Source organism: Microbacterium abyssi, assembly GCF_015277895.1.
GTDB lineage: Bacteria > Actinomycetota > Actinomycetes > Actinomycetales > Microbacteriaceae > Microbacterium > Microbacterium abyssi.
Genome location: NZ_CP063815.1, coordinates 1068429 through 1126099 on the forward strand (window position 1 = coordinate 1068429; position 57671 = coordinate 1126099).

Annotated in this window: 48 protein-coding genes (2 of these 48 cut by a window edge); 17 read left to right on the top strand and 31 right to left on the bottom strand. The window is 68.7% G+C overall.

Going from position 1 to position 57671, the window contains the following annotated elements; all coding sequences use genetic code 11:
* The 3 genes in view from IM776_RS05285 to IM776_RS05295 are tightly spaced (at most 50 nt apart) and all read left to right on the top strand, a layout consistent with a single transcriptional unit that may run on beyond the window.
* Nucleotides 1-156: the 3' portion of a thymidine phosphorylase gene (locus tag IM776_RS05285; RefSeq protein ID WP_194421961.1), read on the top strand. The gene continues 1140 nt to the left of window position 1, outside the view; the window shows 156 of its 1296 coding nt (coding positions 1141-1296); its start codon lies beyond the left edge, outside the window; the stop codon is at nt 154-156.
* Nucleotides 157-206: 50 nt separating this feature from the next.
* A complete protein-coding gene (locus IM776_RS05290; protein ID WP_194421962.1) occupies nt 207-1325 on the top strand; it encodes an adenosine deaminase in 1119 nt (372 codons plus the stop codon).
* A 10-nt stretch (nt 1326-1335) separates the two neighbouring features.
* Nucleotides 1336-2193, top strand: coding sequence for a carbohydrate kinase family protein (locus IM776_RS05295; protein ID WP_194421963.1), 858 nt, complete (start codon nt 1336-1338; stop codon nt 2191-2193).
* 20 nt (nt 2194-2213) lie between these two features.
* On the opposite strand, the gene IM776_RS05300 is transcribed toward IM776_RS05295, so the two are convergent.
* The 10 genes from IM776_RS05300 to IM776_RS05340 all read right to left on the bottom strand — a co-directional run bounded on the left by IM776_RS05300 (nt 2214) and on the right by IM776_RS05340 (nt 11835).
* Nucleotides 2214-2915, bottom strand: a complete 702-nt coding sequence (locus tag IM776_RS05300; protein ID WP_194422518.1) for an alpha/beta hydrolase — start codon at nt 2913-2915, stop codon at nt 2214-2216.
* Nucleotides 2916-2960: 45 nt separating this feature from the next.
* Nucleotides 2961-3920, bottom strand: a complete 960-nt coding sequence (locus IM776_RS05305) for an SDR family oxidoreductase (RefSeq protein ID WP_194421964.1) — start codon at nt 3918-3920, stop codon at nt 2961-2963.
* Nucleotides 3917-4870, bottom strand: a complete 954-nt coding sequence (locus IM776_RS05310; protein WP_194421965.1) for a bile acid:sodium symporter family protein — start codon at nt 4868-4870, stop codon at nt 3917-3919. The genes IM776_RS05305 and IM776_RS05310 overlap by 4 nt, the downstream gene beginning before the upstream one ends.
* Entirely contained in the window at nt 4867-6165 is a 1299-nt protein-coding gene (locus IM776_RS05315) for a flavin-containing monooxygenase (RefSeq protein ID WP_194421966.1), read from the bottom strand. Before IM776_RS05315 ends, IM776_RS05310 begins: the two co-directional genes overlap by 4 nt.
* A gap of 88 nt (nt 6166-6253) precedes the next feature.
* Entirely contained in the window at nt 6254-7399 is a 1146-nt protein-coding gene (locus tag IM776_RS05320; RefSeq protein ID WP_194421967.1) for a mannitol-1-phosphate 5-dehydrogenase, read from the bottom strand.
* A complete protein-coding gene (locus IM776_RS15865; RefSeq protein WP_228479927.1) occupies nt 7396-7830 on the bottom strand; it encodes a PTS mannitol transporter subunit IIA in 435 nt (144 codons plus the stop codon). Before IM776_RS15865 ends, IM776_RS05320 begins: the two co-directional genes overlap by 4 nt.
* 60 nt (nt 7831-7890) lie before the next feature.
* Complete coding sequence (locus tag IM776_RS05325) at nt 7891-9516, bottom strand: PTS mannitol transporter subunit IIBC (RefSeq protein ID WP_228479928.1); 1626 nt, start codon at nt 9514-9516, stop codon at nt 7891-7893.
* Nucleotides 9513-11198: a phosphoenolpyruvate--protein phosphotransferase gene (gene ptsP, locus IM776_RS05330; RefSeq protein WP_194421968.1), complete on the bottom strand. Its 1686-nt coding sequence runs from the start codon at nt 11196-11198 to the stop codon at nt 9513-9515. The genes IM776_RS05325 and ptsP overlap by 4 nt, the downstream gene beginning before the upstream one ends.
* Nucleotides 11198-11479 carry an HPr family phosphocarrier protein gene (locus tag IM776_RS05335; protein WP_147037511.1) on the bottom strand — a complete coding sequence of 94 codons (282 nt, stop codon included), beginning with the start codon at nt 11477-11479 and terminating at the stop codon, nt 11198-11200. The genes ptsP and IM776_RS05335 overlap by 1 nt, the downstream gene beginning before the upstream one ends.
* Nucleotides 11476-11835, bottom strand: coding sequence for a PTS sugar transporter subunit IIB (locus IM776_RS05340; RefSeq protein WP_228479929.1), 360 nt, complete (start codon nt 11833-11835; stop codon nt 11476-11478). Before IM776_RS05340 ends, IM776_RS05335 begins: the two co-directional genes overlap by 4 nt.
* A 102-nt stretch (nt 11836-11937) precedes the next feature.
* Here IM776_RS05340 and IM776_RS05345 point away from each other — a divergent pair, with 102 nt between their 5' ends.
* On the top strand, nt 11938-13860 hold the full coding sequence (locus IM776_RS05345) for a BglG family transcription antiterminator (protein ID WP_194421970.1): 1923 nt from the start codon (nt 11938-11940) through the stop codon (nt 13858-13860).
* Here IM776_RS05345 and IM776_RS05350 read toward each other — a convergent pair whose 3' ends face one another.
* Genes IM776_RS05350 through IM776_RS05365 form a run of 4 tightly spaced genes read right to left on the bottom strand, consistent with a single transcriptional unit; the run spans nt 13861 to nt 17392 of the window.
* Nucleotides 13861-14124 (bottom strand): HPr family phosphocarrier protein, encoded by a 264-nt coding sequence (locus IM776_RS05350; RefSeq protein ID WP_194421971.1) that lies wholly within the window; start codon nt 14122-14124, stop codon nt 13861-13863.
* A 33-nt stretch (nt 14125-14157) separates the two neighbouring features.
* A complete protein-coding gene (locus tag IM776_RS05355; protein WP_323741060.1) occupies nt 14158-14883 on the bottom strand; it encodes a TSUP family transporter in 726 nt (241 codons plus the stop codon).
* On the bottom strand, nt 14880-16553 hold the full coding sequence (locus IM776_RS05360) for a phospho-sugar mutase (RefSeq protein ID WP_194422519.1): 1674 nt from the start codon (nt 16551-16553) through the stop codon (nt 14880-14882). Before IM776_RS05360 ends, IM776_RS05355 begins: the two co-directional genes overlap by 4 nt.
* A gap of 5 nt (nt 16554-16558) precedes the next feature.
* Complete coding sequence (locus tag IM776_RS05365; RefSeq protein ID WP_194421973.1) at nt 16559-17392, bottom strand: purine-nucleoside phosphorylase; 834 nt, start codon at nt 17390-17392, stop codon at nt 16559-16561.
* Nucleotides 17393-17441: 49 nt separating this feature from the next.
* Between IM776_RS05365 and IM776_RS05370 the strand changes: the two genes are divergently transcribed.
* The 4 genes from IM776_RS05370 to IM776_RS05385 all read left to right on the top strand — a co-directional run bounded on the left by IM776_RS05370 (nt 17442) and on the right by IM776_RS05385 (nt 20157).
* Nucleotides 17442-18884 carry an NAD(P)H-quinone dehydrogenase gene (locus tag IM776_RS05370; RefSeq protein ID WP_194421974.1) on the top strand — a complete coding sequence of 481 codons (1443 nt, stop codon included), beginning with the start codon at nt 17442-17444 and terminating at the stop codon, nt 18882-18884.
* A 95-nt stretch (nt 18885-18979) separates the two neighbouring features.
* A complete protein-coding gene (locus tag IM776_RS05375) occupies nt 18980-19372 on the top strand; it encodes an SHOCT domain-containing protein (RefSeq protein WP_194421975.1) in 393 nt (130 codons plus the stop codon).
* A gap of 26 nt (nt 19373-19398) precedes the next feature.
* Nucleotides 19399-19821, top strand: a complete 423-nt coding sequence (locus IM776_RS05380) for a DUF6325 family protein (RefSeq protein ID WP_194421976.1) — start codon at nt 19399-19401, stop codon at nt 19819-19821.
* Nucleotides 19822-19863: 42 nt separating this feature from the next.
* Nucleotides 19864-20157: a hypothetical protein gene (locus IM776_RS05385; RefSeq protein WP_194421977.1), complete on the top strand. Its 294-nt coding sequence runs from the start codon at nt 19864-19866 to the stop codon at nt 20155-20157.
* Here the strand turns inward: IM776_RS05385 and IM776_RS05390 are convergent.
* Entirely contained in the window at nt 20150-22717 is a 2568-nt protein-coding gene (locus IM776_RS05390) for a winged helix-turn-helix domain-containing protein (protein ID WP_194421978.1), read from the bottom strand. The genes IM776_RS05385 and IM776_RS05390 overlap by 8 nt on opposite strands.
* A 107-nt stretch (nt 22718-22824) precedes the next feature.
* On the opposite strand from IM776_RS05390, the gene IM776_RS05395 reads away from it, so the two are divergent.
* Nucleotides 22825-23655: a mechanosensitive ion channel family protein gene (locus IM776_RS05395; RefSeq protein ID WP_194421979.1), complete on the top strand. Its 831-nt coding sequence runs from the start codon at nt 22825-22827 to the stop codon at nt 23653-23655.
* Between the two features lie 6 nt (nt 23656-23661).
* On the opposite strand, the gene IM776_RS05400 is transcribed toward IM776_RS05395, so the two are convergent.
* Nucleotides 23662-25332: a SulP family inorganic anion transporter gene (locus IM776_RS05400; protein ID WP_194421980.1), complete on the bottom strand. Its 1671-nt coding sequence runs from the start codon at nt 25330-25332 to the stop codon at nt 23662-23664.
* Nucleotides 25333-25471: 139 nt separating this feature from the next.
* Here IM776_RS05400 and IM776_RS05405 point away from each other — a divergent pair, with 139 nt between their 5' ends.
* The gene (locus tag IM776_RS05405) at nt 25472-27805 is read left to right on the top strand and encodes an arylsulfatase (RefSeq protein WP_194421981.1); all 2334 of its coding nucleotides are present in this window, start codon (nt 25472-25474) and stop codon (nt 27803-27805) included.
* A gap of 3 nt (nt 27806-27808) precedes the next feature.
* Here IM776_RS05405 and IM776_RS05410 read toward each other — a convergent pair whose 3' ends face one another.
* Nucleotides 27809-28867, bottom strand: a complete 1059-nt coding sequence (locus IM776_RS05410; RefSeq protein ID WP_228479931.1) for an AI-2E family transporter — start codon at nt 28865-28867, stop codon at nt 27809-27811.
* Nucleotides 28868-28928: 61 nt separating this feature from the next.
* Here IM776_RS05410 and IM776_RS05415 point away from each other — a divergent pair, with 61 nt between their 5' ends.
* A complete protein-coding gene (locus tag IM776_RS05415) occupies nt 28929-29822 on the top strand; it encodes a formylglycine-generating enzyme family protein (RefSeq protein ID WP_228479932.1) in 894 nt (297 codons plus the stop codon).
* Nucleotides 29823-29830: 8 nt separating this feature from the next.
* Here the strand turns inward: IM776_RS05415 and IM776_RS05420 are convergent, their stop codons facing one another.
* The 14 genes from IM776_RS05420 to IM776_RS05485 form a co-directional block, all read right to left on the bottom strand.
* A complete protein-coding gene (locus tag IM776_RS05420) occupies nt 29831-31468 on the bottom strand; it encodes a SulP family inorganic anion transporter (protein ID WP_194421982.1) in 1638 nt (545 codons plus the stop codon).
* Nucleotides 31465-32418, bottom strand: a complete 954-nt coding sequence (locus tag IM776_RS05425) for an HAD family hydrolase (protein ID WP_194421983.1) — start codon at nt 32416-32418, stop codon at nt 31465-31467. Before IM776_RS05425 ends, IM776_RS05420 begins: the two co-directional genes overlap by 4 nt.
* Before the next feature lie 7 nt (nt 32419-32425).
* Nucleotides 32426-33040 carry a hypothetical protein gene (locus IM776_RS05430; protein ID WP_194421984.1) on the bottom strand — a complete coding sequence of 205 codons (615 nt, stop codon included), beginning with the start codon at nt 33038-33040 and terminating at the stop codon, nt 32426-32428.
* 36 nt (nt 33041-33076) lie between these two features.
* Nucleotides 33077-33748 (bottom strand): GAP family protein, encoded by a 672-nt coding sequence (locus tag IM776_RS05435; RefSeq protein ID WP_194421985.1) that lies wholly within the window; start codon nt 33746-33748, stop codon nt 33077-33079.
* A 5-nt stretch (nt 33749-33753) separates the two neighbouring features.
* Nucleotides 33754-34119, bottom strand: coding sequence for an SHOCT domain-containing protein (locus IM776_RS05440; RefSeq protein ID WP_194421986.1), 366 nt, complete (start codon nt 34117-34119; stop codon nt 33754-33756).
* Between the two features lies 1 nt (nt 34120).
* Nucleotides 34121-34555 carry a DUF6325 family protein gene (locus IM776_RS05445; RefSeq protein WP_194421987.1) on the bottom strand — a complete coding sequence of 145 codons (435 nt, stop codon included), beginning with the start codon at nt 34553-34555 and terminating at the stop codon, nt 34121-34123.
* A 47-nt stretch (nt 34556-34602) separates the two neighbouring features.
* Nucleotides 34603-36291 (bottom strand): SulP family inorganic anion transporter, encoded by a 1689-nt coding sequence (locus tag IM776_RS05450; protein ID WP_228479933.1) that lies wholly within the window; start codon nt 36289-36291, stop codon nt 34603-34605.
* 82 nt (nt 36292-36373) lie between these two features.
* Nucleotides 36374-37432: an AI-2E family transporter gene (locus IM776_RS05455; RefSeq protein WP_194421989.1), complete on the bottom strand. Its 1059-nt coding sequence runs from the start codon at nt 37430-37432 to the stop codon at nt 36374-36376.
* 80 nt (nt 37433-37512) lie between these two features.
* Nucleotides 37513-45942, bottom strand: a complete 8430-nt coding sequence (locus IM776_RS05460) for a DUF5979 domain-containing protein (RefSeq protein WP_194421990.1) — start codon at nt 45940-45942, stop codon at nt 37513-37515.
* A 147-nt stretch (nt 45943-46089) separates the two neighbouring features.
* Complete coding sequence (locus tag IM776_RS05465; RefSeq protein WP_194421991.1) at nt 46090-47106, bottom strand: DUF998 domain-containing protein; 1017 nt, start codon at nt 47104-47106, stop codon at nt 46090-46092.
* Between the two features lie 16 nt (nt 47107-47122).
* Nucleotides 47123-47848 carry a GAP family protein gene (locus tag IM776_RS05470; protein ID WP_194421992.1) on the bottom strand — a complete coding sequence of 242 codons (726 nt, stop codon included), beginning with the start codon at nt 47846-47848 and terminating at the stop codon, nt 47123-47125.
* Entirely contained in the window at nt 47845-49170 is a 1326-nt protein-coding gene (locus IM776_RS05475; protein WP_194421993.1) for a hypothetical protein, read from the bottom strand. Before IM776_RS05475 ends, IM776_RS05470 begins: the two co-directional genes overlap by 4 nt.
* Nucleotides 49171-49274: 104 nt before the next feature.
* Complete coding sequence (locus IM776_RS05480) at nt 49275-51038, bottom strand: acetyl/propionyl/methylcrotonyl-CoA carboxylase subunit alpha (protein ID WP_194421994.1); 1764 nt, start codon at nt 51036-51038, stop codon at nt 49275-49277.
* 78 nt (nt 51039-51116) lie between these two features.
* Entirely contained in the window at nt 51117-51758 is a 642-nt protein-coding gene (locus tag IM776_RS05485) for a Maf family protein (protein ID WP_194421995.1), read from the bottom strand.
* Nucleotides 51759-51797: 39 nt separating this feature from the next.
* Between IM776_RS05485 and IM776_RS05490 the strand changes: the two genes are divergently transcribed.
* From IM776_RS05490 to IM776_RS05515, 6 genes are all read left to right on the top strand, one after another.
* Nucleotides 51798-52997: a class I SAM-dependent RNA methyltransferase gene (locus tag IM776_RS05490; protein ID WP_194421996.1), complete on the top strand. Its 1200-nt coding sequence runs from the start codon at nt 51798-51800 to the stop codon at nt 52995-52997.
* 28 nt (nt 52998-53025) lie between these two features.
* Nucleotides 53026-53688 carry a response regulator gene (locus IM776_RS05495; RefSeq protein ID WP_147037522.1) on the top strand — a complete coding sequence of 221 codons (663 nt, stop codon included), beginning with the start codon at nt 53026-53028 and terminating at the stop codon, nt 53686-53688.
* On the top strand, nt 53678-54910 hold the full coding sequence (locus IM776_RS05500; protein WP_194421997.1) for a sensor histidine kinase: 1233 nt from the start codon (nt 53678-53680) through the stop codon (nt 54908-54910). The genes IM776_RS05495 and IM776_RS05500 overlap by 11 nt, the downstream gene beginning before the upstream one ends.
* Nucleotides 54907-55920 (top strand): hypothetical protein, encoded by a 1014-nt coding sequence (locus tag IM776_RS05505; RefSeq protein ID WP_228479935.1) that lies wholly within the window; start codon nt 54907-54909, stop codon nt 55918-55920. The genes IM776_RS05500 and IM776_RS05505 overlap by 4 nt, the downstream gene beginning before the upstream one ends.
* A 251-nt stretch (nt 55921-56171) precedes the next feature.
* A complete protein-coding gene (locus IM776_RS05510) occupies nt 56172-57371 on the top strand; it encodes an ROK family transcriptional regulator (RefSeq protein ID WP_194422522.1) in 1200 nt (399 codons plus the stop codon).
* Between the two features lie 73 nt (nt 57372-57444).
* A protein-coding gene (locus tag IM776_RS05515) for an alpha-mannosidase (RefSeq protein ID WP_194421999.1) crosses the window boundary here: on the top strand, nt 57445-57671 show its start. It continues 2785 nt past the right edge of the window; the window shows 227 of its 3012 coding nt (coding positions 1-227); it begins with the start codon at nt 57445-57447; its stop codon lies off the right edge, out of view.

Here is a 57671-nt window from a genome sequence, read left to right on the forward strand (position 1 = left end):
GGAGACCCCGTCGCCGCAGGACAGCCGCTGTTCACCCTCTCCGCAGAGGATGCCGCACGGTTCCCGCGCGCGCTGGAAGCGCTCGAGGGCGCCTGGGCGCTCGGTGAGACGGCACCGGAGATCGGGCCGCTCGTCCGAGAGCGCATCACCGCGTAGGCTGTAGCGCGCACGACCGAGCGCCGGGCTCTTGAGAGGACGATGAATCCATGTCGATCGCATCCGACGGCGACGTCACGATCCAGGGCGTCTCGCTGCGCTCGCTGCCGAAGATCTCGCTGCACGATCATCTCGACGGCGCCGTGCGCCCCGCGACGGTCGTCGAGCTCGCGGCAGAGATCGGTCTGGAGCTGCCGGCCTCGTCGGGCCGCGGGCTGGGGGACTGGTTCGGTGCGCAGGCCGGCTCCGGCTCGCTCGTGAACTACCTGAAGACGTTCGACCTCACCGTGGGAGTCATGCAGAGCGCCGAGGGACTCACCCGCGTCGCTCGCGAGTTCGTAGAGGATCTCGCAGAGGACGGTGTCATCTACGGCGAGGTGCGCTGGGCTCCGGAGCAGCACCTGACCGGCGGGCTGTCGCTGGACGATGCGGTCGACGCCGTGCAGCAGGGGATCGAAGAGGGCGAGGATGCCGCGGACCGCGACGGTCGCAGCATCCGGGTCGGCCAGATCCTCAGCGCCATGCGCCAGAACGAGCGCGCGCTCGAGATCGCCGAACTCGCCCTCGACCACCGTGAGGACGGCGTCGTGGGCTTCGACATCGCCGGTCCCGAGGACGGGTACCCGGCATCCGATCACCGCGAGGCATTCGAGCTGCTCGCCGCGAACTTCATGCCGGTGACCGTGCACGCCGGTGAGGCTGCGGGCCTGGCATCCATTCGAAGCGCGCTCCTCGACGGCCGCGCGCTGCGCATCGGCCACGGCGTGCGCCTGGTGTCGGACCTCGAGGTCATGGGACGCGACGGCGACGAGGTGCAGGTCAAGTTCGGCGACCTCGCCCGCTGGGTTCGCGACCGCGAGATCCCGCTCGAGCTGTCGCCGACGTCGAACCTGCACACCGGGGCGATCGAGGCGTGGGGGACCGAGCTCGCCGACCACCCGTTCGATCTGCTCTACCAGCTCGGCTTCGCCGTCACGGTGAACGTCGACAACCGCACCATGAGCGGCACCTCGCTCACCCGCGAGCTCGCGCTGCTCGTCGACGCGTTCGGCTATGACCTCGATGACCTCGAGACCTTCCAGTTCAACGCCGCGGCTGCGTCGTTCCTGCCGGTCGAGGAGCGCGAGGAGCTCGTCGAGATGATCGCCGAGGGCTTCCAGACCTCGTGACGCGAAGCTGATGAGTTCACCTGCAGTCTTCATAGCGGGTCCGGCATCCTGGAACTCGATCGTCGTGCTCGACAGGCTTCCCGAGCCGACGCCGCACATGCAGTTCGCCGAAGCGAGCTGGGACACGCTCGGCGGAACGAGTGCGGGCAAGGCGCTGAGTCTGACTTCTCTCGGGGTGCCTGTGACGCTGTACGCGCTCGTCGGAGACGACGAGGCGGGCGAGCGGGTCAGAGCGGTGCTGACCGCTGCCGGCGTGCACGCGGTGTGGGGACAGGCCGGCGCGACCGAACGCCATCTGAATCTGATGACCCGTGCCGGCGAGCGGGTCTCGCTGTACCTGTCGACGCCGTCCGCGCCCGGCGCTGCCATCCCTGAAGAGGTGCGATCCGCGATGTCGGATGCCGACGTCGTCGTCCTCGATCTGGCAGAAGAACCGCGTCGTCTGCTGCCGCTCGCCGCCGGCAACGGCCGGCCGATCTGGATCGACGTGCATGACTACGACGGGACCGCGGAGTACCACCGGCCGTTCCTCGCCGCCGCGGACGCCGTGTTCTGCAACGCCGACAGGCTGGCGGATCCGGTGGTCTTCCTGCGTTCTCGAGTCAGTGCCGGGGCATCCTTCGCGGTGTGCACACTCGGGGCGGACGGGGCGGTGGCCGTCGATGCTGACGGATCGCTGCACCGGGTGCCCGCCGTTCCCGTCGACGTCGTCGACACCAACGGTGCAGGCGACGGATTCTTCGCCGGCGTGCTGGCGGCGCGGCTGAGCGGAGCATCCCTCGCCCAGGCGATGCAGGCGGGAGCACACTCGGCTTCGGTTTCGCTGGGCAGCAGGCATCTGCATCCGGTTCTCGACGCCGTCCTCTGACCACCGCCGGCCGGCGGTGGTCAGTCTTGGAGGAACGCGACGAGCAGTTCGGTCACCGTCTCGTGCATCTCCACTCCCGATATCGTCGGCGTTCCGTCGCCGCTCTGCGGGCCGTAGTCGCCGAAGGACGCGTGCGATGCGCCGGGGATCTCGACCAGTTCGGCACTCGCGGGCAGCAGGTACCGGGCATGCGCGACCTTCGCGGGCGTCGAAAGGCCGTCTTCGCTGCCGGCCAGGCTTAGCACGTCGAGATCGGTGTCTGAGAGGTCTGTCGAGCAGTAGGACGCGAACAGCACGAGCGACTCGGCGCCCTCGGCCAGCTGGCACGCCCGCACCCCGCCGAGCGAATGCCCGCCGACGCTCCAATCGTCGATCTCGGGTGCCGCGGAGGTGAAGGCGTCGAGCCGGCGCGGGTCGAAGAACGCCAGATTGAGCCATGGTCGGGTGATGACCACGGTCGTCCCGGCTTCGGCAGTGCCCTGGAGAATGGCGACGTAGGCCCAGGGATCGACTTTGGCGCCGGGCACGAACACCAGACCGGTCCCCGAGTCGCCGTCTGCCGGGGTGAGCACGATCCCCTCCGGCGCATCATCGATCGTGATCTTCGGATTGTCCTGCGCCTCCGCCAGCGGCCCCTCCTCAGCTGCCATGACGCCGATCTGCGTCCACGCGAGTGTTCCGCCGACGGTCAGGACGAGTACGGCCACAACGGCCCACAGCATCCACTTGAGGACCCGTCTGCCGCGCGATCTCTGCACCAGATCAGGTTACGCGTCGCTGACGCGTGCAACTCCCGGATGCGTGGCGAGATACTCCTCGAACGCCTCCTCGCTCGTGCGCGATGGTGTGAAGCCGAACTCCTCCTTCAGCAGCCCGTTCGCCAGCACGGGGCGGTAGCGCAGGAAGATCACCTTCTCGGGGCCGTGCGGTGTGAGGCGCAGCATCCGTCCCGCCTGCAGTGCGGCCGACAGCGCCCAGGCCGGCACCGTGAGCTGCGGCTTGCCGAGGCGTGCGGCGATCTCCGGCACCGTGAGGCTCCCGTCGCCCGCGACGTTGTAGATCCCGGGCGGCCCGTCGGTCGCGGCGCGCACCATGGCGGCGGCGACGTCGTCGACCCACACGAACACGAACGGCGAGTCCGATCCCGCGACCCGCAGGATGCGGCGGCCGTCCCACAGCGCCGTGATCTGGTTGTGCACGTCCGGGCCGAGGATCGTGCCGATCCGGAAGATCACCTGCTCCAGTTCCGGATGTGTTCGCCGGTGCTCTGCGAGCATCTCCTCGATGAGCCGCTTGTGGCGGGAGTACGGGAAGACGTCATTGCCGCGCAGCGGCTGGGTCTCGTCGATCCACTCCGGGTTGTCGGAGTGGTAACCGTACGCGGCTCCGGAACTCGAGACCACGATTCGGCGCACGCCGGCCGCAGCACAGGCCGCGAGAACGTTGGCGGTGCCGGAGACATCGACGCGGTACTCGAGATCCACGTCGGTGCCCGGGTTGACGATCGCCGCCAGATGCACGACGGTGTCGATCCGGTGCTCCCGCAGCACGGGTGCGATGCCCGCGGCGTCGGTCACGTCGAGATGGGCGAGGCGGATGCCGTCCCGCTCGGCGCCGGCGCGCACGTCGGCCGCCACGACCAGCTCGACATCGCCGCGCGCGGCCAGGAGACCTGCGACGTGCGAGCCGAGGAAGCCGCTGCCGCCGGTGATCAGCACGCGGGTCACGGCGACGGCTCCAGGGCGGCGCGGCCGCTCGCGTCGCCGGCGGGGGAGCCGGTGCGTCGCCGAGTGTGCCGGGCCCACAGGCTCGCGACGATGAGCCCGGCGACGATGTCCCAGATCCCCCACCAGCCGGCGACGATCGCCATGCCGCCGAGCCCGTCGAAGAATGCGAACACGATGCCGAGGCCGAGCCCGGCGTTGCGGATGCCGACCTCGAAGGTCATGGCCTTGCGCTCCCGCGTGCCCAGCCCTCCGGCCACGGCTGTGCCGTAACCGAGCGCGAGTGCGACCGCATCGTGGATCGTCACCACGAGCACGATGATCCCGAGCACCTGGATGAACACCGACCAGTTGCCCACCAGTGCCACGACGATGAATCCGACCAGCGCCAGCAGGCTGAACCACTTGACGAACGGATGCGCCTTCTCGGCGATGCGCGGCAGCTTCGCGCGCACGAGAAGGCCGACCCCGAACGGCAGTCCGATGATCAGCACGATCTCCAGAAGCATCTTCACAGGGTCCAGCGCGACCTGGCGCAGCACGGCGCTCGCCGTCGGATGCAGCGAGCCCCAGAACGCGATGCTCAGCGGCATCGCGACGATGTACAGCAGATTGCCGACGGCCGTCATGGACACCGACAGGGCGACGTTTCCGCCCGAGCGGTGCGTGAGCACCTGCGAGATGTTCCCCGGAGGGCAGCAGGCCACCAGGATCATCCCCATCGCCATGGACGCCGTCACCGGCAGCACCAGCGTCAGTCCGAACGTGACGATCGGCAGCAGGAGCAGCTGTGCGAGGATCGCGATGATGAAGGGCTTGGGATGCTTCGCCACGACGCGGAAGTCGCTCGGCGCGGTGTCAAGGGCGATGCCGAGCATGATCAGCCCGAGCACCACGTTCAGGAGGGTCAGCGATCCCGGCGTGAAGCTGAGGACGACGTCGTCGACGTTCATGCGGCTTCCACAGCCTCGCGTTCGGCCCGGAGGGCGCCGCGGTACGCGTCTTTGTTGACGTAGTACGACATTCGGTCGAGCGCCAGGTAGCGGTATCCGCCCGTCACATCCGGCCATGCCGCGCCGGTCACCCTGGCGCGAAAGCGCCCGGCGCGGGCCGGGTCGTATTCGACTGCGGTGAGATAGGCGGCGAGAAGCTCGGCCTGCTCGTAGCGTCCCTGCCAGCCGAGACCGGATGCCTCGACCATCCCCATCACGTACAGGCCGTTGAACGCGGCAGGGAAGATGTTGAGGAACAGTCGCGGCGACGCTCCCCGCCAGGACAGGTGCTCACGGTCGACGAACGGGTAGTCGAGCCGGTAGCCGGTGGCCAGCAGCACCAGGTCGTATTCGCCGGTCGTGCCGTCGCGGAAGCGCACGGTGTGATCCGTGTCGCCTCCGAAGCGCTCGACGTCGGCGCGGATGCGCAGATCGCCCTGCCCGAGATGGTTCAGCACCATCGTGTTCACGATCGGGTGCGACTCGTAGAGCCGGTAGGCGGGCTTGGGGAACCCGAACCTCACCGGGTCGCCGGTGAACGCTCTCAGCACACGTGAGTCGATGGCCTGCTTGATGCGGGCCGGCAGCGGCCGCCCCTGGTTGAGGGTGTCGCTCGGCCTGCCGAACAGATATCGGGGCACGAAGTAGTACCCGCGCCGCACGCTCATGTCGACGGATGCCGCGTGGTGCACGGCATCCACCGCGATGTCGCAGCCGGAATTTCCGGCGCCGACGATGAGCACCCGCTTTCCATCCAGCTGCCGCGCGTTCTTGTAGTGGTGCGTGTGCATGAGCTCGCCGGCGAACTCGCCGTCGAACGAGGGCACGCTGGGCTCGGCGAGAGTGCCGTTGGCGAGGATCACGCCCGCGTACCATGCGGTCTGCTCCCCGCCCGGTCCCGCCGACGCGAGGTCCCAGCCGCCGTCGCGCGGCTCCAGCCGCGTCACTCGCGTGTCGAATCGGAACAGGGCGGTGAGACCGAAGTGATCGGCGTACGACCGGAAGTACTCGAGCAGCACCTCGTGGCTCGGGTAATCGACCTCTGACCGCATCGGGAACTCGGCGAACTCGGTGGTCGTCCGCGACGAGATCAGGTGAGCGGACTCGTACATCGAACTGCGCGGGTTCGCGATGTCCCAGAGCCCGCCGACGCCGTGGGAGGCCTCGTAACCGTCCACCTCGATGCCCTGCTTCTGCAGCGCGCGCGCTGCCGACAGCCCCGAAGGGCCTGCGCCGATGACGGCGTACTTGCTCATCAATTGCTCCCCGCACGACGGTGTGCCCGATCTGTCGCCCCCACGACCGATCGTAGCCCCACGCGCGCGGGGAGCGCGCGACGACGCGTCAGAGGGTGCGCAGCTCCTGCTGCCTCGCCGCGAACACCTCGTGCACGGCGGTGAAGAGCGGGTGCTCGGGTTCGAGTCCCGTCACGGTCGCGGTGAGGGTGTCGGCGTCCTCGTTGTGGAGCATCCGCTGCAGCTCGACCGACTGCTCGTCGGCGGGGTCGTCGAACGCGACGGTCGCGGCGACGGCGGCGACGAGGGCCGATGTTGGAAGGCCCCGTTCCGCGGCCTGCGCGGCGGGCCCGATGAAGCGCTCGTGACGCGACAGCTTGCGCAGCGGCTGACGGCCGACGCGCTGCACGGTGTCGACGAGCTCGGGGTTGCGGAACCGTTCGAGGATCGTCGCCCTGTACTCGGCGAGGTCTGCGGGCTCGAGACCGTGCACGGCCGAGAGCACGGCCGAGGTCTCCTCGAGAGCCGCACCGACTCGTGCGGCGATCGACGGATCGGCGAGCGCGTCCGAGATGCGCGAGATGCCGGCCTGCGCGCCGAAATACGCCGTCGCGGCGTGCCCGGTGTTGACAGTGAAGAGCTTCCGCTCGATGTACGGCCCCAGCTCGTCGACGAAGTGCGCACCCGGAATGCTCGGCAGATCACCACCGAACGGAGCGGATTCGATCGCCCACTCGAAGTACGGCTCGACGGTGACGTCGACGCCGGCGCCCTCGGGCTGGGCCGGGACGATGCGGTCGACAGCGGTGTTCGCGAACACGGCGCGCTCGGCCGCCCGCGGATCCAGCTTCACGATCTCGGCGCGCAGTTGATCGGTCGCGCCGATGGCGTTCTCGCATGCCATGACCTTCAGCGGCGGAAGGCCGGGGTCGCGCAGCACGAGGCCCGCGACGATGGCCGGTGCGATGAAGCGAAGCACGGTCGGGCCAACGGCGCACGTGACGACATCGGCGGTCGCGACTTCGTCGGCGACGGCATCCGGGCTCTCCGCGCTGTTGACGGCGCGGTACCCGGTTACCACGCGGTCGATGCCACCAGGGCCCGCCTCGTGGACCGTGTACGAGTCCGTGGCGTTGATGGCGTCCACCAGGGCGCCGGCGACATCGGAGAAGACCAGTTCGTAGCCGCCCTCGTGCAGCAGCAGTCCGACGAAGCCGCGTCCGATGTTCCCGGCACCGAAGTGGACGGCCTTCATGCCTCGTTCACCGCCGACAGCAGAGCGAACAGCTCGTCGGGAGTCTGGGCCGCGTTGAGCTTCGCGACGTCGTCCTCATCGGAGAACAGGATGGCGATCTGCGACAGGATCTCCAGATGCTCGTCGCCGCGTCCGGCGATGCCGATCACGAACGTCGCCTGATCGCCCGCCCAGTCCACGCCACCGTCGTAGCGCACTACGGACAGACCGGAGGCGAGTATCGCTTCTTTGGTCTCGTTCGTGCCGTGCGGGATGGCCAGGCCATTGCCCATGAAGGTGGAGACCGTCTCCTCGCGCTGACGCATCGCGTCGACGTAGGCGGGGGTGACGGCACCTGCGGCGACCAGGATGTCGGTCGCCTCCTGCAGCGCCTGCTCCTGGGTGGCGCTGCCGCTGTGGATGCGGACCTGGCCGATCGTGAGAACGCCCATCATGTCTCCTTCGTTGTGGGGCGGGGCGGATGCTGCGCGCATCCGCCCCGCCGAATGGGATTACTCGCCGGATTCCTTCTGCTCGCGCACCATCTCGACGACCTCTTCATACTGCGGCGCATTCATGAAGTTGTCGACCGACACGTGCACCGAGTTCGGGGACTTGCCCTTCGCGCGATCCGTCAGCTGCTGCTGCGTGATCACCAGGTCGGCGGTGCCGTCGAGGTTTGCGATGGCCTGGTTGGTGACCTTGACGTCCTCGATCCCGGCCTTCTTCAGCTTGTTGCGCAGCACGCTCGCGCCCATCGCGGACGACCCCATACCGGCGTCGCACGCGAACACGATGTTCTGGATCGGCGCGGTGGCGACGGCGGTGGTCGCCGCGCCCGCAGCTGCACCCGTGCCGGCGCTCGCGGCGAGGTTGGACAGGTGCTCGGACTTCTTGCCCTTGTTCGCCTCGGTCTGCGCGATGGCGGCGCCGAACGAGTCGGACTCGGCCGCGAGGTCGCGCTTACGCGATGCCCGCAGGATGACAGCGGTGATCAGGAAGGTCACGACGGCCGCGATGATGACCGAGAGGTAGACGACCACCAGGTTCCAGACGCCGGGGCCGATGGCGGCTGCGGTCACGGCGATGATGCTTCCCGGAGCGGCGGGGAACGCGAGCCCACCGCCCAGGAGCATGTTCGTCGTGACACCGGAGGCGCCACCGGCGATGAGGGCGAGGATCGTCAGCGGCTTGCTCAGCGCGTACGGGAAGTAGATCTCGTGGATGCCACCGAAGAACTGGATGATCGCCGCTCCCGGCGCGGAGGCCTTGGCAGCACCGACACCGAAGAACGTGAACGCCATCAGCAGTCCGAGACCGGGTCCGGGGTTGGCCTCGATGAGGAACAGGATCGACTTGCCGGTCTCGGTGGCCTGTTCGATGCCGAGCGGCGTGAACACGCCGTGGTTGATGGCGTTGTTCAGGAACAGCACCTTCGCCGGTTCGACGATGATCGACACCAGCGGCAGCAGGTTGAGCGAGACCAGCCAGTCGACGGCGGTGCCGAGGACGGTGCTGATGCCGAGCATGACGGGGCCGAAGGCGAAGAAGCCCGCTATGGCGAGGATCATGCCCAGGATGCCGGCGGAGAAGTTGTTCACCAGCATCTCGAAGCCGGCGCGGATCTTGCCGTCCCAGAGCTTGTCCATCTGCTTGGTGATCCAGGCCGCGAGCGGGCCCATGATCATCGCGCCGAGGAACATCGGGATGTTCGTGCCGACGATGACGCCCATGGTCGCGATCGTGGCGACCACGCCGCCGCGTTCGCCGTAGACCATGCGTCCGCCGGTGTTCGCGATGAGCAGCGGCAGCAGGTAGGTGACCATCGGGCCCACGAGTCCGACGTAGGCGAGGATGTTCCCGCCGTCGCCCTCGGCCACGGCGGTCATGGCGCCCTGCCACAGGATCACGCCGGAGTCGCCGCCACCGCCGATGATCTCGGCGACGCCCACCCAATGCCATCCGAAGGGGCTCTCAGCGCCGAAGAATCCGGCGGGGATGAAGAGCATGGTGATGAATCCCCATGCGATGAAGGCGGCGATGTTCGGCATGATCATGCCGGAGAGGAAGGTGCCGAACCTCTGCACTCCGATCCGGAGGCCGCCCTTGCGGGGCGCCTCGGTTGACGTCGTCGTCATGATGTCGTCTCTTTCTGGTGGGAGGGTAGGGCCGCGGCGGCTTCTGCCGCGGCTTTGCGTGCACCGGCGGCGTCATCGGCCGCCAGTGCGATCTCGGCGAGGCTGCGTGCCTCGTCGAGGGTGCGCTCGGAGAGCGCGAGTCTGACATCGGCGAGTGCCGCCGGGGCCATTGACAGGCTCGTCGCACCGAGGCCCACGAGGACCAGCGCGAGGAGCGGATCTGCGGCGGCCTCGCCGCAGACGCCTACCGGCTTACCCGTGCGGGCGCCGGCGGCGCCGACCTCGCTGACAAGGCGCAGCACCGCCGGATGCCACGGGTCCTGGAATCCCGCGACCGAGCCGAGCATGCGGTCGGCGGCCATCGTGTACTGCGTGAGATCGTTCGTGCCGATCGAGGCGAAGTCGGCGTGCGCGAGCACGCGGTCCGCCAGCAGAGCGCTTGCCGGCACCTCCACCATCACGCCTGCGGTCTTCAGCCCGTACTCGCGGGCGAGATCGGTGAAGTACTTCGTCTCCTCGACTGTGGTGACCATGGGGGCCATGACCCACAGGTCGGCGTCCGTGGCGGCATCCGCCTCTGCGAGCGCCGTGAGCTGCTCGCGGAGGATGTCCTCGCTGGCGCGCAGGGAGCGCAGGCCCCGCAGCCCCAGCGCGGGGTTCTCCTCGTGCGCGTCGTTGAGGAAGGCCAGCGGCTTGTCGGCACCGGCATCCAGCATCCGCACGACGACCTTCTTGTCGCCGAACGCGGCCAGCAGCTCGCGGTAGGTCGCGCTCTGCTCCGCGACGGTGGGTGCCTGGGACGCGGAGAGGAACAGGAACTCGGTCCGGAACAGTCCTACCCCCTCGGCGCCTCTGGCCACGGCGTCCGCGGCGTCCGCGGGCTTGCCGAGATTGGCCAGCAGCGCGATCGCGGTGCCGTCGGCGAGGGCGCCGGGGGAGGGCAGTGCGTCGACCGCTGCGGCCCGTGCCGCGGCCCGTGCCGCAGCGCGCGCGAGCTGCTCGGCGGACGGGTCGGTGGTGACGGTGCCCGCGGCGGCGTCCACGATCACAGTGGTGCCGTTCTCGAGTGCCGCCGCCTCCACCGCGCCGACGATCGCGACGATGCCCTTCTCCCTGGCGAGGATCGCCGTGTGCGAGGTCGGCCCGCCGTCGGTGGTGATGAGGGCGAGCACCTGCTCGAGGTTCAGCAGTGCCGTGTCGGCGGGGGCGAGGTCGCGTGCGACCAGGACGAACGGGTGACCGGGGTCGGGCACGCCGGGGGCGTCGACGCCCCGCAGGTGCGCGAGGACGCGCTGGGCGATGTCGTCGAGGTCGGCCGCGCGCTCGCCGAGGTAGCCGCCGACCGCTTCGAGGGTCGCGCGGAAGCCGGCGAACGCGTCGTGCACCGCCCACTCCGCGGTGCCGCCGTCGTCGATGCGCGCGTCCACCTCGTCCTGCAGGGTCGGATCCTCGGCGATCATCGCCTGGGCCTCCAGAACCTCCTGTGCGGAGCCGCCGGCGGTCGCGGCGCGCTGCTGGAGCTCGGTGGCGACCGCGGCGACGGCCTCGCGAGCGCGGGTGCGCTCGGCATCCGCTCCGATGGCGCTCGGCGTGTTCTCCGGGGCGGGGAGCGCGTCCGCCATCCGCGTCACCGGTCCCTGGGCGACGCCTTGGCCGATGCCCACCCCGCGCAGCTCGGTCATCAGGCGGGCTCCTGGTCGTGGTCGGTCGTGAGCAGCTCGGTCAGCGTGTCCAGCACGCCCTCCGCGCCGTCGCCGTCAGCGGTGAGCGTGACGTAGTCGCCGTGCTCGACGGCGAGGGCGATGACGCCGAGGATGCTGGCGGCGTTGACCGGCTTGCCGGAGTCCTTCGCGATGGTCACCGGGATGCCGGCGTCCTTCGCCGCCTGCGCGAACAGCTTCGCCGGGCGGGCGTGCAGCCCGTGGGAGGAGCCGATGCGGACGGTGCGTGAGATCTCGGTCATGATGTTCCTTTCGCGGTGGATGGGGAGTCAGTGAGCGTCGCCTCGGCGATCGCGAGGGTCCTTGTGCCGTCCCGGTCGCCGAAGACGTCCTCCGGCAGCACCGCGACGCGGGCGGACGTCGCCGCGCGGATCGCATCCACGCGATCTTTGAGGTGCGGGCCGATGAGCACGAGGTCGGCGAAGGCGGAGGAGATGGTGGCCTCGGTGCCGGCGGCGGTCTGCCACTCACGGCCGGCGGCGGTCGCTGCCCGCCGCAGCCTCTGGGCGACGAAGGTGCTCGACGCGCCCGCGCCGCACACCACCAGGATCATCATCGATGCCACCTCTTCCGCACGCCTCTCGGACGCTCTCTCCATTCTGGGAAAAGGCTGAGAGGGGTGCCACCACGTTCCTTTCCGCCCCTGCGGAACCTGCGCCCGTCGCCCCCGGGACGCACGCGTGCTGGCATCATGGGAGGCATGTCGCGACAGCGTCAGGACCGGCTCCTGCAGACCCTGCTCCGGCAGGACGACTGGGCCACCGCCGCGAGCCTCGCCGACCTGCTCGGCGTGACGCCGCGCAGCATCCGCTCGTACGTCGCGGCCCTTAACGCCAGGACGCCGAACGCCGACGCCGTCGAGTCCGGGCCGGCGGGGTACCGAGCGGGGCCGGGCGCGCACGATGCGCTGCGTACGCGCCTGACCGGGGAATCCGCGCCGCGCGACCGCCTCCACGCCGTCGTGCGGATGCTGCTGGACGCTGAGGACGGGATCGACGTGTACGAGACGGCCGACCGGCTGCATGTCAGCGAAGCGACCCTGGAGTCCGACCTCGCGCGCGTGCGCGGCCTGCTCGACGGCATGGAGCTGCGGCTCGAGCGTGACCGCGAGACCGTGCGCCTGCGCGGGGCGGAGGTCGCCCAGCGGCGGCTGCTCAGCAGACTCGCGCACGACGAGATGGATGCCGGCTCCTTCCACCCCGAGAGCATCCGCCGCGCTCTGACCGGCACGGCCGTCGCCGCGCACGCCGTGGGGCCGTTCAAGACGGCGCTGGTGCGGGAGCTCGGCGCGCTCGGGTACTACGTCAACGAGCTGGCGATCTCGGACGTGCTGCTGCACATCGCGATCGCCGCCGATCGCGTCTCGGCGGGGCGCGCGCTGGAGACGCCGGTCGCTGGCACCTGGGAAGAGATCCCGAAGCTCGGCGCCGTCATCCGCGACCTGGCCGCCGAGCACTTCGGCGTCGCGCTGGGGGAGGGCGACAGCGCCCACCTCGCGACTCTCGTGCTGACGCGGGCGATCGCGCCCGGGCAGGATGCCGCCGCCGACGCCGTGCGCAGCGGAGTGGACCCCGCGATCGAGACCGCGGTGCGCACCGAGATCGTGCAGGCCGCCGCCGATTACCAGGTCGACCTCGTCGACGAGAAGTTCATCCTGCGCCTGGCCCTGCACGTGCAGAACCTGCTGCGCCGCGCCGATGAGCAGGCGTGGACCCGCAACCCGCTCACCCGTTCCCTGAAGTCGTCGTACCCGATGATCTTCGAGGTCGCGGTGTCCATCGCCAGCGGCCTGCACGACCGGCTCGGCGCACCGATCCACGACGACGAGATCGCCTACATCGCCATGCACATCGGCGGGCGGCTCGAGCGCAGCCGCAAGGCCGAGTCGATCCTCACCGCCACCATCGTGTGCCCGGGCTACTACGAACTGCACGAGCTGCTGCGCTCGAGCGTGGACAGGTCGCTGGGCTCAGCGGTCGAGGTGACGGGCGTCGTCACCACCGTCGACCCCGACTGGGGGAGCATCGGCACCGACCTGGTGCTCACGACCATCGACCCCGGTGCGAGCAGCGATCGCTATGTGCGCATCCAGCCGTTCCTCACCGACGCCGACGTGGAGCGGGTGTCGCAGACCGCCGCGCGGCTCCGCCGTGCCCGGCGCCTGAACCGGCTGCGGGAGGAGCTGGCCCGGTACTTCTCCCCGGACGCCTACCTGCATCCGCTGCCGGACGAGGGCGCGGAGGCCATCATCCGGCGCCTCGGCGGGATGCTGACGGCATCCGGTCTGATCGGCGACGACTACGTCGAGAACACCATCACCCGCGAGCGGATGTCGTCGACCGCGTTCACCGATGCGCTGGCCGTGCCCCACGCGCTGCAGATGACCGCGGAGCGCACCGCCATCGCCATCGGCGTCGCGGACGGGTCGGTCGCCTGGGGCGACGGGCGCGTGCAGGTCGTCGCGCTCGCCGCGTTCAGCGAGAGCGATCGCACGGCGTTCCAGACCGTGTTCGAGCAGCTGGTCGAGGTGTTCAGCGAACGCGAGAGCGTGCAGCGGATCGTCCGCAGGGGTACGACCTTCGAGGCGTTCCTCGACGAGCTCGTCGCCGTGATCGACGGCTGATCAGCGCCGCGGGTCGAGCACCGCGGCCAGGTCGTCGAGGACCTCCTCGGCCGACGGCGATGCCGGCGTCTCGAGCCGGACCTCATCCCCGGAATTCAGTGCGAGGTCCATCACGGCGAGGACGCTGCCGACGTCGACCGTCACTCCCGCCGCCGTGGTCAGCGTGATCGGATGCGCATGGTCGATCGCCAGCCGCGCCAGCTCGGCGACCGGCCTGGCGTGCATGCCGTTGTGCGCGCTGACGACCACGTGTCTGATCGGCATCGAGGCCTCCTCTCCGAGAGATGCTACCGATGCTCACACCGTGACGGCCAGGATCGCCCGCACCAGCACGACCAGCGCGCCGATCCATGCGCACCACAGCATCACTCCGCGAGCAAGCGCCACCGGAATCATCCGCACGAGCAGTGCGCCGCCGATGATGCCGCCTGCGGTGCACGCGCCCAGCACGAGCACCTCCCACGTCGGAGAGACCGGCAGACCTCGAAGGGCCACGGAGATGAGCCCGTAGCCGAGGAAGATCACCTGAGCGCTCGCCGCGAACCGGCGCTGCTCCCATCGATCGCTGATCGCGTAGGCGGCGAGTGCGGGACCGGACAGCCCGCTCGAACTGTGCATGAAGCCGGCTGCAGCTCCCGCCATGATCGCGCCCCGCCGTCCCCGTAGCATCGCGGCAGCCGGGCCGCTCAGCCGGGGACCGAGGAGGGCGATGATCGCCATGGCCCCGATCACGAACAACAGGGCCGGTTCCGGCAGAAGCCGTGTCATCAGCGCACCGAACGGCGCCGCGAGAAGGCCGGCACCGAGCAGCCACAGCGTTCGGGCCCAGTCCACATCGCGCCATGCCGACGGCAGGGCGAACACCGAGGCGATCACCGCCAGCAGCACGGCGAGAGTCACGCCTTCGACCGCTCCGTACACCAGCACGATCGGGCCGATCAGCACGAGCACGAACGCGAGCCCGGTCACGCGCTGTACGACCCCCGCGACGAAGGCAGCGACTCCGACGAGGGAGAGGATCAGGAGCGCTCCTCCAGCAGCGCGCGCACGCCGGTCTCGAGCGCGGCGACGACGCCCGCCGCCGCCTCGGCCGACGGGGCCTGCGCGTCGAGATAGACCTTGAGCTTCGGCTCGGTGCCGCTGGGGCGCACGATCACGCGCGAGCCGTCGGCGAGACGGTAGCGCAGCACGTCGCCGGAGGGCTGACCGGGATCCGCCTGCAGCAGGTCTTCGGCCGACGCCACCGCGGTCTCTCCGATCCTGGTCGGCGGAAGCGTCCGCAGCGCCAGCATGACCTTGCCGATGACCGCGAGATCGTCGACCCGCACCGAGACCTGCCCGCTCGCGAAATGCCCGTACGTCTCCCCGAGGTCGGCGAGCAGACTCGCGAGCGTCTCGCCGCGTTCGCGGGCTTCGGCGGCGAGACCCAGCACCGCGATGGCGGCGGAGATGCCGTCCTTGTCGCGGACGGTCTCCGGATTCACGAGGTAGCCGAGCGCCTCCTCATACCCGAACACCATGCCGGGGGCGCGCGAGATCCATTTGAATCCGGTCAGCGTCTCGTGGAAGTCGAGGCCGTGGTGCGCGGCGATCGCGCCGAGCCCCGGCGAGGAGACCAGCGAGCACGCGAGCGATGCTCCCGCCGTGCCCTCGGCGGCGCGGGCCGCGCGGGCCCCGAGCAACAGGCCGATCTCGTTTCCGCTGAGCCGGCGCCAGCCGCCCTCGGCGGACTCGTCGGGGATCGCGACCGCCAGGCGGTCGGCATCCGGGTCGTTGGCGAGGATGAAATCAGCGCCGGTGCGGCGCGCTGCCGCGAACGCGAGGTCCATGGCGCCGGGCTCCTCCGGGTTCGGGAACGCGACGGTGCGGAACATCGGGTCCGGATTCAGCTGCTCGCCGACCGTCTTCGGGCGCGGGTAGCCGGCGGCATCCAGGATCCGCGCGAACGTCTCCCACCCGACGCCGTGCATCGCGGTGTACACCCAGGTGATGCCCCGCGCGGATTCCGGCGCCGGGGCGACGGCCGCGGTGGCGGAGACGTAGGCGTCGACGACGTCCTCATCGGCGACCTCGTACCCGGTCGAGCGGGGGAGCGCGGCGATGTCACCGGCATCCGCGACCTGCTGGATGTGCGCGGCGATCTCTGCGTCTGCGGGAGCGACGATCTGCGATCCCCCCTCCGCGCCGCCGAGGTAGACCTTGTAGCCGTTGTCGTTCGGCGGGTTGTGGCTCGCGGTCACCATGACGCCGGCATCCGCACCGAGGTGACGCACGGCGAACGCCAGCACCGGCGTCGGCAACAGACGGGGGAGCAGAATCGCTCGGAGGCCCGCTCCGGCGAACAGCTCGGCGGAGTCCAGCGCGAACCGGCGCGAGTTGCGGCGTCCGTCGTAGCCGATCACGATCACGGGGGTGGCGCCGCCTGCGCGCTCGCGCAGGTACGCGGCGAAACCGGCAGCGGCCTGCGATACGAGCACGCGGTTCATCCGGTTGCTTCCGGCACCGAGCTCGCCTCGGAGGCCGGCCGTGCCGAAGGCGAGACGGGTGCAGAAGCGGTCGTCGAGGTCGGCTACGGCCGCGGTATCCCCGGAGGCCGCGCGCGTGATGAGGCCGGCGAGCTCGTCGCGGGTCTCGGCATCCGGGTCCTGACGCAGCCAGGCGCGCGCGGTCTCGAGCGTCTCCTCGACGCTCATGTCGCTCACAGCGCTTCCACCACTCGGGCGAGCAGCGCTGAGATCACCGGTTCCGCGGCCTTGCCCGCCTCGATGACCTCACCGTGGCTGAGCGGGGTCTTCTGGATGCCGGCGGCGAGGTTCGTGATCAACGAGAAGCCGAGGATCTCCATGCCGGCCTCGCGGGCGGCGATCGCCTCGAGCGCGGTTGACATGCCGACGATGTGACCGCCGATGTGCTTCGCCATCTGCACCTCGGCAGGCGTCTCATAGTGCGGACCGCGGAACTGGGTGTACACGCCCTCGTCGAGCGAGGGGTCGACGGTGCGCGCGATGTCGCGCAGGCGCTGCGAGTACAGGTCGGTGAGGTCGACGAACTTCGCGCCTTCGAGCGGCGAGTCGGCGGTGAGGTTGAGGTGGTCGCTGATCAGCACCGGCTGGCCGGGCTGCCAGCGCTCGCGAACGCCCCCGGCGCCGTTGGTGAGCACCATGATAGAAGCGCCGGTAGCCGCTGCCGTGCGGACGCTGTGCACGACGCGGCGGACGCCGTGCCCCTCGTAATAGTGCGTGCGCGCGCCGATGACGAGCACGTTCCTGCCACCGGGGGTGCGGATGCTGCGCAGCGTGCCGACGTGGCCCTCCAGAGCGGGCTTGGAGAACCCGGTGACCTCGGTGGCGGGGATCGTGGCGACGGTCTCGCCGATGAGCTCGGCCGCCTTGCCCCACCCGCTGCCGAGCGTGAGGGCGATTTCGTGCTTCTCGACCCCGGTGAGTCGCGCGATGTCCGCGGCGGCTCGGGCTGCGATCTCGAACGGGTCTGCGTCCGGAGCGTTGAGGGGATTGTCATGAATGTCGGTCATGGATCCACTCTAAGGAAGGCGGCGGCAAGTCAGTGAGGATTGCGGAAGAATGGAACCCATGTCTTCGACTCCCTTTGAGCGCACTCAGCACGTCGCCGTCCTCGGCGGCGGTCCCGGCGGCTACGAGGCGGCGCTCGCCGCCGCTCAGCTCGGCGCCGAGGTGACACTCGTCGAGCGGGTCGGGGTGGGCGGATCGGCCGTATTGACCGACGTCGTGCCCTCGAAGAGCCTCATCGCCACCGCGGACGCCGCCGTCGCCATCGCGGAGGCCAGCGATCTCGGGGTGCAGTTCTATGCCAAGGGCGCAGCGGGCAAGCCGCTCAAGCCCGAGGTCGCGATCAACCTCGCCGCTGTCAACAAGCGTCTGCTGGCGCTCGCCGGCCAGCAGTCGGAGGACATGCGCTCGACGCTGCTGGAGTCCGGCGTCCGCATCCTCTCCGGGCACGGCCGCCTCGAGGGGCCCAACGCGATCATCGTCTCGACCGGCCCCGGCGGCACGGACTTCGATCGTGTGGAGGCCGACACCATCGTGGTCTCGGTCGGCGCATCGCCGCGCGAGCTCGACAGCGCCAAGCCGGACGGCGAGCGCATCCTCACCTGGACGCAGCTGTACGACATGAAGGCGCTGCCGGAGCACCTCATCGTGGTCGGCTCCGGCGTCACGGGCGCCGAGTTCGCCTCGGCGTACATGAACCTCGGCGCCAAGGTCACCCTGATCTCCAGCCGTGAACAGGTGCTTCCAGGGGAGGATCAGGATGCCGCGCGCGTGCTCGAGAAGGTCTTCAAGCGCGGCGGGATGACGGTGCTCTCGAAATCCCGTGCGAACACGGTCGAGCGCACCGAGAGCGGCGTGCTGGTCACGCTCTCCGACGGCCGCACCGTCGAGGGCAGCCACTGCCTGATGGCCGTAGGGTCCATCCCGAACACCGCCGACATCGGCCTGGAGGATGCCGGGGTCGAGCTGACCGAGTCCGGCCATGTGCGGGTCAACAAGGTCGCCCGCACATCGGTTCCGAACATCTACGCCGTCGGCGACTGCACGAACTTCTTCCCGCTGGCATCCGTCGCCTCGATGCAGGGCCGCACGGCGGTGTTCCACGCGCTCGGCGACATCGTCATCCCGCTGGAGAAGGTGAAGATCACCTCGAACATCTTCACCGCACCTGAGATCGCCACCGTCGGCTGGGGCGAGAACGATCTCGAGGAGATGGACGGCCTCGTCTACAAGCTGCCACTGGCTGCGAACCCGCGCGCGAAGATGATGGGCATCAAGGACGGTTTCGTGAAGATCATCGCGCGGAAGGGCTCGGGGACCGTGATCGGCGGTGTGATCGTCGCACCGAAGGCGTCGGAGCTGATCTATCCGATCGCGGTCGCAGTGGAGCGTCGCCTGACCGTCGATCAGGTCTCACGCGTGTTCGCCGCGTACCCGTCGCTGTCCTCGAGCATCACGGATGCCTCTCGCGCGATGCATCTCGTGAACATCTCGTAGGCACTCACCCCTGCAGGATGAGGCCCGCCGTGCGCGGGTGGGGGAGATGCCACGATGCTACCGACGACGTGATCGTCACGACGAAAGGTAGCCACATGTCATTCTGGGAATCTCTCTGGTCCATCTTCTGGTGGATGTTCTGGGCATACATCTTCATCGCCTACCTCATGGCACTGTTCACCGTGCTGATCGATATCATCCGCGACCCCAAGCTGAAGGGCTGGGCGAAGGCGATCTGGATCCTGTTCCTGGTCTTCGTGCCGTTCCTCACCGTGCTCGTCTACCTGATCGCCCGCGGCGGCAAGATGGGTGATCGAGCGGCGAAGACGTACCAGGAGGAGCGCGCGGCGTCGGAGGCGTACATCCGCGACGTCGCAGGCAGCGCCCCCGATCCTGCCCAGCAGATCGAGAAGGCCTCCCAGCTGCTCGCCTCCGGTGCCATCACCGATGCGGAGTTCGCCCAGCTCAAGGCGAAGGCACTGGCCTAGCCACCGGATGCGATGGGGAGCGAGAGATGAAGCCCTTCACCCTCGGCCCCGTCGAGCTGACCATCGTCGCCCTGGAATCCGAGCGTCCTTCGCCCGGATTCCTGGCGTCGCTGGCAGCGCAGGTGGACGCCGGCACTGTTCGACTCGTCGACTTCGTCATCATCGAGAAGTCGCCGGACGATCAGGTGACCATCAGCGAGGTCGATCGCGCGGAGTTCGCTCTCGCCGGGCTCGACCTCTGGGCGCGCGGCCTCGCTGGATATGAGGATCTCAGCCTTCTCGCCGACCGGATGCTGCCGGGCACTTCGGCCGCTGTCATCGCCTTCGAGCCCCTCTGGTCCCGTGCGCTGGACCAGCAGTTCGCGGAGTCGGGGGCCGTCGTGATCGGAACCGAGCGGATTCCCGCGGTGGTCGCGAACGCGATCCTCGAGCTCTCCTCGGAACAGTGACGAGACCATGACCATTCCACGACGGGACTCATCGTGCCGACAGTGAACAGAGCAGGACGCCCAGGGCTGATCTCGCTCGCCGAGCGCACTCGCACCATCTCGGCCAGCAGCGCGGAACCACCGGTCAACCGCGAACGGCTGCTCTACGAGGCGGTGCGGGCGGTGGCGCAGGCCGAAGCCGCCGTCTCGCGATTCAGCTCGGCACGGGTGCCGGACGTGTCGACTGACCTGGAGCGGCTCGCGATGCTCCACGGCTCCGGCGACCTCAGCGACGGCGAGTTCGTCGCGGCGAAGAACCGCATCATCGCTGACCGCGAGGTCGAGCGGCTCAACTGAGCAGGCGCAGCGCCTCGCGGCGAGAGGCGACGCCCAGCTTGCGGTAGATCGCGCGCTGATGCGTCTTGACCGTGTTGATCGAGACCGCCAGGGTCTGTGCTATCTCGGCCATCGTCCTGGTCGTCCGCAGCTGATCGAAGACCGTCTTCTCCCGTTCGGACAGCAGTTCGAGAGGTGAGTTCGCCTCGTGCGGACGCAGACATGCCGCGACGAAATCCTCGTACTGGGTGCCCCACGCGAGGTGCTCCGTGAGCAGCTGCCGCATCTCCAGGTCGCCGTCGCAGAACGGACGACGCACGTTCTCCTTCTCCGCGATCTCCAGCGCCTGCTCGCAGAGGCTGTGCATGAGCTCGACGTTGTCACGGCGGCGCTGCACCATCGCCCCGGTGATCAGCGTCGCCACCTGGATGTACGAGATGCTCTGATAACGGACCAGGCGACGCAGCATCTTCAGGGCCGTCAGAGGGTCGCCCGAGCGCCGGATGATCCCTGCGAGGATGACGCTCACCAGCGGCAGATTGTCCGACTCGACGTACCGTGCGGCGATCGCCAAGGCTCGATCGCGCTGTCCTGCCGACTCAGCGAGCGCAGCCAGTGAGGCATGCCGGAACGCGACCCATGACACGCCCTGCGACTCCTGCGGTGGGATCTCCTGCAATTCGATCCCCGCGCGACGTCGCGCCCCCGGATCCTTCGAGGCCGCGGCGGTCCACGCGAGGATCATGCGCGCGACGCCGGCGAAGGTGCGCCTTCCGCTTCCCCCTCGGAGCACCTGCGAGAGCGCCTGGGTAGCGCGCGGGAGATCATCGGAGAGGTAGCCGATCAGGCCGACCGCCGTCGACGCGCCGCCACCGGCATAAGGATGCCATGGTCCGTCGTCATCGACGCGCTCGCCGAGGTCCGCGAGGACCTGTTCGGCCTGCGTCAGATTCCCCGTCCACGCGAGGACGAAGGCGAGGTGACTGAGCGCCCGGCGCTTGAGCACCTCGTCCCCGATGGCATGCGCCTCCTGCGCCGCCGCCGAGAGGAGCTGGACGGTGCGCTCGGGCTCGTTGCGATGCCGCATCTCCGCCCAGCCGAGCAGATAGAGCAGGGCGGCGTGATCCTGGACGCTCCCGCCGTCGGGCGTCTGCATCTGCGACTGCACGATCGTGCTCGCCCTGGTCACCTCGGCGCGATCGTCGAGGAGGAACAGCTGCGCGCGCGGCAGGCTGAGATCGAACACCGGGTCATCGCCGATCTCGGCGGCGCGTGAGACGGCGCTGGCGAGCAGCAGCCTGGCGACGTCCGTCGCGCCGGCGATGTCCCGTGCGCAGGCACGCACCAGCAGCACCGTCGGATCCTGCGCGTGGGGTTCGGGAAGCGTCATGCACACCCGCTCGAGCATCGCCGACTCCGCGCCCACCAGAATCCCCACCCAGTGCGCATGGATGGTGCACAACGCCGCGTCGAAATCGCCGGCATCGATCCAGTGGAGCACGGCCGTGAGCGGATCGGTGGGCTCGAAGAAACGTGCTGCCGCGCGATGCAGCTGTTCGCGCTTGCCCGGCTGGGCCAGCTCGAGGATCTCGTTGCAGTGGCGTGCGAATTTCGAGTGCCATCGATAGACGGGCCCGTGATCGGTGTCGAACCTGTCGAGGAAGAGGCCCATCGTGACGCACGAGTGCAGCAGCGCTTCGACGTCTTCGCGACCGGCGAGCACGACGGCGAGCTCGACCGTGAGGTCGGGGCAGATCGAGGTGCGCAGCACGAAGCGGGCGAGCTCCGTCGGCAGCCCGCCGAGGACGTGCTCGCGGATGTAGTCGCGCATGAGCTCTTCATCGTGACCGTCACGGGACAGCGGGGGCACTCCGGTGAGCTGGACGACCTGGATGGCGATGGGCCAGCCGCGTGTGTCCTCGAAGATCATCTCCGGTGTGACGTCGGTGCGGACGCCCGTGAGCATTCCGGCGATCTCGTCCAGGTCGAACGCCAGCTGATCGGCACGGATGGACGACAGCGGATGCGTGAGCGCCCAGCGCGCCAGCGCGAGCTCGACATAGCTCGTGCCGACGACGATGATGCGCAGCGGTTCAGGGCCCATGTCGATCAGGGCGCCGAGCAGACCGTCGGTGAGGGCGGCCTGCGCGCGGTGCGCATCGTCGATGACCAGATAGACCGGGCGCTCCGCGCCGTCCAGGGCATCGGCGAGCGTGTCCAGTGCGTTGCCCGTGTCGTCCGACCCAGCATCGACAGTGAGGATCTCATCGAACTCGGTGTCGCCGGAGCGCGCCAGCGACTGCAGCGCCTGCACGATCCCCGTGCTGAGCCGGCGCGGATCGGCGTCGAACGCGCTGAGGGTCAGCCAGGCCACCTGGCCGGGGTTCGCGGTCGCCCACGCGCTGACCGCCGAGGTCTTCCCGTATCCGCTCGGCGCCGTCACCACGGTCACGCGCTCACGGGCCGTCGTCTCGTCGAGCAGCGTCTGCACCCTCGGCCGATCGACGTGTCCTGCGGGGCGCTGCGGCGGCTGGAATCGGGCCCACCTCGACGCGCGTGACGGGGAGCTGGGCAGCGACATATCAACACCGTAGCGTCGGGAGGGGACGAGCGGAACAGGCCCCCGTCCTCGCCCGTCATGGGCGGAAACACCTCGCCAGCGCCCGGACGGGCGCTACCCTCGACGGCATGGAGCTGAGCGACTGGATCCCCGAGAGCCTGACGTGGTGGGACATCGGGCTCGCCGCCGCGGCCGTGATCGTCGGCTGGGTGCTGTCGCGGTTCGCGAAGCGGGGAGTGCGGGCGCTCGCGCATCGCACGCCAGGGATCACCGACCCGGTGGCGACACTCGCCGGTCGCCTGACGCAGTACACGATCGTCCTGCTGGGAGTGGGCGTCGCGCTCGCGTTCCTCGGCGCGAACATCCAGCCGCTGATCGCCATCGTCGTCGTGGTGGCGGTGGTCCTCGCGCTGGTGCTGCGCGGCATCGCCGACAACTTCGCCGCCGGTGTGCTGCTGCAGACCCGTAAGCCGATCGTGGTGGGGGACGAGATCCAGGTCGACGGACCGGACGGACCAGTCACCGGAACGGTGATCGAACTCAACGGACGCGCCGTGGTGCTGGCGACGGCGGATGGGCGGCTGGTCCACGTCCCGAACGGGACCGTGCTGCGAGAGCCCATCATCAACGACTCCACGCACGGTGCGCGGCGCAGCGAAGTCGAGGTACGCGTACGGCGCTCCGGGGTCGCCGTCGACATGATCCTCGAGCAGCTGCTCGACGCGGTCGGCTCCGCTGACGGCGTGCACCAACGTGAGCATCCGCGGGCGCTCGTGACGACGCTCTCGGCGGACAGGGTGAGCGCCCGCCTACAGTTCTGGCATCACCCGCTGCACGGCGTGACGGTCACGGATGCCGTGGTGCGAGCGGTCGGATCGCTCATCGACGCGAGCGCCTGGACCGGCACCGTCACCAGTGAGCCGGCCTCGCCTCCGCTCACGCCGCCGGACGAGGTGTGAGGGCTCTCAGCTCTGCTCGTCGACCCACGCGCGCGCATCGGCGTACGCGCGCCGCAGAGCCCGCCCGATCCACTCGTCACCGCGATAGATGTCGTCCGCGCTGATCTCGGTCAGGCCGACGGCCGTGAACTGCTGCATGAGCCGCTTCTCACTGACCACCAGCTTGAGCACGGAGTCCGAGTCCGCGAGCAGTCGGGCGTACCGCTCCAGGACGTCCATGTGGGCGAGTCCGATCTGATCGGTGCCGCGCAGGCGGATGATGACCACGGAGTGCCGCGAGCTCTGGCCGACCGCGGGCAGCTGGCGCTCGACCGTCGGGGCGCTGGCGAAGAACAGGCTCCCGTAGGGCTGCAGGATGACCACCTCGGAGGGAGGGATGACCGGACGCGGATCGGTCTCGCGCATCCGCCCGTCGTCCGAGATCCGCACCTCGCGCACCCTCACCCGGTTGGACGCCTGAGCGACGAAGAGGATGATGCCGAGGCCGACGCCGGCGAGCACGGCAAACTGCAGGGGGATCAGCAGCGTCAGCGCGAAGGTCACTGCCATGACAGCGGATTGCAGGGGCCCAGTCCGGATCACGGAGTACACCCGGCCGGGTCTGATCGCGCTGATGCCGACGACGATGAGGAGCCCGGCGAGCGCGGGCATCGCCACGTAGGCGACCAGATCGGATGCGACCAACACGACCAGCGCCATCACGGCGCCGGCGACGAACAGGGCGAGCCGCGTCTTCGCGCCGGCGGCGACGAGCAGCGCGGACGCGGACATCGATCCTCCGACCGGCATGCCGCGGAACAGTCCGGACACGACGTTCCCGATGCCCTGCCCGACGATGTCGCGTGACGGATCGGCGCGCGGCCGGCCGGCCGGGGTCGGGATGCTGGCGGAGACCCCGGCACCCTGGACGATCCCGACGAAGGCCAGCGAACACGCCGGCACGATCAGATACAGCACATCGTCGATCTGCGGCAGCACCGGGGGCGGCAGGCCGCGGGGGACATCCACGACGTCGCGCAGCTGGGCCACCGGCGCCCCCATCCAGAGCGCCAGCATCAGGCCGCACACCGAGCCCACGATGACGGCGACGACGAGGCCGAGGCTGCCGAAGCGGGTCGGCTGCAGGCACACGATGATCAGGATGCTGATCGAACCCACGATGACGGCGGGCAGGTTCCACTGCAGGACGTGCACGAGGGTGTCGACGGTCCGCAGGATGCGATTGTCGCCCTCCGCCTGGTACCCGGTGAAGTTCGACAGCTGACCGAGCACGATGTTCACGCCGACCGCGGTGACGAAACCCGTCATCACCGCGGTCGGCACGAATCGCACGAGCCGGCCGGCCTTGAGCAGCCCCGCGACGATCATCGCCGCGCCTGACAGCATTGCGAGCGTGTACAGGGCGCGCTCCGGATCCGCTCGGCTGTCCAGATCGGCATCCGCGACGACCAGCGCCATCGCGCCCGTCGCCTGCACGGCCATGAACGAGCTCGAGGTGAAGAACGCGGCACCGACCATCCCGAACAGGTAGGCGTACAGCCCCGCCAGCGGGTTCACTCCGGCGAGGAGCCCGGCGGCTAGGCCATCCGGCACGCTCTCCACGCCGAGCACGGCGCCCGCGGCGAGGTCTTTGCCGAGGGTGTTGCGTGAGAACCAGCGCCGGAGGGGGATCCGCATCTACCTCACGCTAACGGCCGGGCCGGGTGATTGGCCATCGCTCACCCGCCGAGGGTGAACTGCCGGGGAATCCGCAGCGAGCGGGAATAGCGTGACGCGCAAGGCGTCAGAAGCAGACCCGCGAACGAAGGAGCGAGAAGTGTCGGAATCCAAGGCTGAGTTTGGCGGAGAAATCAAAGTCGATATCCGGGACTCGACTCCGGACTGGAGTCCGTATGAGCTCCCGAAAGCGCCGGAGGGTGCGCCGAACGTCCTCGTGATCCTGTACGACGACACTGGCATGGCAACGTGGTCGCCGTACGGCGGTCGGGTGACCATGCCGGCGCTGGATCGCCTGGCGGAAGGCGGGCTGACGTACACACAGTGGCACACCACGGCGATCTGCTCATCGACGCGATCGACGTTCCTGACCGGACGCAACCATCACGCCAACGGCATGGGCGTGATCATGGAGGGCACCAATGGCTTCCCCGGTTATTCCGGGCGCATCCCGAAGGAATGCGCGACGATCGGACAGGTTCTGCAGGACAATGGCTACTCCACGTTCTGGGTGGGCAAGAACCACAACGTTCCGGAGGAAGACATCTCCTCGGGTGGCAGCAAGTCGCAGTGGCCGCTGGCGATGGGCTTCGATCGGTTCTACGGCTTCCTCGGTGGCGAGACCAACCAGTGGTATCCCGACCTCGTCGAGGACAACCGGTTCATCGAGCCGCCGTACACACCGGAAGAGGGCTACCATCTCTCCAAAGATCTCGCTGACCAGGCGATCCGGATGATCCGCGATCAGAATGCCTCCAACCCCTCGAAGCCGTGGTTCACCTGGTACAACCCCGGGGCGAATCATGCGCCCCACCAGGCGCCCGAGGAATACATCGCGAAGTACAAGGGCCTGTTCGACGACGGGTACGACGCATATCGCACGTGGGTGCTTGAGCGGATGGTCGAGCGCGGCATACTGCCCGCCGGCACGAACCTGACTGAGTTCAACCCGATGCCAGAGGCGCAGGCGAACCCGGCCGATCACGTCAAGCCGTGGAACTCGCTCTCGGACGACGAGAAGCGGCTTTTCAGCAGGATGGCGGAAGTCTTCGCCGGCTTCAGCGAATACACCGACACGCAGATCGGCCGCATCATCGACTACCTCGAAGAATCGGGTCAGCTCGAGAACACACTCATCTTCTACTGCGCCGACAACGGCGCATCTGGCGAGGGATCGCCGGACGGCTCGGTCAACGAGAACAAGTTCTTCAACGGGTTTCCCGACGATCTACAGGAGAACCTCGACAAGATGGGCACGCTGGGCTCCGAGGCGACTTACAACCACTACCCGACCGGGTGGGCGGCTGCATTCTCGGCACCGTTCAAGATGTTCAAGCGCTACGCGCAGTATGCCGGCGGCTCCGGAGATCCGATGATCATTCACTGGCCGGCCGGCATCAAGGCGGCTGGTGAGGTGCGGCATCAGTACCATCACAGCGTCGACATCGTTTCGACGATCCTGGACGTCATCGGCATCGAGTTCCCCGAGGTGTACCGCGGCGTCGAGCAGCGCCCCCTTGCTGGTGTGTCGATGAAGTACTCCTTCGATGCCGCGCCGGATGCTGCGACGGAGAAGAAGGTGCAGTACTACGCGATGCTCGGCACGCGCGGTATCTGGAAGGACGGCTGGAAGGCTGCTGCCGTTCATGCACCGCTGACTGGGCACGGCCGGTTCGACGAGGATGAGTGGGAGCTCTACCACGTAGACGTCGACCGCTCCGAGTCCAGGAACCTTGCCGCCGAACACCCGGAGAAGCTCAGGGATCTGCAGGAGGCGTTCGATGTCGAAGCGAGGGCGAACTTCGTGTACCCGCTCGATGACCGCTCCGCGCGTGAGCAGCTGACCATCGAGCGCCCGCAGGCGGAGCCGACACGCGACCGGTACATCTACTACCCGGGAACCACTTCCGTACCCGAGTCGGTCGCCGTGAGCGTGCGCGGTCGATCGTTCAAGATCATCGCCGATGTAGTGATCGAGGATGGCACTCAGGGCGTCATCTTCGCGCACGGTTCGCGGTTCGGCGGTCACTCGCTGTTCATCAAAGAGGGCAAGCTCACCTACGTGTACAACTTCCTCGGCATCCCGCCGGAGCAGACGTTCACCTCGGAGGCGCTTGCGGCCGGTCCGCACTCTCTCGGTATGGAGTTCATCCGCGAGGATGCAGGAGAGCACGGTGAGTCGATTGGGACGTGCAAGCTCTACGTCGACGATCAGGTCGTCGCCTCCGGCCCGATGCGCACGCAGACCGGGAAGTTCACGCTGTGCGGCGACGGGCTGTGCGTCGGCTACGACAGCGCCGATGCGGTGAGCGGCCAGTATACGAACCCGTTCCCGTTCACGGCCGGTAAGCTCCTCGGTGTCGGTATCGACGTCAGCGAAGAGCAGTACCTCGACCTCGAGCTCGAGGCACGGGCAGCGCTCGCGCGCGAGTAGGGTTCATGCCGCGGCTCCCGAAAGCCAGCGCAGCCATCGGGAGCCGGGGTCGCCCTCCAGGAGGAGCGCGCGCACCAGCAGTGTGAGCGGGATGGCCAGAACCGCGCCGAGTGGTCCGATGATGAACGTCCAGAAGATCACGGAGAAGAACGTCAGCGTCAGGCTCAGATTCACAGCGTCGCTGACGAACTTCGGCTGAACCAGCACCTGCAGCACGACGTTCACGGCGCAGTAGATCACGATCACCGCCGCCATCAAGGGCCACCCGCCGACGACCAGCGCGAGCATCGCGGGCGGAACCAGCCCGATCACGAACCCGATGTTCGGGATGAAGTTCGTCACGAACGCCAGCACCGCCCAGACGATCGGGGCGGGCACTCCGAGCGCCCAAAGAGCCAGCCCGTCGACCACCGCCACGACCGCGCCGAACGTGGCGTTCACCAGGTAGTACCGTCGTACGCCTGCACCGAAGCGACGGAACCGTGTGAGCGCAGGTCGGGCGGCCGGGCCGAACGAGGTCTCGGCGAGCGAGTACCTTGCGGCGTCCACTGTCATGTAGATCAGATAGGCGAACACGAAGAACAGTGCGACGAGGACCGACAGCAGGGAGCCGGCGAGGGATGCTGCGAACCCGAGGATCGCTGACGGCTGAAGGAACTCGGCGCTCTGCGACGAACCCTCCAGCGTCAGCCCCAGGCCGTGAAGCCACTCCGCCAGAGTCTGGCTGGCGGCGAGCAGCTCTGCGGTGTAGTCGTCGATCAGACGCGCGAACTGGAGGCCGGCCAGCGCGAGCAGCAGCGCGAGCGCGATGAGCACGCCCCACGCGGTCGCGACGACCGCCAGGGTGCCGACCCACCGTGGCCGGCCGCCTCGGTCCAGCCGGTGTCGCACGGGAAGGCAGATGATGACGATCACTCCGGCGAGTGCGAGCGGAGCGACCAGATCGCGACCGAGCCACATCCCGGCCAGGACGATGACGGCTGCGGCCAGCGCGATCACCGTCCGCAGACCTGGTGATAGCGCCGGGGGCTGCGCACCGTCGCCGATCGCTCCGGGAGTCACTCGTTCAGGCTACCGACCGCATCCTGTCCAGGATAGGGGGGCGCGACACTACCCTGGAGGCATGGCGGTGATGATCCAGATCCCGGGCGGCACGCTGCTCATGGGATCCGACGAGTTCTATCCCGAAGAGGGTCCCGTGCACGAGCGGGAGGTCGCCGCGTTCGAGTTGGATGACCACCCGGTCACCAATGAGGCGTTCGCCGAGTTCGTCGATGCGACCGGCTACGTCACGATCGCAGAGCGACCGATGGATCCGGCTGACTATCCGAGTGTCGATCCGGAGGATCTCGTGCCCGGTGCGATGGTGTTCACGCCGACCGCGGGGCCGGTGGATCTACGGGATTGGCGGCAGTGGTGGCGCTGGGAGCCGGGAGCGCACTGGCGCCACCCGTTCGGGCCGGGATCGTCGGTCGACGATCGGCTGCAGCATCCTGTCGTGCACATCGCGTTCCACGACGCGTCCGCGTTCGCTGACTGGGCAGGAAAGAGGCTCCCCACCGAGACGGAGTGGGAATGGGCTGCGCGTGGCGGCCACGTCGGCAGGAGGTTCGCCTGGGGGAACGAACCGCAGCCGGGCGGACGGCTCATGGCCGACACCTGGCAGGGGTCGTTCCCGTACCGGAACACCGGTGCAGACAGCTGGGTCGGCACCGCACCGGTCCGCACATTCCCGGCGAACGACTACGGGCTGTTCGACATGATCGGCAACGTCTGGGAGTGGACGACCGATCTGTGGTCGCATCGCCATATCCTGCCAGGAACCGTCGGGGTCGATGCGGGCGAGCGTGCGAGTCTGCTGTCCGCAGAGCCGGGGTCGCGCATCCCGCGAAGAGTACTCAAGGGCGGATCGCACCTGTGCGCGCCGGAGTACTGCCTTCGCTATCGGCCGGCTGCGCGCTCGGCGCAGGCCGAGGACACCGCGATGACCCACGTCGGATTCCGCTGCGCAAGGTGACTGCGCACTCACTCCGTTGCCCTGAGACCTTCTTCGGCGCTCGTGTGGACGCGTCCGGCTGAGGCGACGCCCTGGTACCACGCGGTCCTCGCCGCAACCGCCACAGCCTTCTCCGGCAGCGCTGCCAGGTGCAGCGTGACGCCCTTCGCCGCGAGCTCCCGATCCAGGTCGGCGAGCGTGTCGAGCACGGTGATGGTCATGATGGAAAGTCGTCGCACATCGAGCACGAGGGTGCGCACCGGAACTGGCCGGCTCGTGACGAGGTCGATAATCGCCCGCTCGTTCGACAGCGCGTTCGCCGTGTACATGCCGCGTCCCAGCAGGACGATGAGCACGGCGCCGCGTTCGGCGACGATGTCCAGCTGCGGGACGTTCAGCTCCCTGAGGACCAGGATCAGGGTGATCACGACGCCGGCGGCGACGGCCGTGAGAAGGCCGGAGGTCAGACCGAGCACGGCGACGACGAGAGCCACCCAGAAGTCCAGCGGGCTGATGCGGGCCCAGCGCACCAGGAGCGGGATGTCGATGAGACCGGCGACCGCGACCAGCACCATGGCGGCGAGCGTCGCCTGCGGCAGCAGCGAGACGGCCGGCCCGAGGAAGAGCGCGACGAGGATCGCCAGGCAGACCGTCACGACCGTAGCCAGCTGTGTCCTGGCGCCGGCGGTCTGGTTGACGGCGCTCTGGGAGAAGCCGCCAGCCGCCGGCAGCACAGTGAAGAAGGCGCCCGCGATGTTGGCCGCGCCTACGGCCAGGAGTTCCTGATCCGCGTCGATCGCGGGTTCGGATGTTCGGCGGATGCTGCGCGCCACCGCGGCGGATTCGAGGAAGACCATGATGGCGATCGCGAGGGCGCCGGGGATCAGGGCGACGACGTGCGAGAGGTCGGGGATCCCCGGGACCGGCAGGCCGGCGGGTATAGGGTCGATCAGCGCTACTCCAGCATCCTCGATGTCCGTCAGCCACACCAGGACGATGCCGACAACGACCACGACGAGCGTTCCCGGCACCCGGGGCACGAAGCGTTTACACAGCACGATCACGAGAACCGAGCCAATCGAGAGTGCGACGGTCGGCCAGCTGACCCTGTCGAACGCTTCGATGGCACCCGCGATCGCGCGGAAGAACCCCTCCCCGGAGGGGTTGACGTCCTCGCCGAGCAGCTTCGGCAGTTGCCCGACGGCGACCGTGCCTCCCACTCCGATCTTCACGCCGAGCACGGTCGCGGCGCTGATGTTCTCCACCAGGGAACCCAGCCGCAGCAGCCGTGCCGCAAGCAGCATGAGCCCGACCAGCATCGCCAGCGCCATCAGCGTGCCGGCAGCATCCTCCGACTCCGCGGCGACCCCGGCCGTGACGAGGGTCGTGGCGGTGAGGGTGGCGATGGTCGACGTGGTCGACACGCTCATCGCGCGCGAGCCGCCCAGGAGCGCGTAAACGAGCATCGGGATGATGCACGTGTACAGCCCGACCTGCACCGGCAGGTTCGCGATCGTGGCGTAAGCCATCGCCTGCGGCACGACCACCGCGCCGGCTGCGAGCCCGGCAGTGAGGTCGTAAACCAGCCAGGAGCGCTGATATCCCGCGAGCGTCGGCAGCAGCAGCAGCCGCCGCCGCGTGCGGGCCTGCGCAGGGGGAGCGCTCATGTTGCATCCGGCGGGGCGACGTCGGGGAACACGGAGGCCCAGTCGTCGCGCACGCTGACGACCGTGTAGCCGCGCTCGGACGCTGCCCCGAGTGCCTTCTCGGCGCCCGAATCGTACGGGGTGTCACCACGGGCTGCGTCGTCGTCATGATGGATGAGGAGGGCGAGGCCGGCGCGCGGTCCGCGGCGCGCGAAATCCATCATCTCCATATCGCCGTTCGAGTTCCCGGCCGCGAACAGCGGACGTCGGCCGATCCGGCTCCAGATCCGGATCGGTTTCTGCGCGCCGTCATCGAAGAACGTCAGCGACGCGGCATAGCGGACCTCTGCGGCATCTTCGTCGTAGGTGAGGCCGTAAGCGGAGCCGATCACCCGCTCCGGAGGGATGCCGTAGTTCGCCTCAGTCATCGGTCGCATGAAATCGCGTTCCCCGCCCGAGACGATGTAACAGGTGAAGCCGTAGTGCTCGAGATAGCGGATCAGCTCGACCATCGGGCGGTAGACGACGTCTGCATACGGGCGCTTGAGAGTCGGATGCTGCGCCGAGGCGTAGAACGCCTGCACGGACTGCGCGTACTCCTCCACGCTCATGCCGCCGGTGAGGCCGACGAGTGCGTCCAGGATAACGGTCAGGTCGCCGTCATCTCCGCCGTAGTGCTTGTCGATCGCCGCTCCGAGCCAGCCGAGGTCGCCGCTCACGGCGGCCAGATAGGGCTGCCGCTCGGCGAGCGAAGGATCGTCCTCGGCGGCGGCGCGCCACTGCTGCACGACGTAGTGCAGCTGAGTGATCATCGGCTTCTCCGACCACAGGGTCCCGTCGTTGTCGAAGACGGCGACACGCTCTGCGGCGGGCACAGCATCCGGCCCTGTCGCGACCGATTCGACGAACGATTCGATGGCCCGACGGGTCTCGGTGTCGCGCCACGAGCGCAGATGGGTGGATTCGATCATGTCATCCTCAGATCTTCACCGGGAACGTCACCATCACCACGCATCCGGCGACAGCGACGACGATGGCCAATATCAGCAGCGACATCCGGATGCCGCGCGTGAGATCGCGCTGCGACATGGCGGTCAGGAAGAGAACAAGGGCGAACAACACGGTGAGGAGAGAGTAGTTGTCTCCGCGCTGGTTGTTGACGAGCGCTTCATCGAACTTCGCATCGGCGCGCGTCGAGAGTTCCTGAGCCTCGAGCGTGCCCGGCGGGACATACTCCGCCATCACCATTGGTCCGCGCTCGCTCCGCCCGCCCGCCTCCCACGCGTCGAACGCGGTCCGGAACTCGGGGGAGAAGCGCTCCTCGATGAAGGCCACGAGCTCCTCGCGCCCGTCTGCCTCGGCCAGCACCCACTGGGCGTAGATCGTGAGATCGTACAGCCGGGCGTCCCGCGCTTCGCCGTCGGCTGCGGCCGCTTGAATACGCGCGCTGGATGCCTGGCTGAACGAGATCGACATCTCGCCGCCCCACTTGGAGGCCTCGAACCCGCACCAGGCCGTGAGCACGGCGACGATCGACAGCACGAACACGGTCACGACGTCGAACGCCCTATGCCACCTGGATTCCTCCGCCATGATGTCCTCTCATCCACTCGCGCGGTCAGGGCAGCATCAGAAACTGCCGATGCCCTTGCCGATGACCACGACACCGAGAACGAGAAGGAGAACGGTCATGATGACCGCGTTCTCCCTCGAGAGCCACACGCGGAGCTCGTCCAGGGTCCCGGCGAGGCTCTTCGAAGCCACGAGATAGCCGATCACCGGGAGCAGCACGGTGCAGGCCGCCAGGAGCGTGAAGACGGCAACCGTGATGGTCACCTCACCGGTGCTGAGGCCTGCGCTGCCGATCGTCGCGCCCGCGCTCGCGGCGAGAAGTAGATTCTTGGGATTCACACCGGCGAGCAGCGCGCCGAGGCCGAACGCGCCGCCGAACGAGATGTGATCGACCGTCTGCATCCATTTCGGCATGTGCGGCTCATCGTCGGGGCCTGGCCGGCCCCGCCACTGCCGGAACGCGAGTAAGAGCATGCCGGTCCCGAGCAGCAACTGGATGACGCCCAGGATCGGCTTGGAGCCCGCCTCGGTCATACCCGGCAGGATCTGTGAGAGCAGCACGAACACCGTCGTCGCGATGACGATGCCGAGCACCCAGCCGATCAGGAACCCGACGCTCGTCGTTCGCGCCCTGGGCGAGAGCAGCATCAGCACCGCCGCGATGATCGGCACCGGACTGATCGCGATTCCCAGCGCCAGGGGCAGCGTCTGACCGATTGCAGGGCCCATTCGGCTTACCCGAGCAGCTTCGCCTTGGCTGCTGCGAACTCGTCGGGGGAGAGCACGCCGGACTGCATCAGCGATGCGAGCTGCTGCAGCTGCGTCGCGACATCCGTGCCGGCCGGAGCAGCCGCTGGGGCGGGCGCTGCGGCCGGCGCTGCTCCTGGAGGAGCGTACTGGGCTGCCGCCTGCTGCGCCGCCGCGTCGATCTGCGCCTGCTGCTGAGCGGCTTCGTACTGCTGCTGCTCGTACTGCTCCTGACTCTTGCGCTGCTGCGACCGTGCCATGCCTCCGGACACGGCCGAAGCCGTCCCTGCGACGACAGCGGTGCGTGCGGCGAGTCCGATCAGGCCGGGGCGGCCCATTCTGCGGAAAGGCATCTCATTCTCCTTCCTGCTCGACCAGGTCGAGCAGTGCGTTGACGATGGGGGCGGGTACTCGTTCGCTGCGCAGAACCACGCCGCCTCCTGCGGCGAGGCTCTCCGCGAGCGTGCGTGCGAACGCGAGTTCGAGGGCGATCAGTGCCGCTGACGACCCGGACGGAATCTGCTCGGCGAAGTCCTGGATGTCCTCCTCGCCGACGATGCCGGCAGACAGGATCTCGAGTTCGTCGAAACCGGTGCCCTTCTCGTTCTCCTCGACCTCGACGACTGTGGTGCTGCCGTCCTCCTCCTTGCGGAGGATGATGAAATCGAGAAGGCGGACCAAGCCGCTGTCGAGGAGGTCGGTGAGCGCCGCGAGTGTGCGCGGATCGGGCCGCTCACCTTCGAAGCCGACGAGGTGGAGCTCGACCGGCCCGTATCGGAAGTTGGTCATGTGAATCTTGTTCCTCTCTTCGATGGCATTCGCTGGGTGCGTTCCGATCACGGAGCCGGATCGCTCGGTCGGTCGGAGAGTTCGAGGACGGCGGCGCGGTTGGTCGGGAAAACCGGCTGCCCGGAGAGGATGCCGAGACGCTCGAGACGCGGGCGCGCCTCAGCGCGCATCCGGCTGAAAGCCAGTCGGATGCCGTTGTCGCTGAGCCATTCGGTAAGACTCTCGAACGATTCCGCGGCGGTGACATCGGTGTCCGTGACAGCCTCCATGTCGATGACGACCGTGTGCACCGTCCCGGGACCCGCCGCCGTGACAGCCGTCTTGATGGCCTCGGTGAACACGGCACCGTTGGCGAAGAACAGCGGGGCCGACATCCGCACGACGACCACGCCGGGTGCGGTCGTCGTGCCCTTCGGAGCATCGACCAGCAGTGAGTCCTGTGGGTCACCATCCGCGCTGAGTACGTCGATAGCCGGCGCCGATGCCCGCTTGGCGATGTTGATGAGCGACAGCACGAACGCGACGAGGATGCCGGGGATCGAGCCGATGAACAGCGTCACGAGGAAGCACACGGCGCCGATCACGAACTCGAACCTGTCCTGCCGCCACAGTCGCGCGAAGTCCTTGATGCCGAGCAGGGGAAGGATCGCCACAGCGACGATCGCACCGATCGCCGGAGACGGGATCTCTGCGAGCAGGCCGGTGCCGAACAGCAGCAGCAGAAGGGTTCCCACAGCGAGCACGAGCGATGGGAACTGGGTGCGAGAGCCGGCCTGATCCATGGCCGCCGTGCGGCTCGTCGATGATCCGACGGCGAAGCTGCCCTGGGCGCCTGCGGCGATGTTCCCGAGGCCGAATGCGAACAGATCACGGTTCGGGCTCGTCGGGTAGCCGCGCTTCTCGCCGTAAGCGCGTGACACCAGCAGTCCCTCCGCGGTGGTGACCAGCGTCAGCGCGATCGCCGACGGTACCAGTGCCAGCCACTGGATCCAGGTCAGCACCGGCCAGGTGAGGGTCGGCGGGCCCGCCGGGACCTCGCCGAGCACAGCTACCCCGGCTTGGTCCAGACTCGTCACCACGACGAAGACCGTCGCGGCGACCATCACGACGAGGGCCCACGGCACCGCGGCCATCAGCCGTCGGCCTCCGAGGAGGATGACCACGCCAGCCACAGAGATGAGGATCGACCAGCCGTTCGCGGTGCCGAGGCCGCCGACCAGGCCTGCGACCTTCTCCACGAACTCACCGCCGGAGTCGATCTTCACGCCGAGCATCTTGGCGATCTGCGAGACCAGGATGTCGAGGGCGAGGCCCCCGACGAACCCGACGAGAATCGGCTTCGACAGGAAGTTCGCCAGGAAGCCGAGCTTGAACACCGCCAGCAGCAGGAACAGCACGCCGCAGATGATCGCTTGCGCGAGCGCCATCGTCGCGTAGCTCTCCGAGCCGGCCGCGGCCAGCCCTCCGATCGAGGAGGCGACGAGCGCTGCGGCGGCGGCATCCGGAGATGCCACGACCTGACGCGACGACACCACCAGCGCGTAGATCACGGTCGGCACCACGAGCGCGTAGAGGCCCGCCGTCGCAGGAAGACCTGCGATCTGCGCGTATCCGATGTTGAGCGGGATGGCGATGGCGAGCAGGGTGATCCCTGCGAGCAGCTCGGTCACGAGGTTCGAGCGGTTCAATCCTGCCAGCGGTCGCTGCACTTGTCCGCTCCCGTCCGTCGAGATCACCGTGTGGCGGTCGCGTTCATGCTGGCATCGCCGATGCGGTCGGCCCTTGCGTTGGTCACCCGCAGTGGGCGATGCCGATCGGTCATTCGTCCGGCGCTGTCGTCCTGGCATCCTGACGCGGGATCACGACCTCGCGGAGGATGATCAGCACCGAGGCGGTGATCGGGATCGCGACGAGCGCGCCCAGCAGGCCCATCAGGGCCGCGCCGATCATCGCCCCCGTGATGACGAGGACTGCGGGGAGCGCCACTGCTCGCCCCATGATGCGGGGTGTCAGGAAGTACGCCTCGAACTGGATGTAGATGAAATACCCGACCAGGAAGACACCGGCCGCCCACGGGCTGACGAACAGGGCGCTCACGCCTCCGATGACGAGGAAGACGAGCGAACCGATCATCGGCACGAGCGTCACGAAGAACGCGACGATCCCGAGGAGCACGGGAATCACGGATCCGATCGCGAGCTGGAGCACGAACACCACGACGGCGTTGAACGAGGACAGCGTTATGCCGCCGGCGACGACTCTGCCGACGGACGTCGTGATCTGGTCGAGAAGCGACGAGAACTGCCCGCGCTGATACGCCGGCCGCATATTCGTCAGCGCGGCCTTCATCATCGGCAGCGATGACACGAAGTAAAGCGTCAGCACCACGACCATCACGGCGCTGGAGATAGCGCCGACGATTCCGAACCCCGCGCGCAGCACACCCCCGGACACCGCGAGGAAGTTCGAGAGATTGGTGACCGAGCGCAGGCCTTCGGCGACGGCCGCAGCCAGGTCGATGCCCAGCGCGGACTCGAGCTGGCGGAACCAGTCGCTGGCCTGGATGGCCTCGAACGCCTCCGGCGCCGCCGTGACGAGATGTGCGAACTGGCGAATGGTCGCGGGAACGATGCTGAGCGCTATCACGACGACCAGGATCAGGAAGGACACCGCGACGATCGTGATGCCCCATCCTCTGCGGATGCCACGGCGCTCGAGTGCCTCGACCGCTGGATCGAGGCCGAGCGCGAGGAAGAGACCCAGGAACACCGTGATCAGCACCGCCGAGATCGACGCGACCGCCGTCGCGAGCGCGACCGCGATGATCACCCCGATCGCCACGGTGAGCCCGGAGATCAGCGGGCGCGCCGGCACCATCCGCACCAGCCGGGAACCTGTCGTCTGGCGCGTCGAAGATGCGTCCGGCTCACCCGACGCCTTCCGTCTGCGCGGAGACCTCACGCTCGCCCCGACCTTCTGCGGACCACCGCGAAGATCAGGCCGCCCACGGAGAGCAAGGCGATCCCGACCAGACCGCCGACCCAGAGCACTGTCCCGTTCATTCCCGTCGCGGGGAGGGCGTGGAAGATGTTCTCGAGCTCGAAGTCCAGTTCGACATCGGCGCGCACGAGGAAGAATCCGACTCGGCTCCCGCTGTCCAACGTGATCAGCCCGATCTCGTCTCCCGATGCGTCGAGAAGCCGCTTCTCATCCGCTCCGCCGTCGTCCGTCTCGGCTATGCCGCACAGGGCACCGGCGGGGAGGATCTCGTACTCGGTCCGATAGTCGTTGCCCTCGTCCAGCACTCGCACGGCTCCGCCGGGGATCTCCACGAGCTCGCGGCCGCTGGCCGGGTCGATGCACTGCACCGTCACCTCGAACGGTCCGGTGCCGCGGGTGGAGGCTCCGCTGCCTGTCACGGTCTTCGACACGACAAGGCTGCCGGTGAGGAACGTATTCGTGGCTGTCACAGTCACGACGTCGCCATCGCCGATCGTCGCAGGGGAGCCGTCGATCGACTGACTGTCCGCGACACCGTCATCCGTCTCCTCGACGGCGCACACGGAGCCGGTGGGGATGCCGTCGATCGTCGCGTCCAGCGGATCATCGCCGCCGAGCATCACGCCCTCGTCGTACACCGTGCGCGGTATCGGCCTGCCGTCGTCGAGCGTGCACGTCACGTGCAGCGTGAAGGGCCCCCCGCCGAAATACTCCGCGCCCGATCCATCGAGCACCTTGCGAAGCTCGAGGCTGCCCGCCTGGAACGTGTTGATCACGTCGATGCTGACGCTCGCGTTCTCCTCCACCGTAACGACGCCGTCGGCCGGTGAGAGCGTCGTCGACCCCGCTCCGCCGTCGTACTGTTCGACGAGCGTGCACACCGCGCCATCGGGCAACCCCTCGTAGATGGTCGTGAAGCCGTTCCCCTCGCTGAGGCGGCGGATCGCGGTGCCGGGCACGTCGAGCTGGATCGTCTCGCCCTGAAGCGTCCAATCGCAGGTCAGCTGCACCAGGAAGGTCGTGCTGCCGAGGTCGGCCCCGGGGCCGGCGACCTGCTTGTCGACGACGATCGCACCGGTGTCGAACCGATTCTCGACGTCCACGGTCACCGCGGCTCCCGGCTCGACGGTGACCACGCCGTCGTCGGGCGAGAGCGTGGTCTCCGAGGCGTTCGCCGCGTCGGTCTCCGATACCTGACACAGCGCACCGTCCGGCAGATCCTCGTACGTCGTCGACAGGCCGGCCGTCCGCGAGAGCGTACGGGTCTCGCCGCCGGGAATGTCGATCGCCGCACCGTTCCAGGTGCACACGAGGGAGACTTGGAAGTCACCGGTCGCCCACTGCTCGCCGTCGCCGGTGATGGTCTTCTCGACCACGATCTCACCGACGTCGAACACGTTGTCGATCGCGACCGTGACCGGCTCGGTGGCATCTCCGACGGTCACGGCGCCGTCGGCGGGGTCCATGACCACGTCGCTCGCTCCACCCGAGTCGGTCTCGGTCACCACACACTCTGCTCCCGGCGGCAGCGCCTCGTAGGTCGTGGTGGCCGTGGCCGGGTCCGTCGTCACCTGGAGCACACGGTCGGCCCCGCCGGGGATGTCGATCACTGTGGCGACTCCGTCGATCGCTGCGGTGCACTCGAGGTGCACCGAGAACGGCGACGTCCCCCACAGGTCGGCACCGGCGCCGGAGGTGGCCTTCGTCACCTCGATGCTGCCGACTTCGAACGAGTTCACGACGGTGAATGCGCGTGCGTCGTCGGTCCCGACCTGCCAGATGCCGACCGGGTCTCCGTTCTCATCGAGGATCTGAGACGATGCCGCGTTCCCGGCATCCGTCTCCTCGATGGCGCACAGCGCGCCGGAGGGGAGCGGATCATACGTCGTCGTCCACGAGTTCTCCTCGGTCAGCGCGCGCGTCGCGCCACCGGGGATCGTGACGATGAGGTCCTCGCTTGTCCGGTCGACGCACCGGATGGTCACGTCGTAGCTGGAGTCCGCCCAGCGGGTGTCTCCCTCGAAGAGTTTGGTGACGGTGACCGCGCCCTCCGCGAACACGTTCGTGATCGTGACGGTCACGACGTCGTCGAGCGGAACCGTCACGGTTCCGGGGGATACCGTGCTGCTCGTCGCGAAGCCGTCCTCGGTCTCGGTGATGATGCACTCCGACCCTGCGGCGATATCGTCGATCGTCGCCTCCAGATCGGTGTCGTCATCCGGGGTCGCCGGATCATCCTCGGATGCGGCGAAGACGAGGTCGCCCGACCAGGTCGAGTCGCCGTCCAGCGTGCACTCGGCTTGTGCGACGAACGGTCCTTGCGCGAACGGTGAATCGGCGGGGTCGATGACCTTGAGGATGCTGATCGATCCGACGCCGAACGCGTTGTCGACTGTCGCGTCGTTGGTGTGGCCGGCGTCGTCCGGTGTCAGGACGATGTCGATCCCGTCGGCGCTGCCGGGAACGACGTCGCCGTTGGCGTTGGAACCGGTTGTGGTGACGCTGATCGCGCCTGCCGTGTCGGACTCTGCGACGCTGCATTCTGCCCCGGCCGGAAGCCCGTCGAGAGTCACGGTCTCGCCGTCTGCGATCTCGAAGACCATGGGGGTGTCGGCACTGAACCCGGTCGCATAGACCGCCTCGCCGAGGAAGGTGCACGTGACGGTGACCTCGAACGGGCCGTAGCCGATCGGCTCGCCATCGGCATCCACGGCATCCGAGGACACGGTCTTGGTGATCTCGAGACCGGCGAGCTCGTAAACGTTGTCGAGCGTCGCGGTCTGGATGGCGGGGGAGTCGGGCTGGTCGGGATCCACAATCACGCCGCCGGTGCCGGTCGAGCTCGTCTGGCCGTTGTCGCCCTCGGCGAGCTCGCAGGAGGCGCCCCATGGGAGTCCGCCCACCTCTTGCGGCTCGCCGTCGCTGAGCGTCAGATCGATCGGCGGCAGTTCGGTCTCCACCGGCGTGCCGGCGGCCGAGACGCACACGAGCTGGACGTCGAACGTCGTCGGTGCGTATTCGGCGCCGTCGCCGCTCACGGTCTTCTCGACCATGAGCGAGCCGGTGGCGAGCGCGGCGCCGACACGCGCGCCCTCGGTGGGCGGCATGTCCGGCGTCCCGCTCGCCTGCGCCGCCGTCAGGTGCGCGCCCGCCGCAACGGTGTTCCAGGCGATCGGATGCTCGGTCAGCGTCGCAGGTCCCGTGCCCGGCGCATAGGGCGCGGCGATCGTGTCGTAATCGACCAGGATGACGCCGCCCGGCTCGAGCGGGGTGGGCATGTCGATCGTCACCTGGATGCCGGTGACATCGGATGCGGCCGCGGAGCCTGGATCGACCCAGTCGCCATCCGCGCATGCCGGCGAGAGCGTCTGGGGAAGATCATCCGCGCACACATCGCCGGTCGTGACCTGATAGCTCCAGTCGGTACCTGCAGGCGCCTGCACGAGCTCCACGCCGCCGTTGAACAGCGGAGTCCACTCGCTCTCCCTGTCCAGTCCGCTGAGCACGCCGGTGTCACCCGGGGTCGGCAGCAGGTCGGCGAGGACGATCCGGTCCATCGGGATGTTGCCGGTGTTGACGATCGCGAACCGCCATTCCACGTCTCCGCCGGGCTTCGCGATCGGCACGCACGGGGTTGCGAAGAAACCCTCGTCAGCGGGATCGTAGGCGGACAGATCCACCGGAGCGCAGTCCTCGCCGGTGTTGCTGTCGAAGGAGCCGAGCTCCTGGTCGATCGGCCGCACCAGTTTGCCGGAGCGCACCGCGCCCGCTGCCAGTACGGTGATGAACGTGTCCGTCGCGCAGTCGTCGACGGGCCCCGCGGCGCCGTTGCAATCGTCGAACGGGCGGTCGCCGCTCACCGATGCGGTGTTCTCGATCTCGGTGCCGCCTTCGACGCCCGGTGCGATGACGAGGTCGATGCCGATCGTGTAGGTCTCCCCGGGTTCGAGCACGCTGCCGTCGGGGAACGTGAAGGTGAAGTCCCCGCCGGACTCGTCGACGTCGACCAAATCGGTCTCTGTCGGCATCGACGCGGTGGTCGAGGTGTAGGTGTACGGGCCCTCCGGTCCGGCGTCGGGGTCGAGGATCAGCTGTCCGTCGGCCGTGGGCGCATCGACGATCACGGGGTTCTCGATGGGCCATTGCCCGGTGTTGGTGACGGAGATGAGGTATGGGATGGGCGTGGCGGGCGCGTACTGGCTGCCCTCCGTCGGCGTCTTGACGATGTCCACAGCCGTCGTGGCATGCACGTAGCGGATCGTGTCGGTCGCCGTCGCCGAGACGACTCCGACCTCTCCCGGTGCGCAGGCGGCCTGAAGGTTCGCGCACACCGTGGTGGTGATGTCGTTGGTGAACTCGCCCTGTGCGGTCTCGCCCGGTGCAGGCTCGAGATCAGACCGGTCGCTCGGCACCTCGCCGCCTGTGCGGAGATCCGCTCGGCGCTGCACGAGCACCGGCACGTTCTGCACCGGGTCGATCGGGTTCTCCCATTGCTGGGGTTCGCCGACATCGTTCAGCTGGGCGAAGGTGAAGCGGATCGCCTGCACCTCGGCGGGATCGACTCCGGTCGGCAGCGGATTCGTCAGGAAATCGGCCTGCGTCAGGAATTCCCCCTCGATCCAGTCGCCGCCCGTCCTCAGGATTCCGTCGCCGAGGGGGGTGAACGTCGCGCCGGTGAGCACATCCATCTGCACTCTGTTGATAGGTGAGGTGAGTGTGAACGAGGGGTCGATGCCGACGTAGTCGAAGGCGTTCCAGAAGGAGGTGTCCTCGTCGTCGATGCGCATGCCCTGGGTGCGCGCGGAACCTGTCGGCTGACCGGTGAGCGTCATCACGACGGGGGCATCGTCCGGTTCCGTCTGCGTGTCGGGGGCGAAGGACTTCTGCGTCGCCACGTCGAGGGACAGCTCGGCGAACTCCACTTGCGCCGAAGCCTGGTCGGTCGGCGTGTTGCCGGCCGTCCCTCCGCCGGCATCCGCGACGGTGGCCTCCGAGACGTTCGTGACCGGACTGTCGTCGACGTCCACCCGATCGGCCGAGGTGCCGCGCACGAACTCGCGCATGCGCAGGTCCATGACCACAGCGCTGGCGGCGTCCGGGTCGATGCGTCCGCTGAAGGTCACGACGATGCCGACGACATCGGTCATGCCTGCGGCATCCAATGCCTCAGCTTCGGCGATCGTGTGCTCCGTCGCGCTGGCCGGATCGGCGATCCCGTCGCCGTCGGAGTCGCGGCTCAGGACCACGGTGGTCTCGTCGGTCACGGCGCCCGTCGGAACCACGATGTCGCGGATGTCGTCGAGGTCGAAGTACGAGAACGGGTTCTGCGGGCTGTCCGGTGCCGGGTCGGCGATCGAGAGGGTGTCGACCCGGGTCGCCGTGCGGTTCGTGGCATCCAGGGTCACGCGTCCGGTCGGGAAGTCCGACGTCGGTGTGCCGTCGGGCGGGACGCCGAAGGGACTGTTCGACCACGTCTTGTTCGTGTCGACGTTGAGAGGCACATCGACGATGCCGATCGTCGCGTCGTCCTCCTCTCGGATGAGCTGCTCGCCGTCGGTGGTGCCGGTGACGGCGGCCGTGTTCCCCACGGTGCCGACGGCAGGGTCATCCGGGTCCTCTGTGATGTTGTAGTCGAGCGCTCCGATCGCCGGGGCACCGTCCGATCGCCTGGTGTCGCGCAGCTGGAAGTGCAGGTCGAGTTCGCGGTCGTTGCCGCTCGAGCGCGCCACTCCGCTGCCGACCGGCGGTGCGGTCGGGTCGCCGGACGCGGCATCCGCTCGGTCCTCGCTCTCCTCGAAGACCAGGCGCACGCCGAGGGCGTCCTCGCGATCCTCATCGACGAACGTGATCCCGGAGAATCCGCCGACGCAGGCCTCGGGGCACGGGTTGTTGGCGATCTCGCGCCATTGCTCACCGTCCCAGATCTCGATGGCGGTGATCGCATCGAATCGCAGATGCGGATCCATGTCCGTCGTGATCGCGTCGACGCCGACCAGGTCGAATGCGTCGTAGTACGACTGGTCGACGTCAGCGATCGATCCGGGTTCCGCCTCATCTTGCACCGTCACCTGCTCGACGCCGCTGAGGCCGCCGGTCGACCAGTTCAGCTGCGCGCGCACATCGGCTGCCGACCTCGAGGTCACGATGTTCGGGGTGATCGACTTGTCGACGACATCGGGCCCGTCGCCGTCGGGGTCGTACGGGTCGAGGTGCGAATTCGCGCATCCGATCGCATCGCCGTCCGTCGCGGACTGGGTATCCGCGGTCGAGGCCGATGTCACGGCGCAGTTCTCGATGTCGACCGGCGCCGTGGTCGTCGTCGCCGGATCTCGCTCGGTGTCACGGACCTCCGCGGTGAAGTGCGGCTCAACAGTCGTCCCGGCCGCGAACGATGAGCCCTCGTCTGCCTCGTAGACGAACTGCAGCCCCAGGATCTCCTCCTGCTCGGCGGCCGGGATGTCCATGCTGAACACCGTCGGGCCTGCGACGACCACAGCGTCGCCGTTCTCGTCGAGCAGTGGCACCCAGGTGGAGCCGTCCCAATAGTTGATCGTGAGGGTCGAATCGGCGGGGACGGCGGTCTCCGTGATGGCCACGGCGTCGAAGGTGTCCCAGAACGTGGCGTCAACCGGGTAGGGGACCACGGCGGGGTCCTGCACGACCAGCATGTCGGTATCCGTCGTCGTTTGCGGGAACGGATCGATCGTGCCGTTCAGCGTCACGAGCTCCCACTCGCCCGGCCGGTCGAGGATCGCGCCCGGGTAGATCGACTTGCTGGTGGTGGTCTCGATGTGCGCTTCGTACACGAGCAGGTCGGCGCTGCCGTCCTGCGACATCTCGGCGCCGCCGGTGCTTGTGCCGGTCGTCGTGGCGGTGTTGGTGATGGTCGCGGGGTATCCGGCCTGATCCGGGTCGGTCTGCACGTCGAACGGGACGACGACCTGCGTGTCCGGCGCGATCTGCCCGGTGAATTCGATCTGGAATCGGACAGGGCCGCCTGTCGGGGCCGGCGGAGTGGCACCATCCGCGAACGAGAGCGGACCCTCGTCCGTTCCGTCCGCATAGTAATAAGTGATGGTGGCGCCCGTCGCGCCTTCGGGATAGGCGATCGGCCCGGCGAACCCGGCGAACTGCATGCTCTGGTCGAAGCCGTCGACGCTCGGGTCGGTTCCGGTCATCGCGGGTTCGGTGATCGTGAGGGACGTGAGGGGGAACTCGCTCGCATTCCCTGAGATGATCGTTGCCGTGCTGGTGTCGCCGGCCGCGACCGACGACGGGTCGAAGGACTTCTGAGTTGTGATCTCGATGTCCTCGGCGATGATCTGATGCGTCGCCGATGCGTCGCCGCTCGCGGTCGTGCCATCGCGAGCTACCGAGCTGCGCGTGGTGTTGTTCACGGTCACGTCGTCGGTGATCGTGCCGACGTCATCGGGATGCTCCATGCCGATCTCGGCGGATGCAGAGGCGTCGGCGGCGATGCCGCTGTCGTCGGTGTCGGTGAACGTGATCCGCACGCCGAGCACATCGGCGTCGTCGACCGAGCCCGGTGTTGTCGGCGGTTCCGTCGCATCGACGACGGGGCCGGGCACCCAGGCGGAGCCGTCCCAAACCTCGGCCTGCGCCTGATCTGCGCCGGCGGGGTAGGTGACCGCACCCAGGCCGGTGAACGGCAGCGTCTCGAAGGGGTTGCCGGAAGCGGTGGGATCGATCGGATCGACGATCGTCATCGTCTCGGCAAGGGCATTGGACTCGTTCTGGGCGGTCACCGTCGCGGTGACGAGCTGACCGGGCGCGGCGACGGCGCTGGCGGGATCGATCGTCTTCGAGGCAGTGGTGGCCAGCGACAGCGGGATGACGGGGGTGACGTCGGCGAAGGATGGCAGCGGTCCGCTGGTCTGGGTGTCGCCGTCGGTGGTGGCGGTGTTCCTGATCGGGATGCCGTTCGCCTCGTAGGGAGTGTCCGGACGTAAGCGCACCTCGATCGTCACGCTTCCGCTCGTCCCGCCCGGCACGCCCTGACCGCCGTTGGCGATCGGCATCGTGAACGCGACATCGACGGTCTGCCCGGTGACGGTGAGGTCACCCTCCAGCCCGGTGCCGATGGTCGCATCCAGGATCTCGAACGCATCGGGCACGGTATCGGTGAGCGTGGCGTTCACGCAGCCCGTCGTGATCGAGGTGCATGAGACGCCGATCGTGTAGCTGAAGGGCTGGTTCGGTGCGACCTCCGTCACGCTGGCGGTCTTCTCCGGTATGAGGTCGCCGTCGGCGGCGTAGGCGACGGGTATCCCGACGGTGATCGCGCTTGTCATCCCGAGCGCGATCGCCGCCGTCGCCGCCCACAGCGCCCGCAGTCCTCTCCGACGAGTTCGTGTTCGTGACGCCATGAAGCTCAGCCCCCGCTTCGTGCACGCGCCGTGAGCCGCCGGATGTGTTCCAGTGTGCGACGCGGTCTCGTTCGTGCAGTCTTGCAAGGCGCGAGCGGGCCTCTCAGCAGGCACTCATCCACAGCGGGTGACTTCGATTCGACCTTTTCAGGTCGTGGCATCCGCCTCGAGCGCTGCCGCATTGCGGATGAACAGGATGATCCAGGTGAACACGAGGATCCCGGCGACCAGCTCGACCGCGGTGAGCGTGTAGAAGCCGGTGGCGAAGAACACCGCCAGCACGACGATCACGCCGACGAACAACCACCCGAGCATCACGAAGGCCCGCGGCATCGTCGGCATCCATCGATGGAGCATGACGACCATGATCGCGAACGTCACCGCCATCCCGGACGCGACCGTGTTGTGGATCGCGAAGAACCTGTCGACGGGGAAGACGCCGACCAGGCCCAGGAAGATCCCGACGATGATGAGGCAGATGCGGACCCGGCCGGTGCCGCGAGGGTTGGGGTTCGGGATGCCGCGGGTCGCGGCTCTGGCGAGGGCCGTGACGAGCACGCCCGCGACGATGAGGGTCAGGTTGAACGCGAACGCCGACAGGTCGTCGGTCATGCCCAGCGCACTCAGGTTCTCTTTCCACCAGTTCGGGTCGCTAGCGGTCAGCGTGCTGGCGAGGACCCCTTGGATGAGGAAGGCAGCCAGCACGAGGGCGAGCAGCGACAGGCCCATCCGGGTTGCGGAGAGGAAGCTCACGTAGGCCGTGACCGCGCAGGCCGCACCTGCGAGGAGGACCGTCGACAGCGGGTACACCTCGGCGCCGAGGAATCCTCGCTCCAGGATCACCGCGAGCAGCGTCCAGGACAGCAGGGCGATGATCGCGTGCGCGAGGCAGAGGGCACCGACGTCGATCACGTCGAGCACGCCGATCCGCGCGCCGCGGTCGCGGACGACGTACCGTCCGGCGATGAAGGCGAGGACAGCCACGACCGCACCGGCGATCGCCGCGTACTGGCCGATCGAGCCGTCGCCGGAGATGGGCACCCGCTGCAGCTGGAACACCGGGAGCGCGACGAGGGCGCCGATGATGAATGCGACGACCGCGAGCCCGAGCGAGAGGGATTCCTGCGACTGCAGATTTGCCGGAGCCGCTTGCTGGTCGGTCATGGACAGGCCCTTCCTCTCACATCGTCCCGAGCACGCCGTCGAGTGCCTTCCCGAGCTGGAGGACGGCGACGACGAGAAGCAACCCGGCACTGAGCATGCCGTTGTTGCGCACGACCCAAGCCCTCAGACGATCCAGCAGGGGGTCCGCCTTCTCGCCCCGGATCAGTACGACGGAGACCGGCACGGCGACCGGCGCGGCAGCCGCCACGATGAACCCCGCGATCAGCCAGACTCTCTGCACCGAAGGCAGCGAGGAAAGTGCGATCTCGAGCGCCGCGGCGATGACCAGCGAGATGTTCAGCGGGTTGAGCAGGAAGATCCCGCCCCCGACGACGAGCGCACGCGTCGGCGTGAACTGGGTGGCGGATCGCAGGATGCCGGGCAGCTGCGGCGTCGCGGCGGCGATCTCGTCCGGCGTGCGTGCGGCGGCGATCCGCGTGAGCACAGTCCTCGCCCGACGATAGGTCAGCACCGCACCGGTGCCGAGACCGATCGCGAGGAGCAGATGCAGGAGCCGCACCCACAGTGCCGGTTCCCTGGGCTCGCCGACCGCCGACACCACGAAGATCACGTACCAGAACAGGAACGACACGATGACTGCGATCGTCCACCCCGTGAGGTATGCCAGGCCGGTGCGACGGGAGTCCTTCGAGAGGAGCACCCCGAGGAGGGCCATGACGGCGAGTGGACTCGCGATCACCCCGAGAGCGATCGGGACGAGCTCCCACAGCACGGTCCTCACCCCTGGTCATCGGGGGCCTCGGCGACCGGGGACGGCGCCGGGCGACGGACGATCTCTACGATCAGGAACACCACGACGGCGGCGATGATCACGCCGATGACGCCGCCCAGCGTCGGCGGGCGATTCGTGAAGATCAGCAGAGCGGCGCCGATCGCCACCGCGGCGAGGATGGCGGATCGCCATCGTTCGACGAGCTCGCCGAAGCGGCCGGTGGTGAGACCTCGACGCTCGCCGGCGGCTCTGGTGGCGTCTGCTCCCTGTCTGGCGGCATCCCGCAGCGCACGCGCGGGGCGTGTCGAACCGGCCAGCCACGATCCGATGGCGATGAGCGCGCCGAGTACGGCAAGGGCGACGGCCGTCGACTGCAGAAGGACGGTGAGTTGCGCGAACAGCGCCGCCGCCGCGGCGGCCGGCATGACGGCGGGGCTGACGGCGCCGATGAAGAACGACTGCCCGATTCCGATGCCGGCGGCGAACAGCGCGAACAGCAGTGCGAACAGCGCGGCGGTCCACGCCAGCGCATGCACGGGGCGTCGCGCGACGCTCACCCCCGCGACGAGCAGGAGAAGAACGACCCAGGGCAGCCAGTACCCGGCCGCGACCGCCGTCGTGTACACGGTGCGCACGAGTACGAGCGCGTCCGCCTGCAGGATCGGGATCTCTCTGTCGATCTCCGGGATCAGATCGGCGATCGCGATGCCCCGGTCGGACAGCTCCTCCTTGACCCTGACGGCCAGGACGCCCAGCTGCAGAGAGAGGGTGCCGTCCTCGGCGAGCTGCAGCGCCGCATTCGGGTCGCCCTGGATGAGCGCGACCGCGCGTTCGTGAGTCCGTCGAAGGGATCGCTCCCATATCTCGGCGAACGCAGGTGAGTCGACGATCTGGTCGACGACATCGCCGATCAGCGTCTGCACGCCCTGCGCGGCGGGACCCTCCAGCAGCCCGAGCGCGGCATCCGCCCGCGGTGGAAGGCCGAGTTCGCGCACCCCGTCGAACACCTCGCCGACGAGCTGCGGCACGTCGATCTGGGTGGTGATCGCGGTCGTGACCTCGTCGGCGACGAAGGCCTGCACCTCTGGACTCTCCGCCAGCGGCGCGAACGTCGAGACGAACTGATCGGTGTCCACGAGCTGAAGCCGTGCCCAGGTGCCGAGTGCCGCGACCGGCGCCAGCAGCAGCCCGACGGCGATCAGAACGACGGCGAGAGCCGTGCGTGCCCGGCCGCGACCTGAAACGGGCTCGACCGGAGCGCCCATGCGCAGCCGCTCGTTCTCCTGCTCGAGATCGGCGACTCGACGTCGCAGTTCGTCAGCTTCGCTCATGATGCCCGCCCGCCCGCAGAACAGTGGTGTCGTGCGACACCGTATGGGCGACGTGACCGTGCCGGGCTGCGCTGCTCACCCGACGCGGGTGAGCAGCGGGCGGGTCAGCTGATGGTCAGCAGCTGGTGACCGGCCGCGACAGTGCTCCCGGCATCCGCGTTGATGTTGCCGATGACGCCGTCCTTGTGCGCCTGCATCGGCTGCTCCATCTTCATCGCCTCGAGCACCACCACGAGGTCGCCCTTGACGACCTGCTGGCCCTCCTCGACGGCGATCTTGACGACGGTGGCCTGCATCGGCGACTTCACGGCGTCGCCGGAGGCTCCGGCCGAGGCTGTGGTGGCGTGGCTGCGGCGCGACGGCGGGACGGCGGCGGGGCGGCCGGCTGTGCCGGCGGCGACCGTCACGCGATCGGGCAGGCTCACCTCGAGGCGCTTGCCTGCGACCTCGACGACGACCGTGTGCCGGCTCTCGGCGGCGGTGGGCGACTCCAGTTCGCCGTCCCAGGCCGGGATGTCGTTGTCGAACTCGGTCTCGATCCAGCGGGTGTAGACGCCGAACTCGCCGCTCTCGGCGGTGAACGCGGCATCCCGAACGACCTTGCGGTGGAACGGCAGGACGGTCGGGAGCCCGGCGACCTCGAACTCGTCGAGAGCGCGGCGGGCGCGCTCCAGCGCCTCCTCGCGGCTCTTGCCCGTGACGATGATCTTCGCCAGCAGCGAGTCGAAGGCGCCGGAGACCGAGTCGCCGGCGGTGACGCCCGAATCGAGTCGGATGCCGGGACCGCCGAAGGTCTTGAAGACGTGGATGGGGCCGGGCTGGGGGAGGAAACCGCGACCCGGGTCCTCGCCGTTGATGCGGAACTCGAACGAGTGACCGCTCGGGGTCGGGTCGTCGTAGTCGATGGTGCCGCCCGCGGCGATGCGGAACTGCTCGCGCACCAGGTCGATGCCGGTGATCTCCTCGGAGACCGGATGCTCGACCTGCAGGCGGGTGTTGACCTCGAGGAACGACACGGTGCCGTCGGCGCCGATGAGGAACTCGCAGGTGCCGGCGCCCACGTAGCCGACCTCCTTGAGGATCGCCTTGGACGCCGCGTACAGCTGGCGGTTCTGCTCCTCGGTGAGGAACGGCGCCGGCGCCTCTTCGACGAGCTTCTGGTGGCGGCGCTGCAGCGAGCAGTCGCGCGTCGAGATGACGACGACGTTGCCTTCGGCATCCGCCAGACACTGGGTCTCGACGTGACGCGGCTTGTCGAGATACTTCTCGACGAAGCACTCACCGCGGCCGAAGGCGGCGACGGCCTCACGGGTGGCCGACTCGAACTGCTCCGCGACCTCGTCGAGCTCGCGGGCGACCTTCAGGCCTCGTCCGCCGCCGCCGTACGCGGCCTTGATCGCGATCGGCAGGCCGTGCTCCTTCGCGAACGCGATGACCTCGTCGGCTGTCTCGACAGGGCCCGGAGTGCCGGGGGCGAGCGGCGCGCCGACCTTCTCGGCGACGTGGCGGGCGGTGACCTTGTCGCCGAGTGACTCGATGGCGTCGGGTGACGGGCCGATCCAGGTGATGCCGGCGGCGATCACGGCACGGGCGAAATCGGCGTTCTCGGCGAGGAAGCCGTAGCCGGGGTGCACGGCGTCGGCACCGGAGCGACGGGCGATCGAGAGGATCTTCTCGATCTGCAGGTAGGTGGTCGCGCTCGTCTCGCCGCCGAGAGCGTATGCCTCGTCCGCGAGCCTCGTGTGCAGCGCGTCGCGGTCCTGGTCTGCGTAGACGGCGACCGAGGAGATCCCGGAATCGCGAGCGGCACGGATGATGCGTACGGCGATCTCTCCGCGGTTGGCGATGAGCACCTTCTCGATGGGCATGAGTGCCAGCCTAGCGAGATCGGACGCGATCCTTTTGAGCACTCTCCACAAGAAATCCTCGAAAACGTCGCGGAATGTCTACGACCACAGATCCGTCCACGGCACGTCGAGCTGCCGTGCCAGGCGACGGATGGTCGACAGCGACATGCCTACGACCGTGGAGGGGTCGCCGTCGACTCGCGTGATGAACGCGCCGCCGAGGCTGTCGACGGTGAACGCGCCGGCGACGTGAAGCGGTTCGCCGCTGGCGACGTACGCGGCGATCTCCTCGTCGGTGATGTCATCCGCGAAGGTCACGGACGCTTCGGCGACGGCGGTCGCCTCGCGCGGCTCGTGCCCGGGCTGCAGCCGGAAGACGGAGTGGCCGGAATGCAGGATGCCGGTCGCACCGCGCATGTCGCGCCAGCGCCTGGTCGCCTCCTCAGCTGTGTACGGCTTGCCGTAGACGCGGCCACCGAGGGCGAACATCGAGTCGCCGCCGATCACGATGCCGTCGAATGCCGGTTCATCGGCCGCGACCCGGACCGCGACATCGGCGGCCTTGGCACGGGCGAGCAGCAGCACGAGCTCGTCCGGTGGAAGATCGCCGCCGCGTTCGGTGGCAGCCTGGGCGGTCACGGCATCCTCGTCGGTCTCGGGGGCGCGCGTGAGCGGTTCGATGCCCGCCTGTCGCAGCAGCATCAGGCGGGCAGGCGAAGTGGAGGCGAGACAGACCTGCATGACTCCACCGTATCGTCGCGCGAACCGTATCCTCGAAGGATGGCCTCTTCCGCATCCGCACTGCTCGACCTCGATATCACCGGCATCGCGCACGGCGGCACGTTCATCGCTCGCCACGAGGGCCGAGTGGTGTTCGTCTCGGACGCCATCCCCGGCGAGCGCGTGCGCGCGCGCATCACGGACGACGCGAAGGCATCGTTCTGGCGCGCCGAGACCGTCGAGGTGCTGGATGCCTCCCCGCACCGCCGCCCGCACGTGTGGCCGGAGGCGGACGTCTCCCTGGACCCGGACGAGCGGGCCGGCGGTGCCGACCTCGGTCACATCGACCTCGACCACCAGCGCGTCCTGAAGCGCCAGGTGCTCGACGAGGCGCTCGACAAGTTCGCCGGCGGCGGTCTGGAAGCTCCGGAAGTGGCCGCCGTCGACGACTCCGACGGCACCGGGTGGCGCACGCGCGTCTCGCTGCACGTCGACGCCGAGGGCGTCGTCGGGCCCTACGCTGCCCGCAGCCACCGAGTGATCCCGGTCCGGTCGCTGCCGCTCGCGCGACCACGCGTCGCCGCCGAGGCGCTGTCGCTGCGGAACGCCAAGCAGGGGCGCATCGATCTGGTCGAGTCGGCGGACGGCGAGGTGCACGTGCTGCGGCGTCCGGAGCGCGGCAAGCGCCCCGCCGCGCGGGTGATCTCCGAGCGGGTGGGCGAGCGCTCGTTCCGGGTGGACGCCGACGGCTTCTGGCAGGTGCATCCGCACGCGGCATCCACTCTGGACGCGGCCGTGCGCGCGGCGCTCGCCGGCCGGGTCGACCCGGAGGCCACGCATCTCGACCTCTACGGCGGCGTCGGGCTGCTGGCATCCTCGCTCGCCGCGGCGGGCGCCACCGACATCGTCACGGTCGAGTCCAGCCGGGCTGCTACCGCTCACGCGCAGGAGAACCTCGCCGACCTCGACGCGACCGCAGTGACGGCGCGGGTCGACCGCTACCTCGCGGGGCTCCCGGACGGAGCGCGGGCCGGTGCCGTCGTTCTCGACCCACCGCGCGCGGGCGCCGGGCGCGCGGTGGTCGAAGGTGTCCATGCCCTCCAACCGGATGCCGTCGTCTACGTGGCCTGCGACCCCGTGGCCCTGGCGCGAGACCTCGCAACATTCCGCGGTCTCGGCTGGGAAGTGGGCTCGCTCCAGGCGTTCGACCTGTTCCCGCACTCGCACCACATCGAGGCCGTCGCGCTGCTGACCCGTTGAATCCTCAGCAGATCGATAGGCTGAGCACATGAGCACTGTCGCGTTCATCGACGATCACGAGTCCGTCCGGCTGGGACTGGAACTCGCGTGCGAGCGCGCCGGCGAGGGGACCGTCGTCTTCTCGGGCAGCACGGTCGGCTCCTACCTCGACTGGCGGGCGACGCCAGGATCGAGGCCCGCCGATGTGGTGGTGCTCGATCTGACCCTGGGCGATGGGACGACCGTCACCGAGAACGTGACAGCTCTCGTCGCCGACGGCGCGAGTGTGGTCATACACAGCGTCGCCGACCGTCCCGCCGCGGTGCGTGAGGCCCTCGCGGCCGGCGCAGCCGGAGTGGTGAGCAAGTCCTCCGCCCTCGACGATGTGGTCGACGCGATCCGCACCGTCGCGCGCGGCGACGCCCTCAACAACGTGGAATGGGCCAGCGCCGTCGAAGGCGACAGGGAGTTCGCCGACGCGCAGCTGTCGGTGCGGGAGCGCGACGTGCTGCGCCTGTATGCGGCGGGCCTCCCGCTGAAGGCCGTCGCAGAGCGGCTCGGCGTCGCGTACTCCACGGCCAAGGAGAACATCACGCGCGTACGGGTGAAGTACGTCGAGGTGGGCCGCCCGGCGCCCACGAAGGTCGACCTGCTCCGCCGGGCCATGGAAGACGGCATCGTCTCCCCCGACGGGGCGACGAGTGTCGGCTGACGCCGCGCTGCGCGAGGCGTGGGGGCGGATCCCATCACCGGGTACCGCGGACACCGCGTTCGAACGATTCACCGGAAAGCGGATGGAGCGCATCCTCGCCACCGTCGTGGCGATCGGCTCCGCGATCCTGGGCGCTCAGGCGCTCATCTCCGCGATCGGGGGCATGACCGAGCGCACCTCCGGCGTGCAGATCATGCTGCTGGTGGCCGTCTACGTGCCGCTGGTGGGGATGCTGGTCGCGTGCGCCATCGGACGCGGTGTGCGTGTGGCCGGCGGTGCCTTCGCGATCGTCTACGTGGTCGCTCTCGCAATGTGGCCGTTCGTGCTCGAGTCCGACGGTGCCAAGGAGAGCCAGCCGTGGATCTTCTTCCTGGTCAACGTCGGCGTCGTCGCGGCGCTGCTGGCGTTCCCGATCTGGGCGCAGCTGGTCTGGGCGCTCGGGGTGCCGTTGGTCTACGGCTACGTGCGCCTCGTCGAGGGGGAGTTCACCGCCACGTTCTGGACGACCACGGCGTTCGACGTGTCGTTCACCATCATCCTGGGGCTCGTCATCATCGCGCTCGGCTGGATGTTCCGCTCCGTCGCCGCCGGGGTCGACGAGGCCCGCGGGAAGGCCGTCGCCTCCTACGCCTCGGCGGCGGCAGCCGCGGCGGCCGAAGAGGAGCGGGTCGCGATGGCCGCACTCATGCACGACAGCGTGCTGGCCGCGCTGCTGGCCGCGGAGCGCGCCGACTCCGACCGGGCGAGGGATCTCGCCGTCGCGATGGCCAGGGAGGCGCTCACCCGGCTGGCGAACACCGAGGCCGCGGTCGCCCAGGAGGGCAGCGACGACCCGGTCGGCACCGCGCTCATCGTCGCCGAGCTTCGCAGGGCGCTGTCCGAACTCGGCGCCGACGCGATCGTCGAGGAGCGGGGCTCCGCCGGCCTCGTTCCCGGTAAGGCCGCGCGGGCCATCGTGCTCGCGGCTCGGCAGGCGATCGGCAACGCGATCGCCCATGCGCAGGGCAGAGGGCTGCACATCGTCGCGGAGGGCGACGGGGATGACAGCGTCACCGTCACCGTGATCGACACCGGCCCCGGCTTCGACATGGCGTCGATCGGCGAGGACCGGCTCGGCATCCGCGCCTCGATCCTGGCCAGGATGGCGGCTGTCGCAGGCAGCGCGACGGTCGACTCGGATTCGACGGGCACGCGGATCGTGCTCGGATGGGAGCGCACGTGAACCGCTCCGTGCGCGGCGTGGCCACAGCGCTCGCCGTGGGCTTCGCCATCTACTTCGCGGCCCGCGCCGTCTGGTGGACGGTGCAGCCGGTCGCGCCGCTGCTGATGGTGGCATCGATCCTGCTCTACCTGGCGATCGTCGTCACGACGGTTCTGGTCGAGACGCCGGACGGCGTGCGGATGCCGGTCTGGTGGGGCGTCGTCGCCGTCGCCGCGAGCATCGCCATCCCGATCATGGTCAACGCCTCCCTGCTGCCGCTGCATCGGACCGCGCCCTTCGCGACCTCGTACATCGGCGGGATCGGAGTGCTGGCAGTGGTGTGCATCGTCCGCCGACGCCCCTTGGCCGGCTGGCTGGTGCTCGCCGCTCTCGCAGTCTCGTCATCGGTGTACCTGGGCCTGTTCGTCGCCTTGGAGCTCGGCTTGGTCGGGTCGATCATGTGGGCGGTGGTCGCGCAGCTCCTCGTGCTGTTCTGGGACCGTGCGGTGCACGACACCGAGCACCTCGCCGACATCCAGCGCGCAGTGTCCTCCTGGCACGCGATCCAGCTCGTACGTCAGCGGGAACGTCGGCTGCGGGTGCAGTACGCCCTCGCATCGGCCGGCCCGGTGCTCGCCAGGACGGTGGCCGCGCACGGCCGGCTCACGGACGAGGAGCGGCACGACGCGCGCATGGCCGAGGGCCGGTTGCGCGATGAGCTTCGGGGTGCCAGCCTGCTCAACGACGCGGTACGCGATGCGATCCGTGAGGTACGGCTGCGCGGCAGCGCCGTCACGGTGTTCGACGAGGGCGGCCTGGACGAACTCGACGAGGATCGCCGGGATCAGATCCGGGACGAGCTGGCCGACGTCCTCACGAACGCGGATGCGGAGCGGATCATCATACGCTCGCCCAGGGACGCGCATGCCGCCGTCACCGTGGTCGGGCGGACGGGCGCAGGAGATTCCTCTGATGAGGACGCCGTGGGGCTGTGGCACGTGATCCCGCGCGAGGCGGATGCCGCGAAGTGAGAGAGGGCGAGGGGCGGCGAAGCCGCCCGCCCCTCGCCGGATGCGGTGAAGTTACCCGAAAACCCACCGCCGGAGATCGATCACCGTCTGCCTACCCTGGGGCAGAGAGACCGATCGAACGCGAAGCGTCGACTACAGTCTGACCGAGCCTCAGGAGGTTTGTCTGTAGGTATTTCGGGGGACACGGATTCGCGTGAATGCGCCATGATGGAGCCGTGGATCTGCGTCGCCGGGGTACCAACCTTCCGAAGATGGGGGACTTCAACCAGTCCGTCATCCTCGAGACGATCCGCCGCTCAGGCGAAGGCCTGAGCAGGACAGAGCTCGTCGACGCCACAGGCCTGTCCGCGCAGACCGTGACGAACATCACCCGTCGGCTCCTCGACGACGGCATCGTGGAAGAGGCCGGCCGGACGATCCAGGGCCCCGGGAAGCCCCGCACCACGCTGCGACTGAACGCGGGCAGCCGACTGTCGATCGGTGTGCACCTCGACCCCGCGGTCATGACGTTCGTGCTGCTCGATCTCGCGGGCACAGTCGTGGGCCGCCGTACCCGCCGCACGCCGGCCACCGACGCGCGTCGCATCATCAGCGCGATGGCGGAGACGATCGACACGCTCATCGACCGCTCCGGTGTGTCCCGCGACCTCATCACCGGCATCGGCGTTGCGACGCCGGGTCCGCTCGACGCCGAGCGCGGCACCGTGATCGATCCGCCGAAGCTCCATTCCTGGCACCGCGTGCCCCTTCGTGATGCGCTCGCCGAGGCTACCGGGTTCCGCGTGACGCTCGAGAAGGACACCACGGCGGCCGCCGCAGCAGAACTGTGGACGGGCGACGTGCCGCCGGACGGATCGTTCCTGTTCGTCTATCTCGGAATCGGCATCGGCGCGGCGCTCGTGCTCGATGGCGAGGTCGTGCGCGGGGCTTCGCGCAACGTCGGCGAGGTGGGGCACATCATCATCGACCCGGACGGACCCGAATGCGGATGCGGGAAGCGCGGCTGCGTCGAAGTCGTGTGCACTCCTCAGGCGATCGTGGAGCACGCCGAACGGGTGGGGGTGTTCGCCGATGACAGGGTCGGCAGCGACCCCGAAGCCGTCGATGAGCGATACAGCGCCCTGTGCGATCTCGCGAACGACGGCGACCACGCCGCACGCGGGGTGCTCGATGAGTCGGCGGCGCACCTTTCCGTTCTGATCTCCGTGCTCACCAACATGCTCGACGTCGACCGGGTGGTCCTTGGCGGGCCGTTCTGGTCGCGAGTCTGCGCACGCCACCTCGCGCTGCTGCCTCGGCTGCTCGATCGGCAGAGTGCCACGCGCGCCGTGCGCGACCTGCCGGTCGTCGGGACCGTCGTCGGCGACGACGTCGGCGCGATCGGTGCGGGATGCGTCGTGCTCGACGAGGTGCTCTCGCCACGAGCATCCGCTCTCTTCCTCGACTCCTGAGGACGAGAGGTCTTGACAAGGGTAAATCCAATCGATTGACTATCTGCAACCCGACGTTGGAGTCCCATGGCGCATGCACGACACAGCCGCACTCACTGAAGCCCGAGTTCGACGCTTCATCACCGAGCGGTTGCGACCGAATGTGCACCGGGACCTCACGCCAGCTGCTCTGGCGAGTTGGGAAGTGCCGGGGGAGCCGGTACCGTTCACCGAAGCTGTGGGTCAGGTCTACGAGCGTTTCGTCGTGGGGACGAGATGGGGGAGGCCGTGGGGGACGACATGGCTGAAGCTGCGGGGAAC

Excerpts from the sequence above, each read along its gene's own strand:
- IM776_RS05495 (WP_147037522.1), top strand. The coding sequence starts at position 53,026 with ATGAGCACTGTCGCGTTCATCGACGATCACGAGTCCGTCCGGCTGGGA.
- IM776_RS05335 (WP_147037511.1), bottom strand. The coding sequence starts at position 11,479 with ATGACCGAGATCTCACGCACCGTCCGCATCGGCTCCTCCCACGGGCTG.
- IM776_RS05400 (WP_194421980.1), bottom strand. The coding sequence starts at position 25,332 with ATGCGGATCCCCCTCCGGCGCTGGTTCTCACGCAACACCCTCGGCAAA.
- IM776_RS05350 (WP_194421971.1), bottom strand. The coding sequence starts at position 14,124 with ATGCCGATCAGACACGTGGTCGTCAGCGCGCACAACGGCATGCACGCC.
- IM776_RS05290 (WP_194421962.1), top strand. The coding sequence starts at position 207 with ATGTCGATCGCATCCGACGGCGACGTCACGATCCAGGGCGTCTCGCTG.
- IM776_RS05460 (WP_194421990.1), bottom strand. The coding sequence starts at position 45,942 with ATGGCGTCACGAACACGAACTCGTCGGAGAGGACTGCGGGCGCTGTGG.
- IM776_RS05380 (WP_194421976.1), top strand. The coding sequence starts at position 19,399 with ATGAAGCCCTTCACCCTCGGCCCCGTCGAGCTGACCATCGTCGCCCTG.
- IM776_RS05490 (WP_194421996.1), top strand. The coding sequence starts at position 51,798 with ATGGCCTCTTCCGCATCCGCACTGCTCGACCTCGATATCACCGGCATC.
- IM776_RS05300 (WP_194422518.1), bottom strand. The coding sequence starts at position 2,915 with ATGCTGTGGGCCGTTGTGGCCGTACTCGTCCTGACCGTCGGCGGAACA.
- IM776_RS05425 (WP_194421983.1), bottom strand. The coding sequence starts at position 32,418 with ATGATCGAATCCACCCATCTGCGCTCGTGGCGCGACACCGAGACCCGT.
- IM776_RS05295 (WP_194421963.1), top strand. The coding sequence starts at position 1,336 with ATGAGTTCACCTGCAGTCTTCATAGCGGGTCCGGCATCCTGGAACTCG.
- IM776_RS15865 (WP_228479927.1), bottom strand. The coding sequence starts at position 7,830 with ATGGGCGTTCTCACGATCGGCCAGGTCCGCATCCACAGCGGCAGCGCC.
- IM776_RS05360 (WP_194422519.1), bottom strand. The coding sequence starts at position 16,553 with ATGAGCGTCGAGGAGACGCTCGAGACCGCGCGCGCCTGGCTGCGTCAG.
- IM776_RS05365 (WP_194421973.1), bottom strand. The coding sequence starts at position 17,392 with ATGACCGACATTCATGACAATCCCCTCAACGCTCCGGACGCAGACCCG.
- IM776_RS05485 (WP_194421995.1), bottom strand. The coding sequence starts at position 51,758 with ATGCAGGTCTGTCTCGCCTCCACTTCGCCTGCCCGCCTGATGCTGCTG.
- IM776_RS05320 (WP_194421967.1), bottom strand. The coding sequence starts at position 7,399 with ATGAAGGCCGTCCACTTCGGTGCCGGGAACATCGGACGCGGCTTCGTC.
- IM776_RS05475 (WP_194421993.1), bottom strand. The coding sequence starts at position 49,170 with ATGAGCGAAGCTGACGAACTGCGACGTCGAGTCGCCGATCTCGAGCAG.
- IM776_RS05510 (WP_194422522.1), top strand. The coding sequence starts at position 56,172 with ATGGGGGACTTCAACCAGTCCGTCATCCTCGAGACGATCCGCCGCTCA.
- IM776_RS05375 (WP_194421975.1), top strand. The coding sequence starts at position 18,980 with ATGTCATTCTGGGAATCTCTCTGGTCCATCTTCTGGTGGATGTTCTGG.
- IM776_RS05315 (WP_194421966.1), bottom strand. The coding sequence starts at position 6,165 with ATGAGCAAGTACGCCGTCATCGGCGCAGGCCCTTCGGGGCTGTCGGCA.
- IM776_RS05455 (WP_194421989.1), bottom strand. The coding sequence starts at position 37,432 with ATGGTGCCGGCGCGCCCGCTGATCTCCGGGCTCACCGTGGCGATCGGG.
- IM776_RS05430 (WP_194421984.1), bottom strand. The coding sequence starts at position 33,040 with ATGGCGGAGGAATCCAGGTGGCATAGGGCGTTCGACGTCGTGACCGTG.
- IM776_RS05440 (WP_194421986.1), bottom strand. The coding sequence starts at position 34,119 with ATGCCTTTCCGCAGAATGGGCCGCCCCGGCCTGATCGGACTCGCCGCA.
- IM776_RS05420 (WP_194421982.1), bottom strand. The coding sequence starts at position 31,468 with ATGAGCGCTCCCCCTGCGCAGGCCCGCACGCGGCGGCGGCTGCTGCTG.
- IM776_RS05395 (WP_194421979.1), top strand. The coding sequence starts at position 22,825 with ATGGAGCTGAGCGACTGGATCCCCGAGAGCCTGACGTGGTGGGACATC.
- IM776_RS05370 (WP_194421974.1), top strand. The coding sequence starts at position 17,442 with ATGGAACCCATGTCTTCGACTCCCTTTGAGCGCACTCAGCACGTCGCC.
- IM776_RS05415 (WP_228479932.1), top strand. The coding sequence starts at position 28,929 with ATGGCGGTGATGATCCAGATCCCGGGCGGCACGCTGCTCATGGGATCC.
- IM776_RS05465 (WP_194421991.1), bottom strand. The coding sequence starts at position 47,106 with ATGACCGACCAGCAAGCGGCTCCGGCAAATCTGCAGTCGCAGGAATCC.
- IM776_RS05480 (WP_194421994.1), bottom strand. The coding sequence starts at position 51,038 with ATGCCCATCGAGAAGGTGCTCATCGCCAACCGCGGAGAGATCGCCGTA.
- IM776_RS05310 (WP_194421965.1), bottom strand. The coding sequence starts at position 4,870 with ATGAACGTCGACGACGTCGTCCTCAGCTTCACGCCGGGATCGCTGACC.
- IM776_RS05445 (WP_194421987.1), bottom strand. The coding sequence starts at position 34,555 with ATGACCAACTTCCGATACGGGCCGGTCGAGCTCCACCTCGTCGGCTTC.
- ptsP (WP_194421968.1), bottom strand. The coding sequence starts at position 11,198 with ATGACCGAGCTGCGCGGGGTGGGCATCGGCCAAGGCGTCGCCCAGGGA.
- IM776_RS05325 (WP_228479928.1), bottom strand. The coding sequence starts at position 9,516 with ATGACGACGACGTCAACCGAGGCGCCCCGCAAGGGCGGCCTCCGGATC.
- IM776_RS05345 (WP_194421970.1), top strand. The coding sequence starts at position 11,938 with ATGTCGCGACAGCGTCAGGACCGGCTCCTGCAGACCCTGCTCCGGCAG.
- IM776_RS05390 (WP_194421978.1), bottom strand. The coding sequence starts at position 22,717 with ATGTCGCTGCCCAGCTCCCCGTCACGCGCGTCGAGGTGGGCCCGATTC.
- IM776_RS05435 (WP_194421985.1), bottom strand. The coding sequence starts at position 33,748 with ATGGGCCCTGCAATCGGTCAGACGCTGCCCCTGGCGCTGGGAATCGCG.
- IM776_RS05340 (WP_228479929.1), bottom strand. The coding sequence starts at position 11,835 with ATGGAGAGAGCGTCCGAGAGGCGTGCGGAAGAGGTGGCATCGATGATG.